The 56,297-nt window shown below is 68.9% G+C and carries 50 protein-coding genes and 1 pseudogene (1 of these 51 running past the window's edge); 31 read left to right on the top strand and 20 right to left on the bottom strand.

The window, feature by feature from the left end; all coding sequences use genetic code 11:
• Positions 1-12 precede the first annotated feature (12 nt).
• Positions 13-2,427, bottom strand: coding sequence for a transglycosylase domain-containing protein (locus ACZ7LS_RS04285; RefSeq protein WP_385132479.1), 2,415 nt, complete (start codon positions 2,425-2,427; stop codon positions 13-15).
• Positions 2,428-2,698: 271 nt separating this feature from the next.
• On the opposite strand from ACZ7LS_RS04285, the gene ACZ7LS_RS04280 reads away from it, so the two are divergent.
• From ACZ7LS_RS04280 to ACZ7LS_RS04265, 4 genes are all read left to right on the top strand, one after another.
• Positions 2,699-3,499 (top strand): ABC transporter permease, encoded by an 801-nt coding sequence (locus tag ACZ7LS_RS04280; RefSeq protein ID WP_382521222.1) that lies wholly within the window; start codon positions 2,699-2,701, stop codon positions 3,497-3,499.
• Positions 3,500-3,674: 175 nt separating this feature from the next.
• Complete coding sequence (locus tag ACZ7LS_RS04275; protein ID WP_382521650.1) at positions 3,675-4,505, top strand: ABC transporter permease; 831 nt, start codon at positions 3,675-3,677, stop codon at positions 4,503-4,505.
• 172 nt (positions 4,506-4,677) lie between these two features.
• Complete coding sequence (locus ACZ7LS_RS04270) at positions 4,678-5,652, top strand: ABC transporter ATP-binding protein (RefSeq protein ID WP_382666335.1); 975 nt, start codon at positions 4,678-4,680, stop codon at positions 5,650-5,652.
• Positions 5,653-5,683: 31 nt separating this feature from the next.
• A complete protein-coding gene (locus tag ACZ7LS_RS04265; RefSeq protein ID WP_385132482.1) occupies positions 5,684-6,469 on the top strand; it encodes a DUF1707 domain-containing protein in 786 nt (261 codons plus the stop codon).
• Positions 6,470-6,699: 230 nt separating this feature from the next.
• Here ACZ7LS_RS04265 and ACZ7LS_RS04260 read toward each other — a convergent pair whose 3' ends face one another.
• Positions 6,700-8,028, bottom strand: coding sequence for an SGNH/GDSL hydrolase family protein (locus tag ACZ7LS_RS04260; RefSeq protein WP_382666331.1), 1,329 nt, complete (start codon positions 8,026-8,028; stop codon positions 6,700-6,702).
• 232 nt (positions 8,029-8,260) lie between these two features.
• On the opposite strand from ACZ7LS_RS04260, the gene ACZ7LS_RS04255 reads away from it, so the two are divergent.
• The 3 genes from ACZ7LS_RS04255 (at position 8,261) to ACZ7LS_RS04245 (ending at position 11,953) form a co-directional block, all read left to right on the top strand.
• The gene (locus ACZ7LS_RS04255; protein WP_385132485.1) at positions 8,261-9,808 is read left to right on the top strand and encodes a DUF445 domain-containing protein; all 1,548 of its coding nucleotides are present in this window, start codon (positions 8,261-8,263) and stop codon (positions 9,806-9,808) included.
• Positions 9,809-9,936: 128 nt separating this feature from the next.
• Positions 9,937-10,890 carry an alpha/beta fold hydrolase gene (locus ACZ7LS_RS04250; protein WP_385132488.1) on the top strand — a complete coding sequence of 318 codons (954 nt, stop codon included), beginning with the start codon at positions 9,937-9,939 and terminating at the stop codon, positions 10,888-10,890.
• A gap of 79 nt (positions 10,891-10,969) precedes the next feature.
• A complete protein-coding gene (locus ACZ7LS_RS04245; protein WP_382666325.1) occupies positions 10,970-11,953 on the top strand; it encodes a hypothetical protein in 984 nt (327 codons plus the stop codon).
• A gap of 313 nt (positions 11,954-12,266) precedes the next feature.
• Here ACZ7LS_RS04245 and ACZ7LS_RS04240 read toward each other — a convergent pair whose 3' ends face one another.
• The 4 genes from ACZ7LS_RS04240 to ACZ7LS_RS04225 are packed head-to-tail and all read right to left on the bottom strand — an operon-like array spanning position 12,267 to position 20,033.
• On the bottom strand, positions 12,267-13,367 hold the full coding sequence (locus ACZ7LS_RS04240) for a DEAD/DEAH box helicase (RefSeq protein ID WP_382521235.1): 1,101 nt from the start codon (positions 13,365-13,367) through the stop codon (positions 12,267-12,269).
• Positions 13,364-15,256 (bottom strand): DrmB family protein, encoded by a 1,893-nt coding sequence (drmB, locus tag ACZ7LS_RS04235; protein WP_382875375.1) that lies wholly within the window; start codon positions 15,254-15,256, stop codon positions 13,364-13,366. Before drmB ends, ACZ7LS_RS04240 begins: the two co-directional genes overlap by 4 nt.
• A 5-nt stretch (positions 15,257-15,261) precedes the next feature.
• Positions 15,262-18,420 (bottom strand): helicase-related protein, encoded by a 3,159-nt coding sequence (locus ACZ7LS_RS04230; protein ID WP_382521241.1) that lies wholly within the window; start codon positions 18,418-18,420, stop codon positions 15,262-15,264.
• Positions 18,417-20,033, bottom strand: a complete 1,617-nt coding sequence (locus ACZ7LS_RS04225; protein ID WP_385132495.1) for a nuclease-related domain-containing DEAD/DEAH box helicase — start codon at positions 20,031-20,033, stop codon at positions 18,417-18,419. Before ACZ7LS_RS04225 ends, ACZ7LS_RS04230 begins: the two co-directional genes overlap by 4 nt.
• Positions 20,034-20,131: 98 nt before the next feature.
• Here ACZ7LS_RS04225 and ACZ7LS_RS04220 point away from each other — a divergent pair.
• From ACZ7LS_RS04220 to ACZ7LS_RS04205, 4 genes and pseudogenes are all read left to right on the top strand, one after another.
• Positions 20,132-21,409: pseudogene (locus tag ACZ7LS_RS04220) on the top strand (sigma-70 family RNA polymerase sigma factor); the annotation flags it as partial.
• A gap of 255 nt (positions 21,410-21,664) precedes the next feature.
• Positions 21,665-23,764 (top strand): transcriptional regulator, encoded by a 2,100-nt coding sequence (locus ACZ7LS_RS04215; protein WP_382521653.1) that lies wholly within the window; start codon positions 21,665-21,667, stop codon positions 23,762-23,764.
• Positions 23,765-23,796: 32 nt separating this feature from the next.
• A complete protein-coding gene (locus ACZ7LS_RS04210) occupies positions 23,797-24,753 on the top strand; it encodes a hypothetical protein (protein ID WP_382970110.1) in 957 nt (318 codons plus the stop codon).
• Entirely contained in the window at positions 24,750-25,637 is an 888-nt protein-coding gene (locus ACZ7LS_RS04205; protein ID WP_382521250.1) for a DUF6339 family protein, read from the top strand. Before ACZ7LS_RS04210 ends, ACZ7LS_RS04205 begins: the two co-directional genes overlap by 4 nt.
• On the opposite strand, the gene ACZ7LS_RS04200 is transcribed toward ACZ7LS_RS04205, so the two are convergent.
• The 4 genes from ACZ7LS_RS04200 to ACZ7LS_RS04185 all read right to left on the bottom strand — a co-directional run bounded on the left by ACZ7LS_RS04200 (position 25,606) and on the right by ACZ7LS_RS04185 (position 29,866).
• Positions 25,606-26,925: a DNA cytosine methyltransferase gene (locus ACZ7LS_RS04200; RefSeq protein ID WP_382970106.1), complete on the bottom strand. Its 1,320-nt coding sequence runs from the start codon at positions 26,923-26,925 to the stop codon at positions 25,606-25,608. The genes ACZ7LS_RS04205 and ACZ7LS_RS04200 overlap by 32 nt on opposite strands.
• A complete protein-coding gene (locus ACZ7LS_RS04195) occupies positions 26,922-27,929 on the bottom strand; it encodes a DNA cytosine methyltransferase (protein ID WP_382521255.1) in 1,008 nt (335 codons plus the stop codon). The genes ACZ7LS_RS04200 and ACZ7LS_RS04195 overlap by 4 nt, the downstream gene beginning before the upstream one ends.
• A gap of 20 nt (positions 27,930-27,949) precedes the next feature.
• Positions 27,950-28,381 (bottom strand): very short patch repair endonuclease, encoded by a 432-nt coding sequence (locus ACZ7LS_RS04190; protein ID WP_382521258.1) that lies wholly within the window; start codon positions 28,379-28,381, stop codon positions 27,950-27,952.
• A 489-nt stretch (positions 28,382-28,870) separates the two neighbouring features.
• Positions 28,871-29,866, bottom strand: a complete 996-nt coding sequence (locus ACZ7LS_RS04185; protein WP_382521260.1) for an SEC-C metal-binding domain-containing protein — start codon at positions 29,864-29,866, stop codon at positions 28,871-28,873.
• Between the two features lie 73 nt (positions 29,867-29,939).
• On the opposite strand from ACZ7LS_RS04185, the gene ACZ7LS_RS04180 reads away from it, so the two are divergent.
• The 5 genes from ACZ7LS_RS04180 (at position 29,940) to ACZ7LS_RS04160 (ending at position 34,242) form a co-directional block, all read left to right on the top strand.
• Positions 29,940-30,152 (top strand): DUF3311 domain-containing protein, encoded by a 213-nt coding sequence (locus ACZ7LS_RS04180; RefSeq protein ID WP_382521262.1) that lies wholly within the window; start codon positions 29,940-29,942, stop codon positions 30,150-30,152.
• Positions 30,149-31,783: a sodium:solute symporter family protein gene (locus tag ACZ7LS_RS04175; RefSeq protein WP_385132502.1), complete on the top strand. Its 1,635-nt coding sequence runs from the start codon at positions 30,149-30,151 to the stop codon at positions 31,781-31,783. Before ACZ7LS_RS04180 ends, ACZ7LS_RS04175 begins: the two co-directional genes overlap by 4 nt.
• A 169-nt stretch (positions 31,784-31,952) precedes the next feature.
• Positions 31,953-32,270, top strand: a complete 318-nt coding sequence (locus tag ACZ7LS_RS04170) for a DUF6412 domain-containing protein (RefSeq protein ID WP_129769033.1) — start codon at positions 31,953-31,955, stop codon at positions 32,268-32,270.
• A 170-nt stretch (positions 32,271-32,440) separates the two neighbouring features.
• Positions 32,441-33,196 (top strand): YidC/Oxa1 family membrane protein insertase, encoded by a 756-nt coding sequence (locus tag ACZ7LS_RS04165; protein WP_382666317.1) that lies wholly within the window; start codon positions 32,441-32,443, stop codon positions 33,194-33,196.
• A gap of 185 nt (positions 33,197-33,381) precedes the next feature.
• Positions 33,382-34,242 (top strand): fumarylacetoacetate hydrolase family protein, encoded by an 861-nt coding sequence (locus tag ACZ7LS_RS04160; protein WP_382521270.1) that lies wholly within the window; start codon positions 33,382-33,384, stop codon positions 34,240-34,242.
• 126 nt (positions 34,243-34,368) lie between these two features.
• On the opposite strand, the gene ACZ7LS_RS04155 is transcribed toward ACZ7LS_RS04160, so the two are convergent.
• Positions 34,369-34,815, bottom strand: coding sequence for a heme-degrading domain-containing protein (locus tag ACZ7LS_RS04155; protein WP_382666315.1), 447 nt, complete (start codon positions 34,813-34,815; stop codon positions 34,369-34,371).
• An 83-nt stretch (positions 34,816-34,898) separates the two neighbouring features.
• Entirely contained in the window at positions 34,899-35,990 is a 1,092-nt protein-coding gene (locus ACZ7LS_RS04150; RefSeq protein WP_385132507.1) for a Gfo/Idh/MocA family protein, read from the bottom strand.
• A 47-nt stretch (positions 35,991-36,037) separates the two neighbouring features.
• Between ACZ7LS_RS04150 and ACZ7LS_RS04145 the strand changes: the two genes are divergently transcribed.
• The 9 genes from ACZ7LS_RS04145 (at position 36,038) to ACZ7LS_RS04105 (ending at position 45,654) form a co-directional block, all read left to right on the top strand.
• Positions 36,038-37,327, top strand: a complete 1,290-nt coding sequence (locus ACZ7LS_RS04145; protein ID WP_385132510.1) for an ROK family transcriptional regulator — start codon at positions 36,038-36,040, stop codon at positions 37,325-37,327.
• A 289-nt stretch (positions 37,328-37,616) separates the two neighbouring features.
• Positions 37,617-38,669: a hypothetical protein gene (locus ACZ7LS_RS04140; protein WP_385132513.1), complete on the top strand. Its 1,053-nt coding sequence runs from the start codon at positions 37,617-37,619 to the stop codon at positions 38,667-38,669.
• A gap of 81 nt (positions 38,670-38,750) precedes the next feature.
• Positions 38,751-39,518, top strand: a complete 768-nt coding sequence (locus ACZ7LS_RS04135; RefSeq protein WP_382876482.1) for a GntR family transcriptional regulator — start codon at positions 38,751-38,753, stop codon at positions 39,516-39,518.
• A 155-nt stretch (positions 39,519-39,673) separates the two neighbouring features.
• Positions 39,674-40,795, top strand: coding sequence for a TIGR03364 family FAD-dependent oxidoreductase (locus tag ACZ7LS_RS04130; RefSeq protein WP_385132516.1), 1,122 nt, complete (start codon positions 39,674-39,676; stop codon positions 40,793-40,795).
• Between the two features lie 95 nt (positions 40,796-40,890).
• Complete coding sequence (locus ACZ7LS_RS04125; RefSeq protein ID WP_385132614.1) at positions 40,891-41,610, top strand: phosphonatase-like hydrolase; 720 nt, start codon at positions 40,891-40,893, stop codon at positions 41,608-41,610.
• Complete coding sequence (locus tag ACZ7LS_RS04120) at positions 41,610-42,809, top strand: ABC transporter ATP-binding protein (protein WP_385132518.1); 1,200 nt, start codon at positions 41,610-41,612, stop codon at positions 42,807-42,809. Before ACZ7LS_RS04125 ends, ACZ7LS_RS04120 begins: the two co-directional genes overlap by 1 nt.
• Positions 42,802-43,755, top strand: a complete 954-nt coding sequence (locus ACZ7LS_RS04115) for a 2-aminoethylphosphonate ABC transporter permease subunit (RefSeq protein ID WP_385132521.1) — start codon at positions 42,802-42,804, stop codon at positions 43,753-43,755. Before ACZ7LS_RS04120 ends, ACZ7LS_RS04115 begins: the two co-directional genes overlap by 8 nt.
• On the top strand, positions 43,742-44,539 hold the full coding sequence (locus ACZ7LS_RS04110) for an ABC transporter permease (protein WP_382521298.1): 798 nt from the start codon (positions 43,742-43,744) through the stop codon (positions 44,537-44,539). The genes ACZ7LS_RS04115 and ACZ7LS_RS04110 overlap by 14 nt, the downstream gene beginning before the upstream one ends.
• A 14-nt stretch (positions 44,540-44,553) precedes the next feature.
• Positions 44,554-45,654 (top strand): 2-aminoethylphosphonate ABC transporter substrate-binding protein, encoded by a 1,101-nt coding sequence (locus tag ACZ7LS_RS04105; RefSeq protein ID WP_385132525.1) that lies wholly within the window; start codon positions 44,554-44,556, stop codon positions 45,652-45,654.
• 138 nt (positions 45,655-45,792) lie between these two features.
• Here ACZ7LS_RS04105 and ACZ7LS_RS04100 read toward each other — a convergent pair whose 3' ends face one another.
• Positions 45,793-46,233, bottom strand: coding sequence for a VOC family protein (locus ACZ7LS_RS04100; RefSeq protein WP_382521303.1), 441 nt, complete (start codon positions 46,231-46,233; stop codon positions 45,793-45,795).
• 303 nt (positions 46,234-46,536) lie between these two features.
• Here ACZ7LS_RS04100 and ACZ7LS_RS04095 point away from each other — a divergent pair, with 303 nt between their 5' ends.
• The 4 genes from ACZ7LS_RS04095 to ACZ7LS_RS04080 all read left to right on the top strand — a co-directional run bounded on the left by ACZ7LS_RS04095 (position 46,537) and on the right by ACZ7LS_RS04080 (position 50,035).
• On the top strand, positions 46,537-47,316 hold the full coding sequence (locus ACZ7LS_RS04095) for an HAD-IIA family hydrolase (RefSeq protein ID WP_356508579.1): 780 nt from the start codon (positions 46,537-46,539) through the stop codon (positions 47,314-47,316).
• 130 nt (positions 47,317-47,446) lie between these two features.
• Positions 47,447-48,115, top strand: coding sequence for a hypothetical protein (locus tag ACZ7LS_RS04090; protein ID WP_385132529.1), 669 nt, complete (start codon positions 47,447-47,449; stop codon positions 48,113-48,115).
• 1 nt (position 48,116) lies between these two features.
• On the top strand, positions 48,117-48,794 hold the full coding sequence (locus ACZ7LS_RS04085) for a class F sortase (RefSeq protein WP_382666298.1): 678 nt from the start codon (positions 48,117-48,119) through the stop codon (positions 48,792-48,794).
• 179 nt (positions 48,795-48,973) lie between these two features.
• Positions 48,974-50,035: a glycoside hydrolase family 6 protein gene (locus tag ACZ7LS_RS04080; protein WP_385132532.1), complete on the top strand. Its 1,062-nt coding sequence runs from the start codon at positions 48,974-48,976 to the stop codon at positions 50,033-50,035.
• 615 nt (positions 50,036-50,650) lie between these two features.
• On the opposite strand, the gene ACZ7LS_RS04075 is transcribed toward ACZ7LS_RS04080, so the two are convergent.
• The 4 genes from ACZ7LS_RS04075 to ACZ7LS_RS04060 form a co-directional block, all read right to left on the bottom strand.
• The gene (locus tag ACZ7LS_RS04075; protein WP_469449137.1) at positions 50,651-50,947 is read right to left on the bottom strand and encodes a DUF6414 family protein; all 297 of its coding nucleotides are present in this window, start codon (positions 50,945-50,947) and stop codon (positions 50,651-50,653) included.
• Between the two features lie 270 nt (positions 50,948-51,217).
• Positions 51,218-51,490 (bottom strand): hypothetical protein, encoded by a 273-nt coding sequence (locus tag ACZ7LS_RS04070; RefSeq protein WP_385132535.1) that lies wholly within the window; start codon positions 51,488-51,490, stop codon positions 51,218-51,220.
• Positions 51,487-51,849, bottom strand: a complete 363-nt coding sequence (locus tag ACZ7LS_RS04065; protein ID WP_385132538.1) for a hypothetical protein — start codon at positions 51,847-51,849, stop codon at positions 51,487-51,489. Before ACZ7LS_RS04065 ends, ACZ7LS_RS04070 begins: the two co-directional genes overlap by 4 nt.
• Positions 51,846-52,136 (bottom strand): hypothetical protein, encoded by a 291-nt coding sequence (locus ACZ7LS_RS04060; RefSeq protein ID WP_382881592.1) that lies wholly within the window; start codon positions 52,134-52,136, stop codon positions 51,846-51,848. The genes ACZ7LS_RS04065 and ACZ7LS_RS04060 overlap by 4 nt, the downstream gene beginning before the upstream one ends.
• 233 nt (positions 52,137-52,369) lie before the next feature.
• On the opposite strand from ACZ7LS_RS04060, the gene ACZ7LS_RS04055 reads away from it, so the two are divergent.
• The gene (locus tag ACZ7LS_RS04055) at positions 52,370-53,743 is read left to right on the top strand and encodes a sporulation protein (RefSeq protein WP_385132541.1); all 1,374 of its coding nucleotides are present in this window, start codon (positions 52,370-52,372) and stop codon (positions 53,741-53,743) included.
• 6 nt (positions 53,744-53,749) lie between these two features.
• On the opposite strand, the gene ACZ7LS_RS04050 is transcribed toward ACZ7LS_RS04055, so the two are convergent.
• A complete protein-coding gene (locus ACZ7LS_RS04050; RefSeq protein ID WP_385132544.1) occupies positions 53,750-54,670 on the bottom strand; it encodes a phosphotransferase enzyme family protein in 921 nt (306 codons plus the stop codon).
• Positions 54,671-54,819: 149 nt separating this feature from the next.
• Between ACZ7LS_RS04050 and ACZ7LS_RS04045 the strand changes: the two genes are divergently transcribed.
• On the top strand, positions 54,820-55,269 hold the full coding sequence (locus ACZ7LS_RS04045) for a DUF4291 family protein (RefSeq protein WP_385341582.1): 450 nt from the start codon (positions 54,820-54,822) through the stop codon (positions 55,267-55,269).
• A gap of 27 nt (positions 55,270-55,296) precedes the next feature.
• Here the strand turns inward: ACZ7LS_RS04045 and ACZ7LS_RS04040 are convergent, their stop codons facing one another.
• Together ACZ7LS_RS04040 and ACZ7LS_RS04035 are read right to left on the bottom strand one after the other, a co-directional pair.
• Positions 55,297-55,431, bottom strand: coding sequence for a galactose oxidase-like domain-containing protein (locus ACZ7LS_RS04040; RefSeq protein WP_385132547.1), 135 nt, complete (start codon positions 55,429-55,431; stop codon positions 55,297-55,299).
• 8 nt (positions 55,432-55,439) lie between these two features.
• Positions 55,440-56,297, bottom strand: the 3' portion of a protein-coding gene (locus ACZ7LS_RS04035) for a glycosyltransferase (protein ID WP_385132550.1). Its footprint extends 537 nt past the window's final position; only the last 858 of its 1,395 coding nucleotides appear in the window; the start codon falls outside the window, past its right edge — the gene reads right to left on this strand; its stop codon occupies positions 55,440-55,442.

The following is a 56,297-nucleotide window of genomic DNA, read 5'->3' as shown; positions in this document are numbered from 1 at the left end:
GCGTCAGGCGCGTCAGGTGTCGGGCCCGTCGGACCGGGAGGTGCGGGCGTCCTGATCGTCGTCCGCGTCTCCCTTCCCGCCGCCCCGGCCCCCGCCGGTACCGCCGGCGGTCGGCTTTCCACCGGTGCCGCTGCCGCTCGTGGCCGCGCCGCCCTCGGACTGTCCCGGTGACCGGCCGGCCGGCTGTCCCGCCGGCTGTTTCCCGCTCTCGCCGTGCTCGGAGCCGTGCGTCCGGTCATGGGCCTGGCCGTCGTGCGCGCCGCCCGCGCCCGGCCGGCCCTCGCCACGCCCCGGGGTCTGGCCCTTCTCCGTGCCTTCGGGGCCGGGCTGGTGCGACCCGTTCGGTTTGCCGGGCGGGCCCGCCTGCTCCTCGTCGCTGGACGAGTCCTCGTCGGAGCTGTCCTCCAGCCGCAGATCGAACTCCCGTACTGCGGTGCCGCGGAGAGCGGCGGCCGTGAACCGGCCCCAGATCTCGGCGGGCACCCCGCCGCCGTTGACGCGAGCCTGGCCGAGGGCCCCGTACAGCGGCTTCTGCGCGGCGGTCACCGGGTCGGCGCCCATGACCGCGACGACCGTCGCCAGCTCCGGCGTGTAGCCGGCGAACCAGGCCGCCTTGTCCTCCTCCGCCGTGCCGGTCTTGCCCGCGGCGGGGCGGCCCGCCGACTGGGCGGCGGTGCCGGTGCCCTCGTCGACGACGCTCTGCAGCACGGACGTGGTGGTGTCGGCCGCCTGACGGCTGATGACCTGCCTGATGTCGGGCTTCGGCAGGGTCACCTCCGTACCGTTCTTCGTGATCTTGTCGACCAGGGTGTACATGCCGCGCTTGCCGTGGTTCGCGAGGGTCGCGTACGCCTTCGCCATGTCCAGTACGGAGGCGGTGGCCGGGCCGAGCGCGATGGAGGGCGTCGCGGTCAGGTCGGGGGTGTTCTCGGGGAGGCCGAGGGCGACGGCGGTCTTCCTGACCGTGCCGGGGCCGACGTCCTGGGCCATCTGCGCGTAGACGGCGTTGACGGAGTAGCCGGTGGCGGTCCGCACCGAGACGGGCCCGTAGTCGGTGTCGTCCTCGTTCGCCGGGGAGTAGCCGGTGGAGCCGTCGGCGCCCTCGACCATGTGCTCGTTGTCGCCGTCGTAGACGGTGTACGGGGTGATCGGTTCGCCGTACAGGGTCTCGGAGCCGTTCTCGACGGCGGCGGCGAAGACGAACGGCTTGAACGTGGAGCCGACCTGGTAGTCGCGGCGGGTCGCGTTGTTGACGTACTGCTTGGTGTAGTCGATGCCGCCGTACATGGCGACGACCTTGCCGGTCCGCGGGTCGATGGAGACGCCGCCGACCCGGACGTTGCGGTCGGGCTTGCGGTCGGCGTCGAGCCGCGAGGTGACCTGCTTCCTCACGGTGGCGACGAAGACGTCCTGCTTCTCGCGGTCGAGCGTCGTGGTGATCCGGTAGCCGCCGGCGGCCAGGGTCTTCTCGTCGATGATCTTGTTGCCGGTGAGGTGCTCCTCGACGGCCTGGACGATATAACCGCGCTGTCCGGTGAGCCCGCTGCTGGAGTGTCTGACCGGGCCGGGCATCGGGAACTTCATCGCGCGGCGGTCGGCGGGGCTGAGCCAGTCCTCCTTGACCATGCCGTCGAGGACGTAGTTCCAGCGGGCGAGGGCGGCCGGTTTGTTCTCGGGGTGGACGACGACGTCGAACTCGCTGGGGGCGTTGAGCAGGGAGGCCAGATAGGCGCCCTCCGCCGTGTTGATGTCCTCCACGTCCTTGCCGTAGTACGCCTGGGCCGCGGACTGGACGCCGTACGCGTTGCGGCCGAAGTAGCTGGTGTTGAGATAGCCCCGGAGGATCTGTGCCTTGGTCGCCTCGCGGTTGAGCTTGATCGCGATGAAGAATTCCTTGGCCTTGCGGACGATCGTCTGCTCCTGGCCGAGGTAGTAGTTCTTGACGTACTGCTGGGTGATGGTGGAGCCGCCCTGGGTGCCCTTGCCGGTGAGGGTGTTCCAGGCGGCGCGGACCATGCCCTGCGGGTCGACGGCGGGTTCGCCGTAGAAGCCGCGGTCCTCGGCCGCCAGTACGGCCAGCCGCACATGCTTGGGCACCTGCGCGAGCCGGACGTTCTCGCGGTTGACCTCGCCGTCACGGGCGAGCTGGGTGCCGTCCGCGTACAGGTACACATTGGACTGGGCGGTCGCGGCGGCGTTGGCGGGCGGGATGCTGACGAGTTTGTAGCCCACGACGAAGCCGCCCATGAGGACGAGCACGAAGATCAGCAGCCCGCCGAACAGCGTGCGCCGGGTCGGGAGGGCTCTGCGCCGGCCGGTGCGGGGACGCCCGGGAGGTCCGCCCTGCCCACCCGGCCGGCCGGGTGAGGAACGGGGGGCCGAGGGGTCCCGTGGGGCCCAGCCGTACTGCCGTGGCTCGTCGCTCATATCAGTGGTGACTCCTCGGCCGTGGCCGGCGGTTCACTTACCGGCCTCACGGTGTCGTATCAGGCGATTCGCGGTGCAATCCCAAGAAATGCTGCGCATTTCCGGGAAACGCTGCCTACTCCTATGAAACGCGGACAGAACGAGGGAGTAACGACAGCCGGATAACCGGTCGCGGTGGCCGGTCCCGTGGGCTAGGGTCGTTCGCTTTGGTGCCGAGAGGACGACGACGCGCTGAGGGTGTGGGGGAAATGGCATGGGGGAGGGGGCTGTAGTGCGGCTGTACGCAGTAGTGGCCGCAGGCGCGTTCCGCCGCTATGCGACCTACCGGGTGGCCACCTTCGCGGGAGTGTTCACCAACACCGTCTTCGGCTTCATCCTGGCGTACGCCTATACGGCCCTCTGGGACGAGCGGCCGCAGCTCGGTGGCTACGACCTCTCCCAGGCCGTCACCTATGTGTGGCTCGGCCAAGCGCTGTTGATGACCTGCGCCATGATGGGCGGCGGTTTCGAGGACGAACTGGTCGAGCGAATCCGCACGGGTGACATCGCCGTCGACCTCTACCGGCCGGCCGATCTCCAGCTGTGGTGGCTCGCCGGGGATCTGGGCCGGGCGGCGTTCCATCTGCTGGGGCGCGGGATCGTACCGATGGCGCTCGGCGCGTTCGCCTTCGAGCTGGCGCTGCCGGCGGATCCGCTGACCTGGCTGGCGTTCCTGGTCGCCGTGGCGCTCGGAGTGGTCGTCAGCTTCGCGATCCGCTTCCTGGTCGCGCTCTCCGCGTTCTGGCTGATGGACGGAGCGGGCGTGGCGCAGATGGCGATGCTGGCCGGGATGTTCTTCTCCGGGCTGCTGCTGCCGCTCAATCTCTTCCCGGGGGTGCTGGGGGAGGTGGCGCGGGCGCTGCCCTGGTCGTCGCTGCTCCAGATCCCGGCGGATGTCTTCCTCGGCAAGCACACCGGGTGGGACCTCGCCGGGGCGTACGCGTTCCAGGCCGGCTGGGCGCTGGCCCTGCTGGCGACGGGGCGGCTGCTCCAGAGCGTCGCGACGCGGAGGGTGGTGGTCCAGGGTGGCTGACGAGATCGCCGCGAGCGGGACGGCGGCACCAGAGGCAGGGGTGGCAGCTGGGGCAGGGGTGGCAGCTGGGGCAGGGGTGGCAGCTGGGGCTGGGGCACGGGCAGAGGCAGGGGCAGGGGCGGCGGGGGCAGGGGTGGAGACGGCCGGGCGTGCGGACGTATCCGCGGAGGCGTGGATTCCGCAGGTGTCGCGGCGGGCCGCCCTGCGCGACGGACTCCGGGTGTACGGCCTGGTCGTGGCGATGTGGATGCGGTCCACGATGGCGTACCGCGCGTCCTTCGCGATGACGGCGTTCGGGAACTTCGCGGCGACCGCCTTCGACTTCGTCGCGATCCTGCTGATGTTCACCCACGTGGACGCGTTGGGCGGCTACTCGCTGCCCGAGGTGGCCTTCCTGTACGGCACGTCCGCCACGGCCTTCGGCCTCTCCGATCTGGTGCTCGGCTCCATGGACCGGCTGGGCCGCCGGGTGCGGGACGGCACGCTCGACACGCTGCTGCTGCGGCCCGTGCCCGTACTGGCGCAGGTGGCGGCCGACCGGTTCGCGCTGCGCCGGCTCGGCCGGGTCGTGCAGGGCCTGCTGGTTCTGGGCTACGCCCTGCTGACGGTCGACATCGACTGGACGGTGACGCGCGTGCTGATGCTTCCGATGATGGTGCTGAGCGGGGCGGCCATCTTCGCGGCGGTGTTCGTGGCGGGCGGCGCGTTCCAGTTCTGGGCGCAGGACGCCTCCGAGGTGCAGAACTCGTTCACGTACGGCGGGACGGCGCTGTTGCAGTACCCGCCGACGGTCTTCGCGAAGGACCTGGTGCGCGGGGTGACGTTCGTGGTGCCGCTGGCCTTCGTCAACTGGATCCCGGCGCTGTATGTCCTGGGCAGGGAGAACCCGTTGGGGCTGCCGGATCTCGTCGCGTTCCTGCCGCCGCTGGTGGCGGTGGCGTGCTGTGCGCTGGCGGGGCTGGCGTGGCGGGTGGGGCTGCGGGCGTACCGGAGTACGGGGAGCTGAGCGGCCGGCGGGGAGCCGGCCGGAGCGTACGGGGATGGGCACGCGGCGTACAGAGAATCGGGGAAAGCGTTCATGAGTACGAACGGCACGGATAGTACGAACGGCACGGATGGCACGGATGACGCGGATGACGCGAACGGCACGGGTGGCATGAACGGCACGGGTGGCACTGATGGGCACTGAGGGCGCGGGCTTCATCGAGCTGGACGGCGTCGAGAAGGTCTTCGACGTACGTCGCAAGGCCGGGCTGCTGCGCCGCGAGAAGCACCAGGTGCGGGCGGTCGACGGCATCAGCTTCCGCGTGCCGCGCGGCGAGATGGTCGGCTACATCGGCCCGAACGGCGCCGGCAAGTCCACGACCATCAAGATGCTCACGGGCATTCTGACCCCGAGCGGCGGGCGGCTGCGGGTCGCGGGCATCGATCCGTCCCGGGAGCGTACGAGGCTGGCGCAGCGCATCGGTGTCGTCTTCGGGCAGCGGACCACGCTGTGGTGGGATCTGCCGCTGATCGACTCGTACCGGCTGATGCACCGGATGTACCGGGTGCCGGACGCGCGGTTCCGGGTGAATCTGGAGCGCTGCGTCGAACTCCTCGATCTGGCCGAGCTGCTGGACGTGCCCGTACGGCAGCTCTCGCTCGGCCAGCGGATGCGCGGCGATATCGCGGCGGCGCTGCTGCACGACCCGGAGGTCCTGTATCTGGACGAGCCGACGATCGGTCTCGATGTGATCTCCAAGGCCAAGGTCAGGGAGTTCCTGCGGGATCTGAACGCGGAGCGCGGCACGACCGTGCTGCTGACCACCCACGATCTGACCGATATCGAGCAGCTCTGCAAGCGAGTCATGGTCATCGACCACGGCCGGCTGCTCTACGACGGCGGGCTGGCCGGACTGCACGAAGTGGGGGAGAGCGAGCGGACGCTCGTCGTCGACCTGGAGCGTGAGCTTCCGCCGATCGAGGTGGGCGGCGCGCGGGTGGTACGGGTGGACGGGCCGCGGCAGTGGCTGGCCTTCCCCGCCGCCGAGTCCGCGGCGCCGCTGGTCGCGCGGATCGCGGCGGAGTATCCGCTGGTGGATCTGTCGGTGCGGGAGCCGGATATCGAGGCGGTCATCGCCAAGATGTATGCCGATCGATCAGCTGTGTGACGAGAGCCGCACCGTTGACTAGTCTGCTCGCATGACGAGTGACCGGCCTGATCCGCGGCCCTACCCCAGCCCCGATACGCGGGCCTCCGACGCCGAGCGGGAGCGGGTCGCGGAGCGGCTGCGCGAGGCCGTGGCCGAGGGCCGGCTCGATATGGAGGAGTTCGACGAGCGCTTGGAGGCGGCCTTCAAGGCGCGCACCCATGGCGAGTTGGCGCCGCTGGTACGGGATCTCCCCGCGCCCGGGACGACAACGGACGTGGCGCTCGCACCCGGCACGTCCCTCGGCGCGCGCGGCGAGACCGGTGTGGGCGGTGTGGGTGGTGTGAGCGGCGCGGGTGGTGCGGGCGGTGCCGGTGAGGTGAGCAACTGGCAGGACCGGATCGGCCGGGAGCCGGCCACCTCGAAGGCCGCCTTCGCGCTCTGGGGCGGTTTCCGCCGCAGGGGGACGTGGACGGTGGCCCGCAGGTTCACGACCGCCGTCCTCATGGGGGGCGGTGAGATCGATCTGCGCGAGGCGCGGTTCGAGGACCGCGATGTGGTGATCCGCTGCTTCACGATCATGGGCGGGGTGCATATCACCGTACCGCCGGACATGGACGTCGAGGTCAGGGGCTTCGGACTGATGGGCGGCTTCGGCGAGTCGGGCGAGGGCACGCCGAGCCCGGGGGCGCCGCGGGTGATCATCTCGGGCTTCGCGCTGATGGGCGGGGTCGGGGTGGAGCGCAAGGTACGGGAGTCGGAGAAGCGCCGGCTCAAGGAGGAGCGCAGGCGCCAGAAGCTGGAGAAGAAGACGACGGACCGCAAGGAACTGGACTGACGGTCACGGCGGCAGGCGGCAGGCGGCAGGCAGCCGCCGGCTGTCCCCCGTGCTCGTCATCGGCGCGACAGTCACCGCGCCCCCCGCAGCGCCCGGTGCCCCCGCCGCTCCTGCCGTCCTCGGTGCCCCCGCCGTCCCGGGTGCCAGACGCTCGTGGCCGGCCGCTGCCTCTGGTGCGAGACGCTCGCGGCCGGCCGCCGCCCCGCACGCTGACAGCCGGCCCTCCCCACTCACAGCTGGGCCGGGGCCCGGTCCTCCAGCAGCCGGAGGCTCAGGTAACGGCCCATCACCCGGTACCCGGCCTCGCTCGGGTGCAGCCCGTCGCCCGAGTCGTACACCGGCCTGATCCGGTCGGGCGCGTACGGATCGCGTACCACCTTGTCGAAGTCCACGACCTCGTCGAAGACCCGGCCCGAGCGGATCTCCTCGTTGACCCGGTCGCGTACGGACTCGGTGACGGCGTTGTACCCGCGGTGCGCGCCGAACGGTGTCAGCGTCGATCCGATCACGCGCAGCCCGCGTGCCTTCGCCCGCTGGGCGAGTTCGCGCAGCCCGGCGGTGATCCTGGCCGGGTCGGTCTCGCCGCCCCGCAGGATGTCGTTGATGCCGAGGTCGATGACGACGGCCTTGGCACCGGCCCGTTCGAGTACGTCACGCTGGAAGCGGTCGAGCCCGCTCGCGCCGTTGCGCAGCGCCGACGCGTCACTCAGGACGCGGTTCCCGCCGATGCCCTCGTTGAGCACGCCGATGTGCTGGTCGCGCAGGCGCGCGGCGAGCACATCGGGCCAGCGGCGGTTCGCGCCGTAACCGGAGCCGACCCCGTCGGTGATCGAGTCACCGAAGGCGACGACCGCGCCCCGCGCCTCGCGGTTGAGGACGTCGACGGCGGTGAGATAGCGCCAGACCCTGCGCGACGGGGCGTACGCGGCCGCGTCGAGGTCCCGCGTACGGTCGCCGTCGGCGAGATACGAGGTCTGGAGCGCGTGCCGGTGATACGTGACGGGCCCGCCGCCGCGCGGGGTGTGGAGCGTGACCAGCAGATCGCCGGCGTACGGGACCCGCAGCGCCACGGGATCGCTGACGATCTGCCCGCCGGGCGGTACGGTCACGGCCGCCCGGCGCCCGAAGGTCAGCTGCCGCATGGTCCCGGCGACCGCCTCGGGTCCGCCCCCGCCCTCGCCGACGGCGACCGACGCGCCGCCTATGAGCAGCGGGGTGGGGCTGTAGAGGTTGGAGAAGGTGAGCCGGACGCTGGTGCCACCGATGCTGGTGTGCACGACGTTACGGATGGAACGCCCGGGATGGCCGACCGGCGCCCCCGGCTCGGCGCCCGACGGAGCGGCGGCCCAGGTGCCGGTCCAGTGGTCGGCGGAGGCGGGCGCGGCCGTCCCCACCGGGGTGCGGCCGTGGGGACGGCGGTCCCCGGAGCCTCCCGCGTCCTCGCGCGAGCCGCTGCCGCCGCCGTCCAGCAGCCCGTACCCGCTGATGATGACGCCGCACACCAGCGCCACCACCGCGACCAGCGCCCCGAACAGGGCGTATCCGCGATGTCTGGTCATAGCCCCCGTGTCCCCCGTGTCTCCCTGATCCCTACCTGCGGAACCCATCATCCGACATCGCGCGGGAACTCGACGTGCGCCCCGGGAGTACCTCAGGCGAGGACAATGCGGTAGGGGCTGGGGTGCGGCGGTGGGCACGGCCGTGTGCCGGGCACGAGAACGGGAGCATGAAGCGTTGAGCAGAGTGCGCTGAGCACGGCGCTCGCGCGGACGGGTGGATCGGGTGGAGCGGATGGAACGTACAGATCCGGAGAGAGCGGTGGAGGGCGGCGGCAGCGGTAGCGGCAGCGCCACCGGCGGTGGTGGCGGTGGCGGTGGGGGTGCGGGTGGCGCCGAGGGTGCGGGCTTGCCCGGCGGGTCTGGTGGGCCTGTTGGATCCGGCGGGTCCGGCAGGTCAGGCGGGTCCGGTGGGTCTGGTGGGCCTGGCGGGGCCGGTGGGTCCGGCAGGTCAGGTGTGCCCGGCGGCGGGGCCGGCGCACCTCGGCCGTCCGGGACCGGAAAGCGTTCGGCGCTCCCCGCCTTCACGTACACGGCCGCCGACGAGGAGAAGCTGCGCGGCGTCCGCCGGATGAAGACCACCGCCACCGGACTGCTGCTGCTCGTGGCCCTGGTCTACGTGCTCGCCACGTGGGCGAAGAACTCCGGCATGGGCGGCTGGGCCGGCTTCGTCGCCGCGGCGGCCGAGGCGGGCATGGTGGGCGCGCTGGCCGACTGGTTCGCGGTGACGGCGCTGTTCCGGCACCCGCTCGGTCTGCCCATCCCGCACACCGCGATCATTCCGAACAAGAAGGACCAACTGGGCACGTCGCTCGGCGCGTTCGTCGGGGAGAACTTCCTCTCCGCCGAGGTCGTACGGAACCGGCTGAGGGCTCTCGGCATCGGACGCAGGCTCGGCACCTGGCTCGCGGAACCGGACCACGCCGACCGGGTCACCGCCGAACTGTCCACGGCGCTGCGCGGCGCGCTGACCGTCCTGCGGGACTCGGACGTGCAGGCGGTCGTCGGCGAGGCGATCACCCGGCGCGCGGACGCGGTCGAGATCGCGCCGGGGCTCGGCAAGACCCTGGACACGGTCGTCGCCGACGGCGCCCACCACCGCGCGGTCGATCTGATCTGCGCCCGCGCGCACGACTGGCTGGTGGAGCACGGGGACTCCGTCATGGACGCGGTCCAGGGCGGGGCGCCGGGCTGGACGCCGCGCTTCGTGGACCGCAGAATCGGCGACCGCGTCTACAAGGAACTGCTGCGCTTCATCACCGAGATGCGCGACATGCCGGCCCACCCGGCGCGCGGCGCCATCGACCGCTTCCTGCGGGACTTCGCGGCGGACCTCCAGTCGGACACGGACACCCGGGCCCGGGTCGAACGGCTGAAGTCGGAGCTGCTGGCGCGCCCCGAGGTGCAGGACATCATCGCCTCGGCCTGGGCCTCCGTACGGGCCATGATCATGTCGGCCGCCGAGGACGACCGGAGCGAACTGCGCCTGCGGGCGCGCGCCTCGCTGCTCTCCCTGGGTTCGCGGCTGGCGACGGACGCCCGGCTCCAGGGGAAGCTGGACGGATGGATCGAGGACGCGGCGGCGTATGTCGTCTCCACGTACCGCGGTGAGATCACCTCCCTGATCTCGGACACGGTCGCGGGCTGGGACGCGGCCGACACCTCCAAGAAGATCGAGGCGCACATCGGCCGCGACCTCCAGTTCATCCGGATCAACGGAACGGTGGTGGGCGCGCTGGCGGGCCTGCTGATCTACACGGTGTCCCACTTGCTGGGTGCGTGACGGGGCGCCGGGAGTGTGACGGGGCGCCGGGCGCGCCACGAGGCGCCGGGCGCGTGATGAAGCCGCTGGGCGCGTGATCCGGACCCTGTCGTCCGTTCACGCGCCCAGCCACCATGGGGGAGTTGCTGATGAGTACGGAGGGCGGGGCGGGTCCGTTCAACGGAACCGGAAAGCGTTTCCACGGGACCTTCGACGCCATGGCGCACACGACGGGAACGGCGCGGAGCGACGACGGCGTACGGCTGACGTATGTGGACCACGGCGGTGACCGCGGAAGGGACCACGCCGGTGACGCGGGGGTCGGTGCGGGGCCCGGCGGCGGTGACGCCGGGGCCGGCGCGCGGCGGCCCGTACTCCTGCTCCACGGCCTGGCGGGCCACGCCGCCGAATGGGACCCGCTGGTACGGCTGCTGCGGCCCGCGCACCGCGTGGTGGCGTACGACGCGCGCGGCCACGGCGCGAGCGAACTCCGCCCGGCGGACGTCTCGCGCGCGGCGCACGTACGGGACGTGGTGGCGGTGGCCGGACACCTGGCGCTGGAGCGGCCCGTCCTCGTGGGCCAGTCCCTGGGCGGTCATACGGCCATGCTCGCCGCCGCCGCTCATCCGGACGTGTTCAGTGCACTGGTACTGATCGAGGCGGGCCCCGAGGGCCCCAGCCCGGAGCTGCCCGCGCGTATCGGCGGCTGGCTGGACTCCTGGCCGGTTCCGTTCGCGTCCATGGAGGCGGCGACGGCGTTCTTCGGCGGCGGCACGGCGGGCCGCGCGTGGGCGGCGGGCCTGGCGGAACACCCGGACGGCCTGCGCCCGCGCGTCGAACGGGAGGTGATGGTCGCCTGTGTCGCGGAGAACGCCCGCCGCTCCTTCTGGGACGAGTGGTCACGGGTGCGCTGCCCGACGCTTGTCGTACGCGGTGAGGCCGGCTCGATGCCGGAGGCGGAAGCGGCGGCGATGAGGGCGCGCCGCCCGGGGACGGAGCTGCGCGTCATCCCGTCCGCGGCACACGATGTCCACCTGGACCAGCCGGAGGCGGTGCACGAGGCGATCGAAGCTTTCCTGAGCCGGTATGACCATCTGCCTTGAACGCTACGGAGGACGCAAGAGATCGTCACAGTCCGCCGACGCGTGTCCACTTGAGGCCCGGCGCGGGCACGGAACCCCTATGCCCCGAACCACCCCCGCCGACGCGGCCATCGCCCAGCTGTCCCGTACGCAGCGGCGCCTGGCGACCACCCGCCAGCTCCGTGCCGCCGGCCTCGCCGCCAGCACCGCCGGCGCCCGCTGCGCACCGTCCGGCCCCTGGCAGCGCCCGCTGCCCGGCGTCGTCCTGATGCAGACCGGCGCTCCCGACGTACGCCAACGGCTCCTCGCCGCCGTCCTCTACGCGGACACCGAGACAGCCGCCCTCTCGGGCACGAAGGCCGTCCTGACCGGCGAGGCGGCGCTCGCGCTGTACGGGGTACGGGACGCGGGCACGGACCGCGCCGACGTACTGGTCGCCGCACGCCGCGGCCTGCGCGACAGAGCGTACGTACACCTGCGCCGCACCAGCCGCTGGCCGCCGACGCTGCTGGTCGACGGCATCCCGTGCGTACGCCCGGTCCGCGCGGCCTCCGACTTCGCGGCCCAGGAGCCCTCGCCGGAACGGATCCGCGCGATCCTCGCGACGACAGTCCAGCGGTGCAGCTGCCACCCGGAAGACCTCCGCGCCGAACTCCACGCCTCCCACGCCCTCCGCAACCCGGCGGTACGCACCGCCCTGGACGAACTCCGCGCCGGCATCCGCTCCATCGCCGAGGGCCAGGCCCGCACCACCCTCCACACCGCCGGCCTCCCGGACGCCCTCTGGAACCCGGCCCTCTTCACCCCGACAGGCACCTTCCTGGCCCGCCCGGACGCCTACTGGCCGTTCGCGGGGGTGGCCCTGGAGGTCGACTCGGAGGAATACCACCTGGGCGTGGCCGAATACCGCACCACCCTCCGCCGCCGCCTGCTCCTGGAGTCCCACGGCATCGACGTCACGAGCGCGGCCCCAGCCCTGATCCGCGACCACCCCGAAGAACTGGTGGCGGCGATCCGCACCAAACTCCACCTGGCCAAATCCCGCCCGGACCGCCCGAACATCATCATCCGCCCATACCTCTAGCCCCCCAACCGCACGCCCCGTACCCCAGAACGAACCGCCCCCAAGCCCCCGGAAGGCGATCATGGCGCCATCAGGGGTCCTTCGAGTCCCGTATGACCGTGTTAACGGCCAGGTCGGTGATCTGGACATATTCCGTCCCGCTCCCGTAGCTGTAGGGCGACTTTGACCAACGGATCATTTCGACCACTACGATTTCTCTTCCACCAGGCCCGCCGGACCAACTCCGCTCCGGGCTCCGGGAAGTTATGGACGGCGACGATGCACGGAAAGAGGCGAAACAATCGGCGGCTGCCGGGAATGGCCGCCTGCAAGATCAGCCGGTGTGCCGGGCCAGCAAGGATTCCGGGATGCTCGAAAGGATGGCAGGCTCTTGGGGGCCGCGGAAAGCAAATTGGAGATCGTGGCGAGCGCGAGTACACAGCACGAAGAAGCGAAGACGCGCGTCGATGCTGGTTGGGTCGTCTGCATAGGAGTCCAGGTCCGGCACGAATACGCTGTCGAACTCCAGACCCTTCATGCTGGCCGTGCTCACTATCCGGATGGGGCGCGTTGAGAAATCGACGGTGTCCCGGTACCGATCGTCATGAGCATACGCTTGAGTGTGCTTCGCAAGCCCAAGGTGCGTGAGTTTGCTCTGGATGTCGCGCAGCAAATGAGTCGACCGGCAGATGATTCCGATGCTTCGTCTCGGGTACGTGCTGAAGTACTGGGAAACTCCGGTGAGGAAATATTCCAGGGAGGGCACTCTCAGGAGGGTGGGTGTAGGACCGATGCGTCTCGGCAGAGCAATCTCATCCCCAGCCCCCTCGTGGAACTCGGAAGCCAGCATCGCGATCTCCCGACTGTTCCGGCGGTTCTCACGCAGCACGAGTGGATCGCCCCACATGGCGACGGCCCGGCAAATCTCGGACACGGTGCTCTGCTCGTCGCCGATCCGCTGGTTCTCGTCTGCGCACACGGTGATGTCGACGCCAAGGATTCGGCACAACTGATAGAAGGCGACGGGCAGGTTCTGCCCCTCGTCGATCACGAGATGCGCGGTTGATTCGACTCTCTGCAAGATGCAGTCCCGCTGCATCTCATTCCAGTCGTAGCTCCAACCATCCTCGTCGGTCCGCGGCGGATCGACCCCGAAGCATCGGCGCCAGAAATTTCTGATCCACCGATGGTAGGTGGTGACGTTGAGTGCTTCCGTGAGGTCCGGTGCCATTTGAGCGAGGTACTGGTGCAGCAGATTGGAGCGTGTGAAGAGGGACACGTCGCGGCCCGCGATCGCCAGTGCCCAGGCACGGTAGACGGCCATCACAGTCTTTCCGGCGCCGGCTGCCCCGGTGATGACGTTACTTCCGTGGAAGGGAAGTTCGATCACGGCCTGTTGCTCGATTTCGAGATCCAGAAGCGAAGGGATCTTCATGGTAGTTCGACGGCCCCCGCCGATTCATCGAGCGCGGCCTGGACTACTCCCCGAAAGAATCCCGGGACCTCGCCGTCACCGATCAACAGTGTTCTGTCCAGGAGCGAGTTGTCGATCTCGCAGCATGTCTCGGGAAGGAGCGTGCACGCATGGCAGGCAGCACGGTTGAGGTTGGCCAGAGACCTACCGGTCGAGTCGGCGCACAGAGGGTCCTGCGAGCACCACTGTGCCGATTCGAGCAGCCGGATCAAGGTCTCGGCGAGATTCGGTGGTTTCCCCTGGCGTACGAGGCCGCCCAGCGTTCCCTCCGCATCCCCGGCGGCCGTGTAGATGAACACACCGGCTTGGGGTGGAAGGTCGCTGCCCGGGGCATGACTTCGGGCGTAGACGCGCTCCCGTAGTGATGCCGCGTTGTACCCGCTGTCATACGAGAGTTGGCGGATGAAGTGATGGGCGAAGGTGTGCAGCATCACGAACCGCGGGAGGAGTTCCGGACCCGATTTTCCTCTGAGGCGATCGGCCTTGTAAGAGGCGCCCAGGTTGCGTTCGATGCGCCGCGTCCAGTCGCGTACCGCTGGAACGTTCTCCCAGGTACTCAGACGCTCCTCGTCGACGGCGATGAAGATCCCTTCGCCGTAGGTCTCAATGGCAGGCAGCCATTGGGTCCGAGTCTGCGTGTTGACCGACACCACGCGCCCACCCTCGCCTTCCTCTCCGTCACCTGAGCTGGGCTCGTACCGCGAAAAACCTTCGAGCGCACGTACTTCGCGTACCCGGTCGGCGATGACCACTGCCGAGATGTTCGCAGCCAACTTCTGTATGGAATCCGGGTCGTCGTGGTCGACCCCGAGGTGGGTCCGACGCACGGAGAAGGTCTTCGAGTCGGCGACGGATTCCGGGGCGGAAAAGGCTGCCCATTCGGCGATGCTGAGGTCATCGTCCGAGTCTGCCGCGAACGACATCGACGCAGCTTCATCGGCATGGCGGCGTCGCACAGTTTCCACGAATTCCTCCGGTACCTCGCACTGGAGGGCAATCACAGTTCTGAAGGAATCGGAACGCGGTCCGGGATCTTCGCTGTTGAAGTCCGGCCACAGAAAGTGATTGACGACCTTCTGGGCCAATTCGTCATCCTCGGACAGACCCGCAGGGGCCGGGATGTCGATCGCCGAGTGCGTGATCGGGAAGTACACGTTGGAGGCGCCGCGCTGTACCGCTTGCGGCGCTTCCTCGCAGGGATCCGCCTCATCGGTGTCGGATTGCCAGGGGTGGGTTCCGAGGCATCGCAGGCGCGTCTGCTTGAGGATGTTCTTCTGGCTGATTCCTGCCAGGTTACGTCCGGCCCGACAGGCGACGCAGACGACGAGCAGGGCTTCCAGTCCCGAGGATTCGGGTGTGGCGACGAATCGAAGCCGCCGAACCTGGCATTGGCGCTGATCATGGCCTTCGCTGTTGGAATGAGCCCATCGACGCCAGTCGATGTCAGCCATATGACCTGCCCTGCATACCTGGATGAAGCGCATCGGGGCCAGTTGCGACTTTCCTGGGCAACGCCCGCAGGTCGGTTGCTTGTCTCTTACCTCGCGATCCGAGGACCAGAGCTGCATTTCCCTGCACTGAGGGCAGAACAGCCACTTGGGAAATCGTATGTACGAGGGCCCGACGCGAGTAGCGTAGGCGGCCTTACCGGAGGGGATGACGGGGGCCGAGCGGAATTCTGCAACCCTCAATTTTTTTGCGAGCCGTGGTGCTTCCACTCGCTCCGCGCTCGCCGCCCAGCTTCGGATATCAGCGGCTACGAACGATTCGCCTCGGAGGTCGATGATTCCGCCGACGCCGAAGGGGACGATGGTCTGTGCCCTGCGGACCTTGCGACGAATGTCCTTCACCGCTCTCACGCTCCTTTCACGGCGACGAGGCACTCACGGTCGACGTTGCGCATCGACTGGGCCGTCTCCCACAGGCCGCCCTGCTTGCCGAAGTCGGTGAGGAGTGATGAGTGCGTCCGCCCCTGGGGCTGGTAGTAGAGACGACTTCCATCGCCACGTGCGATCTCGGCCTCGTGCCGCCAGTCTTCGATCAGCGACTCCAACTGTTCGGCAGCGGCATCGGCTTCGTCCGGATCGGCCCGCCGAACATGAGCCACCACGAGGTCACGGATCCGGTCGACTTCGTCGCTGTGATCGAGGATGTCCCCCGCCTTGTTCTCCGTGTCCAGGCCGATTCCGTGCCGCACCAGGATGGTGAGTACGGCGTGCAAGGCTCGCTTGCGAGAGGGCATGGACCACGGTGTGACGCTGGTCGGTTCGACGTGCCGGTAGAGCGAGCGGTGGTAGACACCGAACGACTCGTAGTGGGATCGGTCGCGTGGTTTGGCCGAGCGGAAGAGTGTGACGATCAGTCCGGGTACATGACGGCGGCCCACGCGGCTGGTGGCCTGGATGTATTCCGAAGTCGTCTTGGGTTGCCCGTTCATCAGCATGAGGCCGAGCCGCGGGACGTCGACGCCCACGGAGAGCATGTTGGTCGTGGCAAGAAAGGAGACGCTACCGGGCTCCTTGAAGCTCTTGCCCAGGCGTTCGAGGAGTCGTGGTTGAGCAGCGCGCGGGATGTTGCTGGTGAGCTCGACCACTGAGTCGTCGTTCAGCTCGCGGCGACGGGTGTCGTCCTTCGTCAGATGCTCAAGCCGCGCCGGGATGTCGTCTCGCGCGATCGTGACGGTTCGTCCGAGTTCTCGCAAGCTGTTGTGATAAGCGACCACAGTCCAATATGCGTCGCGCAGAGCGTCGTCGTCGCAGACCTCCTTCGGGGCCTGCAATGCGGCGGCGCCCACGTGAACGGTCGAGGTCGAGGCGGTGTGGCCCTGCGCCATGACGCCCACGTACAGACGTCCGGGCTTGTCCTCGTCGGGAGAGGCGAAGTAGGAATGACCGGCTTTGATCCCGGCCGGGGGGAAGAGCTGTGCGGGGCGACCGTAGAGGCTGCGAATCTGGTCCTGCGAGCGTCGGATCGTCGCTGTCGACGCGATGACCTTCGGCGCGGTACCGCCCCAGGCACACAACTCCAGGACGGCCGATTCGTACAGACCGACCGTTGTCCCCAATGGGCCGGCCAGCAAGTGCAACTCGTCCTGAATCACCAGCGATGGTGCGCGCTTGCCGGTCCTGCCGAAGAGGTTCCCGGCCTCCGGTTCCCACGCCAGTCGCGCGAACTTGTCCACGGTGCCGAGCAGGAAGGTTGGCGGTTCTTTGTAGATTTGTTGGTCCACGACGGACACCGGAAGCTTTTCGTGGAAGACGCAGGTGTTGCGCGGGCAGAAGAACGAGGTGCTGATGCCATCCGCGCGGATGCCGAAGTCCCGGTCCTGGCCATGTCGTTCCGGGACGATCTCGGTGCCGCACCAGGGACAGCGTTCCAACAGGAAGCGATCATCGGGTGCGTTCATCTGCTTCAGAGCACTGAGCTCGTCCTGCGCGACGGCGATCTTGTTCGGCGTCGTCTCCTGGCCCACCCAGAGTCCGATGGAGATGGGTTCCTGCCCCAGATCGCGGGGCAGCGGCCCGTCGTGTCCTCTCCGGATGTACTCCAGGGCGCAGATCGCCGTCGCCGTGCGCTGGAACTGCTGGGTGGTGAGCAGGCTCAGCGTGTATCGACTCAGAACGGCCGTGCCGCCCCCGGCCGCGCCGAATCGCAACCGGCGCCAGAGGATCTCGAAGCAGGCGGTGAGGAGGTATGCCTCCGTCTTGCCTCCTCCCGTGGGAAACCAGATGAGGTCGACCGTTTTACGGTCCTCGTGCTCCGGGTTCATCAGCCCCTCGACCACGAGCAGGAAGTAGGCGAGCTGGAACGGGTGCCACGCATAGGCGTCACCCGGCTCGGACAGTTCGACTACTTCGCTGTCCCTGCGACGACGGCTGCCCGCCAGATCCGGATGGCTGTGGAGCATTTGGAGCGCCATGGCCCGGTTGGCCAGGCGAAAGGCGTCGCGTGCCTTGTCTCCTGCGGGGGTTGACGCGGTGAGGGCATCCACCCCTGACGCCATGCGGTCGAGCGCGGTCTCGATGCGGCAGAGGATGCGTGTGGCGGGTGCGGTGGCCCATTGCCGCAAGTCCTCCGCCTGCGACCGCTGGGTCTCGAACCAGTCGCGATAGCCCTGCACGAAGGCGTGCAGTTCGGCACGGAGGTCTTCCACCGCGAGATCTGTCCGGGCCAGGTGCGCGAGGTTGAGCACCGGCAGGTCCTTGGGGCCGTCGGGTTTGATGTGCTCGACCACCTGCTGCGGCATGACCTGTGCTCGCACCGTGGTGACCGGGCCGGAATCGGTGTTCCACTCGACGGCACAGCCGTGTCCCACGGCCCTGGTCACGATGTGCCTGTACTGGACTCGAAGCTCCTGCTCCTCCTCGTCACGGCTGTTGAGACGGGTGCTCGGATACTCCAGGATGGTTCCGCCGATTGTCGTCGCCCGCAGTTCGGCCTGAAAGAGCATCAGGTCACGGTTCTTGTACGAGCTCTCCTCTTCGTCATGCGCGTTCGCCAGCACACATGTGACGAGATGCCCGTCTCCGAAAGAGCGCCACCGAACATGGAGACGACCGTGGTCGTCCAGAACGCCAATCCCGTCGGTCTGTTCCGCGGTGACGAGCTTCGTCGTGGAGAGTCGCGGTTGCCTTCGCCAGCTGCGCCGCCCGCCCTCGCGGGACGTCACGTAACGGGAGGCCCCGCACGCCACCTCGATCTCGGAGGCGTTGGTGAAGAAGGAGAAGCCGAGAGAAGACGGAAGCCAGGCGTTCGCCTCGGCCACCGGATCGTCGGCGAAGTTGTCCTCCTCTCCGCCTCCGGCCGCTGTCTCGTTGAAAGCCTCCTCTCCATCCTCCTGCGAGTGCTCCAGCAAGGAGGCTCCACGCGGATACAACGTGCCCATCAGGTAGCGCCGGTCAGGCGGGTCGACGAGGGTCTCGTCCTCTGCGGCGGGCGGGCCGACCAACTGCCGGTGCAGGTACTGCACGAAGTCGGTACGGTGATCGGAGAGTCGGGATGCGGAATCGTTCACGTGACACGTCCCTCCCGCGTCAGTACTGCCACGCCCAAGTCTTTCAGCACCTGGCGGGTTTCGGGGCGACAAGCAACCCAGAGCTGAGCGCGGGCCCTGGTCCAGGCGACGTACAGCGCGTCGAGCCGGCCTTCGAGGTATTCGGGTTCGAGGTCGATCAGACAGACGACATGGTTCTCGTGGCCCTTGAAGTCGGAGACGGACGACCAGGTGAGACGGTGCTTCGTGCGGTCGGTCCCGACAACATCGGCGAACCGCTCGATTTTCGAGGCTCGCTGCGACAGACGAGCCGAGCTCGTTTCCCAGTCTCCCGAGGCGGACAGCAGCGTGATGTCCCGTGGTGAGACACCCTCCCGCACAAGTTCGGTCACATAGCCATCGAGGACGGCGGCCTCGTCCGGAGCGTCGCGCACATCGGCGAAGCGCACCGGCTCTCCCTCACCTGCGGAGGCAACACCCAGGTCGGCGCCCGTGTAGAAGCGAACCTGGTTGACGATCTGCACAGTGTTGCGGCAATTGCGCTTCATGGGGCCGTAAACGGAGCCCAGAGGACGCAGGTACTCCCAGGCGTCGGGATCGTAGGCCTCGGGGGCCAGCACCTGGTTGTTCTGGTCGAGCATGAAGATCCATCGGCCTTCGCCGAGACCACCCGAAGCCAGCTCCTCCAAGGTACTGAGACTCTCGAAGGTCATCAGATCCTGCGCCTCGTCAACGATCAGTTGGTCGAAGGTGCGGGCCCGGACCTCGTCCAGTCGGTCGAACGGCAAGACGGTGATCGCGTCGTCGGTGAGGAGCCGGCCCATGTGGGTGGCCAGCGTGGTGCTCGCGCAGGTGAACAGGACACTGCCGCCGGCGGACTTTCGGCGGGCCGCCTCGGCGGCGAGGAACGTTTTTCCGGTACCTGCCCCACCGGTCCAGATGAGGCGTGGGATCGACTCCAACTCGTCCAGTCTGTCAAGTTGTTCGTTGGTGAGACGTTCGAAGGTGACCTCGAGGTTCGTCAGCCGGGACTGCACATTGGGCACGAGGTCGAAATCCGGGCGTACGGCCTCCAGCATCCGCTTGCGCAGGGCGGCGGAGACGGGGGTACGGGCCCACCTGTTCCTCGTCAGCCAGAAACGGGTCGCTCGCTCGATACCCTTGGCCAGACCGCGTCCGCCGTTGTACTCGGCGCTGCCGAGATACTGTTGGGGCTCGAACTCGGTCGTTCGTTCGAGATCGACGTCTGTGGTGATCACGAGGTATCCGCTCGGGACGCCCAGATCCCTCAAGTCGCCGACCAGGGCGCCGATCTCCCGATCGAACTCGTGCATGCCCCCGCTGGCCTGAGCGAAAGGGCTCTCCTTGGGGCCCACTGCGCGACCTGGCGGGCCGTAGTACCACTTCCCGTCACGATGGCGGACCCGACCTCCCTTGACCTCGATGAAGAGCAGGATGTCGGGCATGATGACGACGAAATCGATCTCGCCGACACGCTTCTTGTGGTGTTGGGGGAGATGAACCGAGTGCAGCGCCACGCTCTGGTCGTCAGGAATCGCCTTGAGCGCCGCGAACACACTTCGCTCGGCCTGGCTTCTGGTGCTGCTCGAGATCTCACTCGGAATAATCCGCATCCACTCTCCCCATTGTCACGCCGACACCTCTTCAAGATACCGAGTGATGGATCATCGCGGGACGCCCCCTGGTAAGAAGCGCTGGCAGCGACGGCCCGATGAGTGATGGACTACGGGGGACAGAGATCGAGCGCGGGCGCGGGGGCGTGATGATGACGGAGCGGGGCGGCTCGTCCAGCAGACGTGTGAACGAAGCCGGTTGGGATCTGCTCATCGGCCTCGTCCGTCGGTTCATGGCCGAAGGACTGGAACGCCGCACGGCTTTGGGGCAGGTGGCGAGGGCCGCACGCCTCGATGCGCCGGAGGCCGATGCCTTGTACGAAGCCCTGGCAGCAGCGGAGATGGAAGACGAACAGGGCCAGGACGAGCAGGTGTTCACGCAGAGCGCGACCGGTGGACGCCAGGCAGGTTCCGACGAGGTTCTCGACGACTTGGATTCCCTCGAGGTGGAAGAGGAAGCCCAGGACTTGGAGTCCTTTCGAGGTACGGTTCGCGTCGACGACTTGGAAGCGGCTCGTCGTACGGCCCGGGATCTGCTGGAGGTGGATCGGAGGCGAGTGAACCCGCACCGGCGCCTGCTGAGCGCCGAGGAGGAAGTGGGGCTCTGCCTCTTGTTCCGAGGAGACAGAGGGGCCTCGGAGTTGTTGCCCGATGGCTATCCGGCGACGCTTCCGCAAGACGGCGAAGCGTACAGGGCGTTAACCGCAATGGTCATTCATAATCAGCGTCTCGTTCATAAGATCCTTCACGGCCTGGGGCACTGGCAAGGCAGTCCCATGTACGAGGACCTTGCGCAGCACGGAATGATAGGCATCATTCGCGCAGTGGAGAAGTTCAACGTTTCCATGGGGTGCAAGTTCTCCACATATGCCACCTGGTGGATTCGGCAACGTATCACTCGAGCTGTGGTCAACGAAGGGGCCGTCATTCGACTCCCGGTTCACATCTGGACCGATGTGGAGAAGGTGCGGAAGGCGGAGCGGGCGTTTATCGACCAGGGGAGAATTCCCAATGTGGATGATCTCTCCTTGGCCTGCCGACTCGGTCCCGAAAAGGTTTTGGAGTGTCTGAGACTGGGGCATCGGGCGCTTCTGTCGCTCGAACAACCCATCGGTGAGAACGTGACTCTCGGGGAGCTGGTCGTCGATGAGTTCTATCCTGTGCCGGGCCCGGAACGGGTACTTCGGTCCGAATTCGAGCGCCAGGAGCTGTTCCAGTTCTTCGATGCGTGTGCGTTCACGGAGAGAGTCAGGAACATTCTTCTGCTGCGATACGGATTCGTCGACGGAACGTCCTGGACGCTGGACGAAATCGGTAAGCGAATAGGGGTCACGCGCGAACGTATTAGGCAGATCGAAAAGCGCGCACTCAAGGATCTGAGGATTCAAATGGGATTGGATCCCGACGATCCTGTCTCGGAACGCCGTCGTGTGAAGGCCGCTCGACAGGTCGCTCAGGAGGCCGCTGCAGGGGCCGCACTTCGTGGAGGCCCGGAAGGGCGCGAGGGAACGGGGCCCGGCGAGTCACTGCATGACGACGGCGTCGACACGCCGGCAGAGAGCAGCTCCGACGGGAAAGAGGGAACAGTGACCACGAAACAACCAGAGTTCGGTCGGTGGTTGGCCGAGCGCATGCAGGAAAATGGGACGGACGAAAGTGACCTGGCGCACCGCCTGGGATTGACACGAGCTCTTGTAGAGTCCTGGCTCGGCAACCGCTCTTTGCCCAGCCCGGACCATTTGGTCAAGGTGCGGGAGGTTTACGGATCCGCTGACGAGACCGGGCAGGGTTCTGCGGTTGGTCCGGAACAACAGGTCGAATCTGCAAAGATGCCGGCCGTTTGGTACCACCGTCCTGGACACGACGATGGTGGCCGGGAGTTCGGTAATGCGGCTGCCTTTGCTTTCGAAGCCGATCTGGAGGTCCTGGCCCGCGAGGCGACCCAGAACAGCCTGGACGAGCGCGACAGGAGGAGCGACCGCCCGGTCAGGGTCCGTTACACCCTGCATGAGCTGTCCGGCGACGCTCTGGCCCGGTTCCGTACCGCGATCCGCTGGGGCGACCTGCACCCCCACTACGAAGCGGCCGCAGCGCAGGACCAGAAAGTCGGACGGGTCATCAGCGCCGGTGTGCGAGAGATGTTCGAGCGGGATCGGCTGGTCCTTCTTCGCGTCGACGACTACAACGCCAACGGGCTGACAGGAGACGACTACGAGGACGGACGATTCGCAGCCGTGGTGCGGCGTCAACTCGAGAGTCGCAAGTCGGATGCTGCGGCAGGTGGTTCATACGGTCTCGGCAAGGCCACCCTCTGGGCGACCAGCCGTCTGGGGCTCGTTCTCATGAACTCCACGCTCTCCGAGCCTCATGAAGGACACACCGAGCGGCGGTTGATCGGACGACTGGACCTGCCCTGGCGAGAGGTGGGCGGAAGGAGATATGCCGGTCCCGCTTGGCTGGGTCGGCCGGATGCCGAGTCGGACAACACAGAGGTCGTGCGCTCCTGGTGGGCTGACGAAGGCACGGTCGAAAGCCTGCATCTCACCCGCGAGGGCGATGATCCCGGCACGTCTTTCTTGATCGTCGGAGCACATGATGTCGCCAGCCTCGCCGGACCCGGGCAGGATCAGGAAGGCGACGTGGACGACGACGAGGACAGCTTGGAGCGCATGCACCAACGGTTGGTTCGTGCTCTCGGACGCAACTTCTGGGCCGCGATGACAGCGGGAGGCGACCGCCGACCGCTGTTGGAGGCATCGGTGCGGACGCTGCGCAATGGCGTGGAATATCTTGAGGAGGAGCGGGTCGATCCACAAGTGCATCAACCAGCGCGCTCGCGCGCTCTCCATGCCTTCCTGAGCGGTACCACGGTGGATCGCCTCACCGAGGCAGGTCAAGTAGCTCTCGCCACCGTGCCATTGAGGGTTCCCGAAAGGGATGGTCTTGCCTCTACGGCCGGCGAGCACCGTGCGGTACTCCTCGTCACAGAGGCCACTGACGCCGATGGGAGGATCAACCAGGTGACCGCGATGCGTGGCAATCGCATGACGGTCAAGACCAGCTGGGTGCCCGGCCTTCCTGTGGGGACCAACCCGTTCCAGGCAGTTCTGCTTGTCGGCCGGGCGGCGGGGGACGACGCGCCGTTCGCTGCTGAGGCCGAGGAGTTTCTGCGTTCGTCCGAGCCGCCGGAGCACAACAAGTGGGGACAGACCGAAGAGTTGCGGATGCGTTACTCGCCCTCGGCCCATCGGCGGATCGCGGCGTTGACGTCGGAGACCAACAGGGCCGTGCACTCACTTGTAGCGATCCCGAAAGAGAAGAAGCAGAGCGGCACGAGCAAGGTGCGAAACAGGCTCAAGATCTCGCACAAGCCCACGAACAAGGTCAAGGGGATGGTGGCGCCGCCGAAACTGGATGATCTGGATGCTGTCATCGACCCCTCCGGTGCGTGGCAGATCACCGCCGAGGTCAAGGTGCCGCATGGGGGAGAGCTCTGGCGCATGAGCCCTGTCGCCAAGCTGGAGGTTCGCTCCGGCCCTCGTCCAGTGGTGATGTGGGCCGAGCTCGTCGCTGTCAGCAACTGTGAAGTGTCCGACGGCGTACTGCTTTTCCCGCCGGGTACGCGCCGTGCCGTCTTTCGAGGGGTTACCGATGTGTCCACACATCCGGTGAGGGCTGCACTTACCGGTCTCGTCGTCGAACTGCAGGAGAGCAAGGGAGATGTCGCGTGAGGGCCTACCCGTACCCCCGACTGACCGGCGCGGTGACGGCGCGGGTCACGGCCGTGCGGCTGCGTGGCCCCGACGGCACCCGCGAGGACTTGGACAACAGGGGATTCTCGGTTGTCCAGCAGGTCGTGGCTCTCGGTAGGGCTGAGCGCGGCGACTGGCAAACGGCCCGGCTCGCCCTGACGGCGGACGTACCGGCTCGCGAGATCGAGGCGAGGGGCTGCTGGTCCGATGTCGTGGTGGTCGCCGTTCTGACGGAGGGGGCCACGAACGTGCGCACTGTTGCCCGATTGACGCTCAGCGCGGAGGGCGGTAGGGAATGGACGGGGAAGATCGAGCTCGACAGGGACGATCACCTGGACCGTGCGTCTCTCGCTGTGCACGTGGTGGCCACGGTCGGGGAGGTGGAGGGGCGGATCATCGCCTCCACCGACCAGGACTGGCTGATCGACATGACGGCCGACGCTCCGCTCAGGGATCGCCAACTCGACGTCACCACGGTCAGTTTCGCCCGTGGCGCCGAATCGTTGCGGAGTTTCCGGGACGCGCCCTGGATCGTGGACACCGCGGGGCGGATGCCCACCGTCCGCCTGAATTCGGATTTCGAGGGTCTCGTGGCGCTCGTGGAAGGACAGGGCTCGAAGATGGAGAGCGTCGTGGGCGAGATGCTGTTGGCCCAGATGTGCGCCGATGTGTGGACCGCTGTATTCCACACCGCTATCGGTGACCTGGAGATCGAGGACGACGGGATGCCGCTCTTCCCCCCCGATTGGCGAGGTGCGGTGCTCCGCGAGATGCTCCCGGACATCGTTCCCGGGCGGTCGGTTGAGGACGCTCTCCGCGAGGTTCACACCCGACGTACCGGCGAAGGGAGCTGGGCGGATCTACAACCGCGCATCCAGTACGCAGCCGCCCGTCGCGCCGGGGTCCCCAAAGCGTTGGCCGGCACGGTCCGCGACATCGAACGACTCGACCAGGAGACCCGCGCATGACCTCCCGCCCCGAGTACTTGCCGGAACGACTTGCTCTGATCTCCGATGTACAGGCTGCCGAGTACATCTCCGCAGGACTGCTCGAAGGACGCGATGACGTCCCTTCCATCGCGCTGAACAAGGTTACGGAGGAGCTGCCCGGCGACGATGCGCGACTGGGGCTGCACCGGGTACGCGATCTGATCGACGACGCCATGGCCAGATTCCGGGACGAGCGCCCCACGGCCGCGGATGCATGGCTGGCGCCGCGGCTGCACGAGACTCTTCGTCTGACTCGCCGGGAAGCGGCCGAGAAGAGGCTCTGGACGTATATGGCCCTCGGGATGGCTCCCGACTACGTCGTCTGGCGGCACCTGCCCGAGCCGAAGGCGGACGGTTCGCACGGACGAGTGGCCCGGGACAAGTTCGTCGGCCCGCACTACAAGCAGACGTTCGCCCGACTCTGGTGGGCGGCCGAGCTCTTCCGCGACGGGTCGGACTACCACCCCGTCGTCGTGGCCTGTGGAAATCAGGACATGCTCAACTCCGCTCTCCGGCTGGACATCGCCGACCATCGCCCAACCGCGCTTGCTCTGGTCAGACTCATGGAGAGAGGGATTGTGCGCACCGGTCGCGAGATCAACGCCCTGACGCCCGCTGTCAACGCCGCTGCGGCGACACTGATGTACGACGTCATCGCCCCGGACGTGGAGCGTGACGGTGAGCCTCTGCGTGACTGGATCGCAGGAGCCGAATCAGCCCTTCCGTCCCCCCGGAACAGCCTTCCTGAAGGTCCGGAGGAGGCGAGTGTCCCGGAGGAGGTGGTTCAAAGACTCGTCGCCCACTTCGGGGAGCTGTTCGCGGATGCGCCGGTCAGGGGGCGGAACGTCGAGGAGCGCGGGTGACTTTGTGCGAGTCCGGTGGGCATCGGCTCTGATCGCCGCATCCGATGGCACGTAGCTCGTCCATGGTGGTCTGGGGCACAGGCGGCCAAGTGGTCGAGGTCGCCAACTCGTCGTCCGAGGGGGCTTCTCCGCGCAGTGCCCTGCTGAGTACGTGCATGCCGAGCCGGGGTGGTACGGCATTGCCGACCTGCTGTGCCTGGTCGTTTCCCGACCAGGGGAAGTTGTGCGGGAAGGTCTGTAGAACGCCGGACTCGGGGATGGTGAAGCGATCGGACTTCGCCGCTTCGTACTCCTCGATGGACTTGTACACCTTGTTCCGAGAAACCTTCCCGGTGACCGTGAAGGCGGGCTCGGAGGACATACGCCGGCCTCGGTTCTTCGGGTCGCCCCCGGAGCCGTAGTTCGAGACGACGAAGAACTTCATCTCGCCTCCCGTCCGGAGCCGGGACACGTCCACAGGCGAGCCCTTCGGCTTGCTCGCCGCGTCGAGAGCCTCCGCCATGGACAGCCAGCGTTGCTTGGTACCGGAAATGGCGGAATCGGTCGGGAACAAGTCGGCCTGAGCGGTATTGCGCTTCCCTCGATGCAGGTCGAAGGGCAGATGAGTCGCTTCGAGCGGTTCGATGGCCCCATGCCCCGGGCGACGAGCGACGAGTACGGCGCGGGTGCGCGTCTGCGGGACCCCGAACTGCTCGGTCTTCAACTCCCAGCATTCCGCTTCGTACTTGACGCCGTTGAGTCGTCCCTCGCCACCGCGGAGAAGCTTCGCGTAGACCTCCCAGAGGGGCAGGACAGCAGGCACCTGTTCCAGGACGATCACCTTGTACGGGTCGCGGCCCTCTGTCTCGATCGCCTTGAGAAGCCAGCGGAGGGGCTCCAGGACCAGGGCGGTGCGTGGGTCCTTGCCGAGGGTGTGCAGATCGTCGTCGATCTTGGCTTCGTCCTCCCCGTCCACCAGGCGGTGAATGAAATCCTTCACGGTGTCCAGCGCCACCCGTCCCGCGCCGTTTCCCGCGACGGAGAAGGACTGACAGGGCGGCCCGCCGGCGAGTACATCGACCGATTTGGGGATCTCGTCGAAGCGGGTCTCGCGCATGGTGCTCACATCGGCGTGAATCGTCGGCAGGCCCGCCGCGTAGCGGGTCTCGCACGCGTTCCGGTCCCACTCGATCCCGATACTCCTGAAGCCCAGGAAATGTGCAGCCACGTCGAGTCCGCCAGGACCTGCAAAGAGGTCCAGGATCCGGATTCCGTCGAGATGGTGAACCTGTGTTCCCGAGCTGTTCATGGGGTTGAAGTGTAGCCGGCGACGGGGGTTGCGGGTGCCGCCAATGCGGCTCGGACAGCCAGCCCGAGCGCCTTGGCCAGCGGCGGTGGGGAGGCATGCCCGATCTGGCGGTAGCGAGCCGTCTTCTTCCCGGAAAATCCCCAATCGGACGGGAAACCCTGGAGGAGCGCGGCCTGGTCCGTCGTGATCCTGACCATCCCTTGCCGCCCCGCCTCCGGCGCCCAGACGAAGTCCGGGCCGGGAACGTTGTCGGCCACGGTGCCCCCATCGACTCCCATCCGGGCCCAGGCCTTCCTCGTCCCTGTCGGTCCGAGATCCGCGCCTCCCCGCCTGTCCGACCCGCCCACCAAGGTCGGCGCCACGCTGAGCGCCTGGGCCGCCCAGCGGTCGGCGTCCCGCCAGCCGCGCATGGCCATCGAGCGCCGCAGGGCTCTGCCCACGGACAGATGTTCGCGAACCGTCGGCTCCGGTGGACGGAAGGCGTCGAAATGCTGATTCTTGAACGCGACGAGCAGCCCATGTTTCCGGTTCTGCGGCACCCCGAAGTCGGCTGCGTTGAGGAGAAACCACCGAAACCGGTAGCCGAGATGATGCAGTTCCTTGCGGATGAGGTCGCGTATCGGCTCGAAGTCGGGAGCGCCCACCAACTCCGGTACGTTCTCGATGACCAGAGCTCGGGGCTGGATGGCATGCGCCAGGTATACGGTCGCTTCCAGTAAGCGCAGCTCGGCCTCGGTCTCGGCCCGCGCGACGGTCGCGCTGGACTTCACACGAGGCAGTCCGGCCGACAGCAGATCGATGTCGTAGATCTCCTGGTGCTGCGAAGGGGAGAAGTCCAGCAGGTCCTCTTCCAGAACTTGCCACGCCGGACGGTTCCTGCGCAGTGTGTCGCAAGCCACAGGCTTCTTGTCCAGGAGCAGTGCGGGTTCGAAGCCGGCGTGTTCCAGCCCCAAGGCCAAGCCACCCGCACCCGCGCACATGTCGACGAATCGTAGTTCGCTCATCGGCCCCCGCCCTCCGTTGGTCATTTACGCCTGCTCGCCTTTTCCTGCTCGACAGCCGTGACCACTTGACGCATGACGGCATCGGGTGACTCGTGTTCCCAGAAGCGCAGCACCGTCCAGCCCTCGGACTGCAGCTGTGCGTTTGTCTCCTGGTCCCGCTCGACGTTGCGATCGAGCTTCTGTCGCCACCATTCCGCGTTCGCCTTGGGACTGGTGGCGTGCTCCGGGCAGCCGTGCCAGAAGCAGCCGTCGATGAGGACCGCAACCTTGGCACGCGTGAACGCGATGTCGATCTTCCGTCTGCGCATGCCCGGAACCGGATAGTGCGTGCGGTAGCGATATCCGGAGGCATGGAGAAGCTGCCGCACCGCCCGTTCGGCACCGGTGTCCTGGTTGGTCTGCCGGCTCATGCGGGCCGAGACGTCAGGGCTGGACGAGGGTGCGGCATGCATAGTCCCAGTGTCCCATTTCCCGACCGCGTTTTCGGTTCACGGTCGCGGAATCATGCCGAGTGGACTCCCGGGTGCGGAAGCACGGGTAGGTCCTCGTCCCGCGGCCGGCGAGAGGACAGGCCGATCGCCGCGCCGGAGCTGCGGGACGACCAGCGGGCCCGCGCCGAGGACCACATCCGCACCCCCGGGCCACCGGCCTGCGCGGCCCACCCCTCTGCGACGCCGTTCAGAACCCGGCCCGGCCAGCAGCGTTTCCTGCCCGACGAGACTGAACATCGCATCGGAACCGTGGAGCCTGGCGCTCACCCGACGCGGCAGCCGCCCCAAGACCTGCCCGCCACGCGTCGAACAAGCCTGAACAGTCTGCCAGTTGCACCGGTGAAGCGTCACGAAGATCTGAAATGAGGGGGTGCTGAACTGGATACGGAGTGGGCGCTGCGTCAGGACGCGCCGGGGAGTAGCCGTCCAGCGGGTCCACGGGCTGCTGCCCTACACCCCGTGGCAGGACCTGTAGGGCTTTGTTGCACCGCACCAGCAGGGGGCGTTGCGGGCTGGGGGCCAGGGGGTGGCTCGGCCTCGGGCTGCGAGGGTGGTGGCGTATTGGGGGAGCAGGTCCGTGTTGGAGGGGGACGACTGTTCCGAGGCCGCGAACGCCTCGTACGACGGGACCGTCGCCGTGACGATGCCCAGGTTGGGGGTGCCGGTGGCGGCGAGGTCGCGGAGGGAGGATTCGAGGTGGGACAGGTGGGTCTCGTGGGACGGGTATTCGGTGGTCAGGGTCGGGTACGCGGCGAGGAGTTCGGTCAGTTCCGGGGCCGGCCAGTGGAGCATCGCCACCGGGAACGGGCGCGACAGGGCCGAGCGGTACGAGCCGAGTTCGGCGCGGAGGCGGGTGATCTCGGCCTGGAGTTCGGCGGGGTTGTCCGAGCCGAGGGACCAGAGGCGTTTGGGGTCGTGGAGCTCGTCGAGGGTGACCGAGGCGGGGTTGACGCGGTCCGCGAGGCCGTCCCAGTCGTCGTGGTCCAGGGCCAGCAGGCGGCGGACGCGGTGGCGGCCGATCAGCAGGCTGTGGACCGGGTAGGGGACCTCTTCGCCCGGGGTGAGCAGTGTGTTGAGCGCGGTCGTGAAGGTGTCGTGGGCCGCTTCGAGTTCGTCGTGGGACTCCAGCGTCTCGGCGACGATCTCCCAGGGGCCCGGGTCCAGCGGGGCCGCGGTGCGCAGGCCGTCGATGATCGCGCGGGCCTCCGCCTCGTGGCCGTACTCCCAGAGGTTGGCGGCCTGGAGCGCCTTGACGAGCTGGGGGTGGTCGGGGGCGGCCGCGAGGAGGGTGTCGTAGAGACCGGTCGCGCGGTCGCGGTCGCCGGCCAGTTCCAGATGGGCCGCGGCCCGGAGGAGCAGGGGCTCGTGATCCTCGGGGTACTGGGCAGCGGTGCGCAGCAGGCGCTCGGCTTCCGTGGTGTGGTCGGCAGGCATGTCGGGGCGCATGACGGACACCGTACTGCCGTGCGGGGCGGGAGCGGAGGGGGGCGGCCCGTCGTGCCTCGTCTAAGGTCCTGACGTGCTCCGACACCGTCCTCATCTGCTCTGGCTGCTGGTTCCGTTCGTGCTGTTCCTGGTGGCGCCGCCCTGGGTGAACCGGGTGGAACCCGTGATCCTCGGGCTGCCGTTCCTGTCCCTGTGGCTGCTCGGCGCCACGGTGCTGACGCCCGTCGCCGTCGCGCTGGCCTGGCGCGGGGATCAGCGGCTGCGGCGCCGGGAGGGAGCGGAGTGAACGCCACCGTCTCCACCACGATCTTCGCGGTCTTCATGGTCGGCACGGTCGGTCTCGGGCTGCTCGCCGTCCGCCGGCGCACGGGCGGCGGGATCGCCGAGTGGTCCGTCGGGGGACGCAGCCTCGGCGCCGTCTTCATCTGGGTGCTGATGGCCGGCGAGAGCTATACGAGTTTCAGCTATCTGGGCGCCGCGGGCTGGGGCTACAACTACGGCGCACCCGTCCTCTATGTGGTCGCCTATATGTCCTGCGGCTACGCGGTCGGCTATGTCGTCGGCCCCATGTTGTGGAGCTATGCACGCCGCCATGATCTTGTGGGGATCACGGATATACTCGCCCACCGCTTCGGGCGGCCCTGGATCGGCGCCCTGACGGCGGTGCTCGCGACCGTCTTTCTCCTGCCGTATATCCAGCTCCAGATCACCGGCATGGGCGTGGTCGTCTCGACCATCTCGTACGGCGCGATCAGCCTCAACTGGGGCTATTTCATCGCCTTCGCGGTGACCACCGGATTCGTGGTGGTGAGCGGGCTGCGGGGGAGCGCCTGGGTCTCGGTGCTCAAGGACGTACTGGTGATCGGCACCCTGGGGTTCCTCGCCGTCTATGTGCCGCTGCACTACTTCGACGGGTACGGGCCCCTCCTCGACCGGCTGGTGGCGCAGAAGGCGGAGTGGCTGACCCTGCCGGGACACGGCGGCGACGGAGCGGGCGGCAGCGGGCTGGGCACGGCCTGGTTTGTCACCACGTCCCTGCTCAACGCGCTGACCGTCGTCATCTTCCCCACCACCGTCGCCGGCTATCTGGGCGCCCGCAACGCCGACGCGCTGCGGCGCAACGCGATCTGGCTGCCCGCCTACAACGTGCTGCTCTTCATCCCGATGCTGCTCGGCATGGCCGCGCTCTTCGTCGTCCCCGGGCTCACCGGCGCCGGTTCCAACCTCGCGCTCTTCCGGCTCGTCGTCGACTCGCTGCCCGCGTGGGCGGTCGGCATCATCGGAGTCGCCGCGGCCCTCTCCTCGATCGTGCCGATGGCCGTGTTCATGCTGGTGATCGGGACGATGTGGGGGCGCAGCGTGCTTTCGCTCGTACCGCGCTGGCGGGCCAGGCAGAAGGGCGCGGCGCAGGTGGTCGTCGTGGTGGCGGGCGCGGGCGCGCTGGTGCTGACGTACGCCGCGCCCAACACGCTCGTACGGCTCTCCCTCATCTCGTACGAGGGGATGGCGCAGCTGCTCCCGATGGTGCTGCTGGGGCTGGTGTGGCGGCGGCTGACGCCGGCAGGCGGGCTGAGCGGGCTCGCGGTGGGGGTGGGGACGGTGTGCGCGCTGGTCTTCACCGGCCACGATCCGGTGTGGGGGGTGAACGCGGGGATCGTCGCGCTCGCCGCCAATCTCGTCGTCGCGCTGGTGGTGACCTTCGCGACCAAGGCCGACGCCGACCAGCGGCCCGACGCGGACGTGCTCGCCCGTGATTCCCTCGATTCCCTCGATTCCCTCGATTCCCGCGAATCCCTCGCGTCCCTTGATGCCCGCGATTCCGTCGATTCCGTCGATCCCCTCGATTCGAGTCATGGGATCGGTGTCACGCCCGCCTCTTCGGACGGTGCTCCCCGCAGCGCAGCGAGCGCCGACTGACCGGCCACCGCCGGTACGCCGGATCCCGCCCCGGCCCCGCCGAGATCCCGCCCCGGCCCCGCCGACCGCTTCAGCCCCTGTCGGCCGATCGTGTATAACGGCTGAAGCGGTGCTTGTCGTACGAAGCGCCCCGGCACCCGGAAGCACGACCGAACGAGAGGGGCAGGCCATGGTCCGCAGCGCGCTGCGGCTGCTGCGCCCCGCCGGGCTGCTGCTCTTCCTCGTCGCCGAAGTCCTGCTCCTCGACGCCGGCGGCCTCTCCGCCGCCGTCGCGCTCGCCGCCACCGCCACGGCCGCCGCGGGCTCCGCCCTCGTCGTCTGCGCCCTGATCAGCGCGCGTACCGTGCCCGCTCACCCACGGCACCGGGTGCGTACGGCCATCCGCGACCGCGAGCAACGTACCGCCTTCCTGCCCCAACGGGACCCCGACGCCTCGGGCCGTACCAGGCCCCGAGCACCCGGCCGTCTTCTTCCGACGGCCGCGTAGCAGGGGTACGCGGAGCAGGGTTACGCGGGGCACGCGCGCCCCCGGCGGGCCGAGCGCCCCCGTCCGTACGGCACCTGTCGTACGTACGCACCCTCTCCAGGCCCCCCGACGCGGGTCGTCATGCCGAGCTGCATCTCATCCGGCACGACGAGACCCACGGAGGGCTCACCATGTCCGTTTTCGCGAATCTGGTCGGACATCTCGCCAATCTGCTCCAGCCGCTCTTCAGCGCGGGCGCCGCCGCGGCGGCGATCATCCTCTTCACCGCCTGCGTACGGCTGGCGATCCACCCCCTCTCCCGCGCGGCCGCCCGCGGCCAGAAAGCACGTACCAAACTCGCTCCGCAGATCGCCGAACTGCGCAAGAAGCACGGCAAGAACCCCGAGCGCATGCAGAAGGCGCTCATGGAGCTGCACGCCAAGGAGAAGGTCTCGCCGCTCTCGGGCTGCCTGCCGAGCCTGCTCCAGATGCCCGCGTTCTTCCTCATGTACCACCTCTTCTCCAACCGGACGATCGGCGGCGAGCGGAACGAACTGCTCGGCCACTCCCTCTTCGCCGCGCCGCTCGGTGACCGCTGGACGGACGCGCTCGCGCACGGCGGGGTACTGGGCGGCGCGGGGCTCGTGTATCTGGGCCTCTTCGCGATCGTCGCCGGGGTCGCCACCTTCAACTTCCGCCGGGCGAAGATCCAGATGGCGCACGCTCCCGCGATGCCCGCGGGGCCCGACGGGCAGCAGGTCCCCGGCATGGGCGCGATGACGAAGATGATGCCCCTGCTGTCCTTCGCGACGCTGTTCACCGTCGCCGTCGTGCCACTGGCCGCCGCGCTGTACGTGGTGACGAGTACGACATGGACGGCGGCGGAACGCTACTTCCTCTACCGGGACATGTATCCGACGGGCGCACTGGCCGCCGCCACACCCTGACGGGCCGGCCCGACGGGCCGAGGCTGGGCCGGTCCGACGGGCGAGGATGGGCGGTCCGGGCCGTGAACGTGGTCCAGGCTGTGAACAGGGTCTTGCCGTGTGATCGGATGTCTTGGAGGATCGGCCAAATCCCCTCCGGTGGCCGCATCCATCGGCCGGGTCATGTTCGACCAGAGGAGACAGACATGAAGCTGCTGCGTGTCGGTACGGCCGGGGCCGAGCGCCCCGCGCTGCTTGACCAGGACGGGACGACCCTCAGGGACCTGTCCGGGCTGGTCACGGACATCGACGGCGCACTGCTCGCCGATGACGCGGCGCTCGACCGGATCCGGGCCGCCGCCGCGTCGGGCGAACTGCCCGTACTCGACGGAACCGCGCCGCGCGTCGGACCGCCGCTCGCCCGGATCGGCAAGATCGTGTGCATCGGGCTGAACTACCACGACCACGCGGCGGAGACCGGAGCGGAGATTCCGGCCGAGCCGATCATCTTCTTCAAGGCGCCGGACACCGTGGTCGGTCCCGACGACACCGTTCTCGTGCCCCGGGGGAGCGTCAAGACCGACTGGGAGGTCGAACTCGCGGTCGTCATCGGCCGTACCGCCCGCTATCTGGACTCCGCGGCGGACGGGCTGGCGCATGTCGCCGGGTACGCCGTCTCGCACGATGTCTCCGAGCGCGAGTTCCAGATCGAACGCGGCGGTACCTGGGACAAGGGCAAGAACTGCGAGACGTTCAACCCGCTGGGCCCCTGGCTGGTGACCGCGGACGAGGTGCCCGACCCGCAGGCGCTGGCGCTCAGGCTCCGCGTCAACGGCGAGCTGAAGCAGGACGGGACGACCGCCGAGCAGATCTTCGGGGTGGGTGAGGTCGTGCGGTACGTCAGCCAGTTCATGACGCTCTACCCGGGCGATGTCATCAACACCGGGACGCCGGCCGGGGTGGCACTGGGCAAGCCGGAGCCCAAGCCGTATCTGCGCGCGGGTGATGTGGTGGAGCTGGAGATCGAGGGACTGGGGCGGCAGCGCCAGGAGTTCAAGGACGCGTGACGCGAGGCGGCCTGGGTGCGGGACGGCACGGGTGCGAGGCGGCCCGGGTGCGAGGCGGCCCGGCCAATGGAGCGGCCCGCCCGTTCCGTACCCGGGCCGCCCCGTACCCGCTCCCGCTCCCACCCCTCAGCCGCGCAGCCGCTCCAGCGCCCGCACCACCATGGCGTGGTCCTCTGCCTGCGGAAGCCCCGAGACCGTCACGCTGCCGATGACGCCCGCGCCCTCCACCGCGATCGGGAACGAGCCGCCGTGCGCCGCGTACAGGTCCGGGTCGAGGCGGGAGGAGTCCTCGAATGTGGTGCCCTTGGCCCGGAACCGCGTGCCCACGAGGAACGAGCTGGCGCCGTACCGCTCCACGACCCGGCGCTTGCGGTCGATCCACGCGTCGTTGTCCGCCGTCGAGCCCGGCAGCGCGCAGTGGAACAGCTGTTGCGTGCCCCGGCGGATGTCGATCGCCACCGGCGCGCTCCGCTCGCGCGCCAGCTCGACCAGCAGACCGCCCAGCGTCCACGCGTCGTCGTGGGTGAAGCGGGGCAGAATCAACCGGGCTTCCTGCGCTTCGAGTTCGGCCACGGTGGGGGATGTGGGAACGGGGACAGGGGTAGCGGGGACAGCGGAATCGGGAACGGGAACGTCGGTAGCGGGAACGGCGTCGCTCATGACCGGACCTCCAGCGTGACCACGATGCCCTCGCGGGCCGAGCGCCGCGCCGCTTCCAGTACGTCGAGCGCCGCCGCGGCCTCGTGCGCCGTCACCGGCGGCGCGGTGCCCTCGCGCAGCGCGGTGGCGATCCCCGCGTAGTACGCCGGATAGTCGCCCGGCTCGGTCTCCACGGGGTGGCCACCGCCCGTGAACGGCGATTCCCCGGCCCCGATCCGGCCCCACAGCGACTCGGACTCCACGCCCCAGGCGGCACCGCTGCCCGGCCGCCTGCCCTCGCGCAGATCCGCCTCCTGGGGGTCGAGTCCGTGCTTCACATAGCCGGCCGCCGAGCCCAGCACCCGGAAGCGCGGGCCCAGCTGGGCGGTGGTGGCACTGGCGTAGAGATGCGAGCGCACGCCGTTCGCGTGGGTGATCGCGATGAAGGTGTCATCGTCGGTCTCGGCGCCGGGACGGCGTACGTCCGCCTCCGCGTACACCCGTACCGCCGGGCCGAACAGCACCAGCGCCTGGTCGACGACATGGCTTCCGAGGTCGTACAGCAGACCTCCGATCTCCTCCGCCGCGCCCGACTCGCGCCAGCCGCCCTTGAGCTGTGGGCGCCACCGCTCGAAGCGGGACTCGAAGCGCTGTACCTCGCCCAGCTCGCCGGCCGCGACGAGACGGGTGAGCGTGAGGAAGTCGTTGTCCCAGCGGCGGTTCTGGAAGACGGAGAGCAGCAGCCCGCGCTCCTCGGCGAGCGCGGCCAGCTCGCGCGCCTCGGCCGCGCTTCCGGCGATCGGCTTGTCCACGACGACCGGCAGACCGGCCTTGAGCGCGGCCGTCGCGATCGGGACGTGGGTCTTGTTGGGGGAGGCGATGACGATGAGGTCGAGGCTGTCCGCCCGCTGCCACAGTTCGTCCGGCGAGGCCGCGAACCGTACGTCAGGGAACTCGGCGCGCGCCTGCTCCCTGCGCTCCGGGCTGGAGGTGACGACCGTGTCGAGTACGAGCCCGTCGGTGGCGGCGATCAGCGGGGCGTGGAAGACGGAGCCCGCGAGGCCGTAGCCCACGAGCCCGACGCGCAGAGGGGTGCCGGTACCAGTCATACGTCCACTTAAGCAACGGTGTTTCCAAAGTGCAAGCAGGAGTGACAATGGCAGACGTGACGGATGTGAACAGAGGCGTGAGCGGGGGCGCGAACCGAGGCGTGAACAGCGGCGTGATCGGAGGCGTGAACAGAGGGAGCGCGGGAGCCAACCTTCCGGTGCTGCGCGGGCACAACGCGGCGCTGGTGCTCGACCTGCTGCGTACGGCGGGCGAGGGCGGGATCAGCCGGCTGGAACTGGCCGAGCGCACCGGCCTCACCCCGCAGGCGGTCAGCAAGATCACGGCCAGGCTGCGCGCGGAGGGCATGGCGGCGGAGGCCGGGCGCCGGGCCTCCACTGGCGGTAAGCCCCGGACCGTACTGCGGCTCGTCCCCTCGGCCGCGCACGCCGTGGGCCTGCATCTGGATCGCGACGAACTGACGGCGGTCCTGGTCGACCTGGCCGGCACGCCGGTGGCGGTACGGAGGGTTCCGTTCGACCTCGGGGCGGGGGCGGAGCGGGTGATCGAGGCGGCGGCGGTGCAGGTGGACGCGGTACGCGCCGCGGCGGTACGGGGCGACGCGGTACGGGGCGGGGCCGGGCGCACGCGCGTGGATTCCCTACAGGCGGGGCTCGGAGTCGGAGCACCGTTCGGCGTCGGGGAACCGCTCGGAGTCGGAGCACCGCTCGGTGTCGGGGAACCGCTCGGCGTGGGAGTCGCGATGCCCGGTCCGCTCGATCACGTCACCGGCGTACCCCGGCGCGTCACCGGCTTTCCGCAGTGGGACGGTTTCCCGCTGCGCGAGGCCCTCGCCGCCCGGCTCCAGCTCCCCGTCGTCCTCGACAAGGACACCAACGCCGCCGCCCTCGGACTCGCGCCGCGCGGACCCGGCGACTCGTTCGTGTATCTCCATCTCGGCACGGGCCTGGGGGCCGGACTCGTCCTCGGCGGCACGCTCCACCGCGGCGCGCGCACCGGCGCGGGCGAGTTCGGTCACCAGGTCATCCAGCTCGACGGGCCCCTGTGCGAGTGCGGAAACCGCGGCTGTATCGAGGCGCTCTGTCTGGCGGCGGTCGCCCGCGGCGATCTGGCGGAGGCCGCGCGGGTGCTCGGCGCCGGGGCGGCCAATCTGGTGGGGCTGCTCGACATCGACCGTGTGCTGCTCGGTGGCCGGACGATCGCCGCGCATGAGGAGCGCTTCGTACGGGGAGTGGGCGCCGTCGTCGCCGAACGCGCCCGGGGCACGGGCATCCCGGTGGCGGCGGCCGAAGGAGGCGCGCACCCGGTCGCGGAGGGGGCGGCGCAGTTGGTGCTGGCGCCGGTGTTCCGGCACCGCCGAGGTGCGGAGCTGGGCTGATCGAGTTCATCTGTTCGATCGGTCATCCATTTGGGGGTACAGCACTCGGGTCGGGCCTCCGGCACATGACAGCGTCGAGGATGCGGGTCCCGTCCCAGGGCGGCCGACCGGCCGGCGAGGCAACTGCCCCGGCCTCCCGACCGTTTCGACCGCTCGACCGCTTCGACCCGACCGTTTCGACCGCTCGAAAGCGCCCGACCGCTCGACCCCCCACCACCGCTCGACCGCCCGACTGCCCGACCGCCCGCCCGTCACGCGATCAGCAAAGGCCGTGCGACCCATGCGATCCATGCGACCCACGTTCTCCTCGTGCTCCTCGTTCTCCTCGCGATCCAGTCGTCCCGCGCGAACCGAGCGGCTCCGTCGCGTCTTCACCCTCGGCGTCACCGCGGCCACCGCGATCGTGCCCGCCGCCCTGTCCGTACTGCCCGCGCTCACCCCGGAAGCGCGGGCAGCACAGGCGACGCGGGCGACGCGGGCAGGGTCGGCAGCGCAGGCAGTGCGGGCGACGGCTGTCCCGGTAACCACAGCCGGTGCGCGTGAGCCTCGCTGCGGCGACGTGTTCGACCGCGATTTCCCGATCGAGGCCCGTATCCACGGCGGGCCCGCCGGTTTCCGGCCCGGCGGCGGTCCCGGGGCCTGGTATCTCGATCTGACCAACACCACCGACGCGGACTGCCAACACATCCATCCCGTGGTCGTCCTCGCCGACCGGGACAGGACACTCGCCGTCTCCCAAGTCACGTTGCAGATCAGGCCGGCGACGTCGGGCGACGGAGGGCGGTGGCGCACGCTGTCGCTGGAGAAGACCGACGAGGACGAGATCGTCGGTGTCCTCAACGACGGCTTCCCGGGCTTCGTCATCCCCGGCGGCCGGACCGTGACCATCAGCGCACGGCTCGCGTTCGCCGCGGACACGCGCCCGAACAGGGTCCTGATGAGCGCCGCGACCGTACAGCGCCGGGGCCGTGACGGTGACTGGGTGGGGGAGTCCAACCCGTACGGCTTCGCCATCGGCGCGGGCGGAGTGAACGGCGACAAGGAAAAGAGGACGGACGCGCACGCGAGAGCGAGCACGGCGGCGAGCACGGCCCCGGACTCCGGCAGTGGCGTGACGCGCCCGTCCGGCCCCATACCCCCGTCCACCGCCACCCCCGGCGCACGCTCCTTCGCCCCCTCCGCCCCCTCCGCCCCCTCCGCCCCCTCCGAACCCCCGCCCGCACTCGCCCGCACCGGAACCGGCGGCGACCTCACCGGCCGTATCGCCGCCGCCGCGGCGCTGCTCACGGCCGGGGTCGTACTGGTCCTCGGCGTACGGCGGCTGCGGGCCGGGCGCCTCTGAGCCGTGGGCCGGGCACCCCTGAGCCGCGGGCCGGGCGCCCCTGACCGGCCGGGTTCGCCCGCCCCGTGCGAACATCCACCCGTGGACTACCCGAACGACCAGGCACCCGGCGCCCCCGTCCGCTCAGGTATCCCTGAGCACGGCCGCATCCCCAAGTACTACGCGGTCAAGGCACGGGTCGCCGTCCTGATAGAGGAGTTGGGCGAAGGGGGGCTGCTCCCCACCGAGCGCGATCTGGCCGTACGGTACGAGGTCTCCCGCGAGACCGTGCGCCAGGCCCTGCGCGAACTGCTGCTGGAGGGCCGGCTGCGCAGGCAGGGCAGGGGAACGGTCGTCGCGGGCCCCAAGCTGGAGCAGCCGCTTTCGCTCGCCAGCTACACCGAGGGCGTACGCAGGCAGGGCCGCCGGCCGGGCCGCAGCCTCATCTCACTCGACCGCTTCCCGTGCCCGCCCTCGCTGGCCGCCGAGACGGGGATGACGCGCGGCGAGCAGGTCTGGCACATGGAACGAGTGCTGCTGGCCGACGACGAGAGGGTCGGTCTGGAGAGCACCTATGTCTCCGCCGCCCGAGCGCCTTCCCTGGCCGCGGAGTTCGACCCCGACTCGTCCTTCTACGCCTATCTCCGCGACGAGCTCGGCATCGCCTTCGGCGACGCGGACGAACGGATCGAGACCGTTCTCGCCACCCCGCGCGAGGCGCTGCTGATCGGCACCCCGCCTGCCCTGCCCATGCTGCTGATCCACCGCGTCTCGCGCGATACGGAGGGCACCCCGCTGGAGCGCGTACGCACCCTCTTCCGCGGGGACCGGTTCAGCTTCACCACGCACCTGGGCGCGACCGGCGACTGACGGTTCAACGACTGGCGACCAGCCGCCACGGCGGCCATGAATATCCCGCTCGATCACGGAAAGATAACGGGTCTGGTCCAAGCTTGAGGGCCCGTTCACCGTCCGGTCGCCGACCGGACGGCTCCGGGCCACTACCCGCGAGGAGCGTTGCCGCCGTGAGAGTCATCGTCGTAGGAGCCGGCGTGGTGGGAACCATGCACGCCTGGCACGCAGTGAACCGCGGCCACGAGGTCGTACAGATCGAGCGGGAGACCGAGGCGCGAGGGGCCTCTCTCCGTAATTTCGGGCAGATTTGGGTGAGCGGCCGGGCGGGCGGCGAGGAGCTGGAGACGGCGCTGCGGGCCCGTGAGCTGTGGGAGGACATCGGCCGCCGCGTTCCTGATCTGGGCTTCCGGGCCAACGGCTCACTGACGCCCGTGCGTACCGAACTGGAGTTCGCTGTCGCCGAGTCGGCGGCCTCCCGCCCCGACGCCGCCGCTCGCGGCTACCGACTGCTCACCGCCACCGAGGCGCGGCAGGTCAACCCGGCGCTCCGGGGGGACTTCACGGCCGCGCTGTGGTGCGAGCGGGACGCCGCCGTCGAGCCGCGTACGGCCCAACTCGCCCTCAAGCGGGAGCTGCTGGCGTCCGGGCGGTACACCTACCTCGGCGGGCGCGAGGTGCGCGAGGTCGTCGGGGAGCACGCCGTCCGTGACGACCATGGCGAGACGCACTCCGGCGACGCCGTCATCCTCTGTACGGGCGCCGCGCTGAGCGGGCTCGTCCGCGAGCTGGTGCCCGATCTGCCCGTGCGGCGCGTGCGCCTCCAGATGATGCAGACCGATCCGCTCGGCGAGGACCTCACGACCTCTGTCGCCGACGCCGACAGCTTCCGCTACTACCCGGCCTACGCGAGCGCGGCGCTCGACGCGCTCAACTCCGGGCAGGCACAGGCCCCCGTGGCCGCCGAGCACCGGATGCAACTGCTGATGGTGCAGCGCGAGGACGGCGGGCTGACCATCGGCGACACCCACGAGTACGCGCACCCCTTCGCCTTCGACCTGCTGGACGACCCGTACGCGCATCTCGCCGCCGTCGTCGAGTCCTTCCTCGGCCGTCCGCTGCCGAGGATCCGGCGTCGCTGGGCCGGGGTGTACGCGCAGTGCACCGACACCAGCCGGGTCGTGCACCGGCAGCGGGTGCGGGACGGGGTGTGGCTGGTGACGGGGCCGGGCGGGCGCGGGATGACCTGCTCGCCCGCCATCGCCGAGACGACCGCGAACGAACTGGACTGGTGAGCGAGGTGAGCAGGGTGAGCAGCGGAAGTGAGACGAGCAAGGCGAGAACGGCGAGCAAGGCGAGAACGGCGAGTGGGGCGAGCGAGGTGAACAAGGTGGACGAGAAGAACGGGACGGGAAAGCCGACCGGCGGCACCAAGGGCGCGATCAAGCTCGTCGTGCTGGACATGGCGGGCACCACGGTCGCCGACGGCGGACTCGTCGAGCGCGCGTTCTCGGCGGCGGTGCGCCGGATGGGCGCCGAGCCGGAGTCGATGCTCGGTCATGTGCGCGCCACCATGGGCGAGTCCAAGATCTCCGTCTTCCGGCATCTCTTCGGCGACGAGGCGAAGGCCCAGCAGGCCAACACCGCCTTCGAGACGGCGTACGGGGAGCTGGTCGCCGCCGGGCACATCGCGCCCGTGGCCGGTGCGCGCGACGCCATCGAGGAGCTGCGCGCCGACGGCCGGACGGTGGTGCTGACCACGGGCTTCGCCCGCGTCACCCAGGACGCGATCCTCGACGCCCTGGGCTGGCGGGACCTGGTGGAGCTCACCCTCTGCCCGGCCGACGCGGGCGGGCGCGGGCGCCCGTACCCGGACATGGTGCTCGCGGCCTTCCTGCGCACCGGCGCGGCCGACGGGGTCCGGGAGATCGCGGTCGCCGGTGACACGTCGTACGACATGCTCAGCGGGGTACGGTCCGGCGCGCGGATCGTCGCGGGCGTGCTCACCGGTGCTCATGACCGGGACGCGCTGGAGGCGAACGGCGCGACGCACGTCCTTGCGTCGGTCGCCGGTCTGCCGGCCGCCCTCGCCGCGGCGGAGGCGGAGTGATGACCGACCCCGTGGTCAGGGCCGCCACCCCCCAAGACGGCACCGCGCCCCCTTCTCCGGCCCCTTCTCCGTCTCCGTCTCCGTCCCCGTCCCCTTCCCCGTCCCCTTCCCTGTCCCCCTCCTCGTCTTCGCACAGCGGCATCCGCTTCGCCGGCGTCTCGGTCGCGTACGGCGGGACCACCGTCCTCGACTCCCTCGATCTGACCGTCGAGCCCGGGGAGTTCATGGCACTTCTCGGCCCCTCCGGCTCCGGCAAGACGACCGCGCTGCGCGCCGTGGCCGGATTCGTACGTCCCGTCGCCGGACGGGTGTTCATCGGAGGCCGGGACGTCACCGACCTGCCGCCGTACCGGCGCGGCATCGGCATGGTCGTCCAGCAGTACGCGCTCTTCCCGCATCTGCGGGTCGAGGAGAACGTCGCCTTCGGGCTCAAGGCGCAGCGGGCCCCGAAGGTTCCCAGGGGCGAGATCCCCGGCCGTGTCGCCGAGGCGCTCGGACTGACCGGCATGGCCGCGTACGCCCGGCGCTACCCGCGCGAACTCTCCGGCGGTCAGCAGCAGCGCGTCGCCATCGCCCGCGCGCTCGCCATCCGCCCCCGGGTGCTGCTCCTCGACGAGCCGCTCTCCGCGCTCGACGCGCGGCTGCGCTCCGGAATGCTCACCGAACTGGCCCGGCTGCACCGCGAGTTGCCCGACGTCTCCATCCTGTACGTCACCCACGACCAGGTCGAGGCGCTCACCCTGGCGGACCGGATCGCCGTCATGGACCGGGCCCGGCTGACGGACTGCGGCACCCCGCGCGAGCTGTACCGCACCCCCCGTTCCGAGTTCACGGCGTCCTTCGTCGGCAACGCGAATCTGCTGCCCGTCACGGTCGGCGCGGCCGGGGTCGGCTTCGCGGGTACGGAGATCGAGGTCGCGACCGGCGACGCGGCGCGGGGCGCCACGGCGACCCTCTGCGTCCGCCCGCACCTCGTCGGCCTCGGCGCCGGGCCCAACGCCCTGCGCGGCACGGTCGCCGAGGTGCAGTGGCGCGGCTCCACCCACCGGCTGTACGTGGAGGTGGCCGGCCACCGGCTCAAGGCGGACGTACGGGAACTGCGCGAGCCCCCGGCCCTCGGCGACGAGGTGACCGTGCACTTCGCGCCAGAGGACGCGGTGCTGCTGCCCGCCGGTGCGGCTGGTGGACCCGATGTCTAGCGCCGTGCCCGGTGCCGTGTCCGCTGCCGCGGCGGCGAGCGAGCCCGTACGACGCTCCGGCAGGAGGACGCCGAAGGATCACGGGACGCCGAAGGGCCGCAAGGCGCCGAAGCCCCGTGGAGCCCGGCGCGACCGCAGGCTTCTCGGGGTCCTGCCGCCCGTCGCCGCGCTCGGTCTCTTCTTCCTCTATCCGCTCGCGCTGGTCGTCCGGCAGTCCTTCTCCCCCGACGAGGGCGGCATCTCGATCGGGCCGTACACCGAGGTCTTCACCTCAACGGCCTTCCGGGAGGCGCTCACCACCACGGTCCTGCTGGCCGTCGGCTCGACCGCCGGCTGTCTGGTCCTCGGCTTCGCCCTCGCCCTGGTCATCGCCTTCGTACCGTTCCCGGGCAGCCGGGCCGTCGCCCGCTTCATCGACGTCTTCCTCTCCTTCCCGTCCTTCCTGATCACGCTCGCCCTGCTGTTCATCTACGGCACGGTCGGCATGGTCAACGGTGCTTGGACGGACCTCACGGGCGCCGCGTCCGGGCCGGTCGCGTTTCTGACCACCCCCTGGGGAGTGCTCCTCGCGGAGATCACGTACTTCACGCCCTTCGTGATACGCCCGCTGCTCGCCGCCTTCTCCCAACTCGACCCCGCGCAGCTCGAAGTGGCGTCCTCGCTCGGTGCCCGGCCGGCCAGGATCGTGCGGCGGGTGATCCTGCCCGAGGCGCTGCCCGCGCTCGCCGCCGGCGGCAGTCTCGTCCTCGTCCTCTGCCTCAACGAGTTCGGCATCGTGCTCTTCACCGGCGCCAAGGGGGTCACGACCCTGCCGACGCTCGTCTACAGCAAGGCGATCCTCGAATCCGACTATCCGGCCGCCTGCGTGGTCGCCGTCGTCAATGTCGCCCTCTCCGTCGGGCTGTACGCCATCTACCGAGTGGTGGCTCGCCGTGCTGGTGCATAGCCGTACGGGACGCTGGGCCGCCTGGGGCGGCTTCCTCGTCCTTTTCCTCCCGCTCTTCGCGCTGCCGCTGCTCGTCGTGGTCGCCGCGTCGTTCTCCACGAACTGGTCGGGCGCGCTGCCCTCCGGGCCGACCGCCGGGCACTACAGCGCCGCCGTACGCGGTGAATCTCTGCAGGCCCTGACGACCAGCCTGATCACAGCCGTCACCGCGAGCCTGCTTGCGCTGACCATCGGGACCTGGGCCGCGCTGGCCGGAGCCGCGCTCGAAAGGCGCGGACGCCGCCTCCTCGACGCGCTGTTCATGCTGCCCGTCGCCGTGCCGTCGGTTGTCGTGGGGCTCGCCGTACTGGTCGCGTTCAGCCGGCCGCCGCTGCTGCTGAACGGCACCCGCTGGATCGTGATCCTCGCGCACACCGTGCTGGTCACCGCGTTCGCCCAGCAGTCCGTGTCGGCGGCCGTCCGGCGGCTCGACCCGATGTACGAACAGGCCGCCGCGTCGCTCGGCGCCCGCCCCTCGTATGTGCTGTGGCGGGTGCGGATCCCGCTCCTGCTGCCGTCGCTCAACGCGGCCGCCGGCCTCTGCTTCGCCCTGTCCATGGGCGAGTTGAGCGCCACGATGATGCTCTATCCGCCCGACTGGATGCCCCTGCCGGTGCGGATCTTCACCGCCACCGACCGCGGCTCCCTCTTCACCGGCTCGGCCGTCGCCGTCGTTCTGATGGGCACGACGCTGCTGGTGCTGCTCGCCCTTTCCCGTATCCGCACCAAAGCCACTTTCCGCTAGGAGAAGACCACGTTATGCGCGCCTTCACCCACCAGCCGTTGCCCTTCACCCACCGGTCGTTCCCCGCCGTGCCGCTGCTCGCGGGCGGTCTCGTACTCGCGCTCTCCCTCACCGGGCTCACCGGCTGCGGTGCGTCCTCCACCGCCTCGGACGAGAAGTCCGTCACCGTCTACAGCGCCGACGGACTCAAGGGCGAGAACGGCGACGGCTGGTACGACCAGGTCTTCAAGGACTTCGAGATGGAGACCGGCATCAAGGTCAACTACGTCGAGGGCGGATCAGGCGAGGTCGTACAGCGCGCCGTCCGCGAGAAGTCCAACACCCAGGCCGATGTCCTCGTCACCCTCCCGCCGTTCATCCAGCAGGCCGACGCCAAGGGACTGCTCCAGTCGTACGCTCCGCGCGGCGCCGAGCACCTCGACGCGGCGGGCAGGTCGGCCGACTCCACCTGGACCGCGGTCGTCAACAACTACTTCGGCTTCATCCGGAACACCAAGGAACTCAAGCAGGCGCCCACGACCTGGGAGGACCTGCTCGACCCGGCATACAGGAACAAGCTCCAGTACTCGACGCCCGGTGTCGCGGGCGATGGTACGGCCGTGGTCATCAAGGCCATGTACGACTTCGGCGGGAAGGAGCCGGCGATGGCCTATCTCAAGAAGCTCCAGGCCAACAACGTCGGCCCGTCGTCCTCCACCTCCAAGCTCGCGCCCAAGGTCGACAAGGGCGAGATCCTGGTGGCCAACGGAGACGTCCAGATGAACTTCGCGCAGGCCAGGTCCATGCCGAACCTCGGCATCTGGTTCCCGGCGAAGGACGGCGGCAGCCCCACCACCTTCGCGCTGCCCTACGCGGCCGGTCTGGTCAGCGACGCCCCGCACAGCGCCAACGGCAAGAAGCTCCTCGACTTCATGCTGGCCGAGCGGGCGCAGCGGCAGGTCAGCGAGATCGGCGGCGGCTTCCCGGCCCGTACGGACATCAAGCCCACCGACGCCAACGCCGTCGCGCTCACGAAGCTGATCGACGGAGTCGAGATCTTCGAGCCGGACTGGAACGACATCGAGAAGAACCTCGACGCGTACATAGACGCCTGGAAGTCGGCCACCGGCAGCTGACCACCCGGAGCCGGGCAGCGGACCGTCCGGGACCGGTCGGCGGACCGGGCCGGCCCCGGAGGCGGCCCCCGATGGGGACGTCGGGCGGGTTCGGAACCTCGACGCTCTCGTTCGGCCCCGTGGTTCGGTCCCGCCTTCTCAGCCCAGTTGCTCGGCCAGTCCGACGATGATGCCCTCCGGGCCACGGACGTAGCAGAGCAGATAGCTGTCCTCGAACCGGGCGATCTCGCCGAGGAGTTCGGCGCCGTGAGGGCGCAGGCGGGCAACGGTGTTCTCGATGTCGTCGACGGCGAACATGACGCGGTGCGTGCCCAGAATGTTGTGCGGCCGGTCGCGCGGCCCGTCGCTGATCGCCGCGGGGCTGCGGTACCTCGCCAGTTCGAGCCGGCTGTGACCGTCCGGGGTCCGTACCATCGCGATGTCGCAGTGGACGCCGTCGAGTCCGGTGCACTGGTCGGCGACGAGGCCCTGGACCTCCGCCCTGCCCTCCAGCTCCATGCCGAGTTCCACGAAGAACGCGATGGCGGCGTCCATGTCCTCGACGACGATGCCGACGTTGTCCATCCGCTGAATCGCCATGCTGGTTGCTCCTTCTTCCTCGGGCGGCCGGTGGTGGCCGCTGCTGCCCCTGGGACGGAGCCGGTGGCACGTTCTCGACATCCGCGGACCGCCGAACTTCCAGAAACCTGAATCGCGCCCCGGCACCGCTCCCATGAAGACGATCAGCCGTAGCGTGCCGCCGCTTGCCCTGTGAGGTCCGGACAGGACCTGGCTGCCTGGGTGTGCGGTGGGCGGGACCCCATGCCGTCCACCGCACACCCTGGTTAGGCTGGGCGTGTCGGACCGTCCATTATTGGCCACCGCAGAGCGGAGAACAGTCCAGTGGCAGAGCGCAAGCCGATCGAGTCCTGGCTCACGGACATGGACGGCGTCCTCATTCATGAGGGGGTCCCGATCCCCGGCGCCGCCGAGTTCATCAAGCGACTGCGGGAGTCGGGCAGGCCGTTCCTCGTCCTCACCAACAACTCCATCTACACCCCGCGCGACCTCCAGGCCCGGCTGGCCCGGATGGGGCTGGATGTGCCCGTGGACAACATCTGGACCTCGGCGCTCGCGACCGCCAAGTTCCTGGAGGACCAGCGGCCCGGCGGTACGGCGTATGTCATCGGCGAGGCCGGGATGACCACGGCCCTGCACGACATCGGCTATATCCTCACCGACCACGAGCCGGACTATGTGGTGCTCGGCGAGACCCGTACGTACAGCTTCGAGGCGCTGACCCGGGCGATCCGGCTGATCAACGGCGGAGCGCGGTTCATCTGCACCAACCCCGACGAGACCGGCCCCTCGACTGAGGGACCGCTGCCCGCGACCGGCGCCGTCGCCGCGCTGATCACCAAGGCCACAGGCAAGGAGCCGTACTTCGCGGGCAAGCCCAACCCCCTGATGATGCGGACCGGGCTCAACGCCATCGGCGCGCACTCCGAGACCAGCGCGATGATCGGTGACCGGATGGACACCGATGTGCTGGCCGGACTGGAGGCCGGGATGGAGACCTTCCTGGTGCTGACCGGCGTGACCACCCCCGGCGATGTGGACCGCTACCCGTTCCGCCCGTCGACGATCGTCGACTCGATCGCCGACCTGATCGACCGGGTCTGAGGGCGGTACCTGAGGGCGTGTCCGAGGGGCGTCTGAGTGTGTCCGTGCGGCGTATGAGCGAGTGACCGCGCGCTGAGGATGCGAAAACCCTCGGCGCGCGTGAGTCTGTCGTGTACCAGGAGGTATCACGATGCGTTCAGGGTTGCTCGCGCTCCGTGGCGCGGGAGCGGTCGCCGTGCTGATGGCCACGCCTGTCCTCGGCGCCGCCACCGCGCAGGCCCATGATTCCGTACGGGTCACGCTCACTCCGTCCGCCGTCGCCCCGGGCGGCGAGATCGAGATCAGGGCCGAGGGCTGCCGTAGCGGCTCGGCAGCCGCCGTGTCGCGGGCCTTCGCCGCAGACGCGCGGCTGAGGGACCGCGCCGGCGGCGCGTTGACCGGATCCACCCTCGTCGGATCCTCCGCCAAGGAGGGCAGATACGAGATCGACGTACGCTGCGACGGTCATGGCCACGCGGGCGCGGGCGGCTTCGAGGTCGTCGCCCACGCCAGACAGGACCGGCCCGAGCAGTACGCCAGTCCCGTCGCGCCGGTCCGGGCGGGCGGCGGCGGTACGGCACCCCTGGCCGCCGCCGCGGATGTGGCCACCGACGTGGGCGACGTACACGGGGTACGGGGCGTGGGCGGTGACGAACGGACGGAACGGACGGAACGGACGGATTCGCGGACGGCCGCCGAGGCGACCGGGCCCGGTACCCCGCACGCGGTGATCGGACTCGTCCTGGCGGGCGTCGCGGCGGTTGCCGTGGCCCTCAGGAGCGCACGGCGCTCGCGCCACTCCGACCGGGACGCGGACTGATATGTCCGGCCGGAGCGCGACGCCGGGCGTCGGCAGACTGCTGGCCGGAGTGACCTGGGCCGTCCTGCTGCTGGTGCTCTGGCTCTGGGGCCGCGACGTCGGCGAAGGACCCGGCGGGTGGTCCGCGCTCACCACCGGCGATGTGGCGGCGGTCGGCCGCCCGCAGGGGGTGGCGCGGCCACCGGCCCGTACCCCGCTGGACCCGGCGGAGCCCCGGCGCGTGGAGGTGCCGTCGATAGGGATCGACGCGCCGGTCGTGGCCCGGGGGCTCGATGACACCGGGGCGGTCGATCCGCCGCCGTACGGGACACCGCGCGCGGTCGGCTGGTACAGCGGCGGGGTCCAGCCGGGCGCGGAGGGCGCCGCGCTCTTCGTGGGCCACGCCGACACCGAGACGAAACCGGCCGTGTTCCACGGGCTGAGCGCGGCCCGGCCCGGCGCCAAGATCCGGGTGACCAGGGCCGACGGGAAGACCGCCGAGTTCACCATCGACGATGTGCGGGTCTTCGGCAGGGACCGCTTCGACGCGCACAAGGTCTACGGGCCGCACAAGAAGTCCCGCGCGGAACTGCGGCTGATCACCTGCGGTGGCACCTTCGACCGTGCGACGGACTCCTACACGGCGAATGTGGTGGTCTCGGCGTATCTGACGGGAGTGAGCGAGCCGCGTGACAGCTGACGGGCCCGGCCCGGGACCGGACCGGTCCCGAGGGCGGTATGCCAGGATCGGCGGCAACCGGGCGGGCTCGGTCGGGGCCGGCCGGGGCGGCCGGGGGAGGGCGGCCCGGGCCCCGGACCCGGGCCCCGGACCCGGACGCCGTGACGGCGACACAGTGACGGTGCACCAAGGGGGAGTGGATGTACGGCAGTTATTCCGGCCGCGGCCGTGGCGTCTGCGCCGGACGCGTACGGGCCGGTGTGGCGGCGGCCGGGGCGGTGCTGCTGCTCGCGGGCTGTTCGTCCGACGGCGACGGTGAGGGCGGTGAAGGAGGCGACGGCGGCGGTACGAAGTCGGCGCCGATCGGCCAGCGGCCCAAGGCGGACGCGCCGTACTGGGTCAACCCCGACGGCAGGGCCGCCCGTCAGGTCGCCGCGTACGACAGCGCGGGCGACACCGGGAACGCCGCGCTGATCAGGAAGATCGCCGAACAGCCGGTCGCCGAGTGGATCGGCCCCGACACCCCCGAGGCGCAGACCAGGGGCTTCACGGAAGCGGCGGCGAAGGCCGACCGCGACGCGCTGCTCGTCCTCTACAACATCCCGCACCGCGACTGCGGCCAGTTCTCCAAGGGCGGCGCCGCGGACGGCGACGCGTACCGTGCGTGGGTCGACCAGGTCGCGAAGGGCATCGGCGACCGCCGGGCGACGGTCGTCCTGGAGCCCGACGCGGTCCTGCACCTGGTGGACGGCTGCACCCCCGCCCAGTTCCACGAGGAGCGGTACGACCTGCTCAAGGGCGCCGTCCAACGGCTCAAGCAGCAGCCGGCGACCTCGGTCTATCTGGACGCGGGCAACGCCGGCTGGCAGACCCCGGACGCGCTCTTCGAACCGCTCCAGCGGGCGGGCATCGCCGACGCGGACGGCTTCTCCGTCAACGTGTCCAACTTCTACCCGACCGCGGCGAGCGCGGACTTCGGCAAGCGCCTCTCCGCGAAGGTCGATGGCAAGCCCTTCGTCATCGACACCAGCCGCAACGGCAACGGCCCGTACACGAAGGGCGATCCGGCCGAGAACTGGTGCAACCCGCCGGGCCGGGCGCTCGGCGAACCGCCGACCACCACGACAGGCGACCCGCTGGTCAAGGCGTATCTCTGGATCAAGCGCCCGGGAGAGTCGGACGGCGACTGCAAGGGCGGCCCCAAGGCGGGCGACTGGTACCCGGACTACGCCCTGGGCCTGGCGCGCAACAGCCGGGGGTAGCCGGGATGGGGTGTGGCGGGTGGGGCCGCCACCTTTGAGCATCGCGGTTGCGGGTTGGGCGTCAACGGTGCTCCCTCGTCGCGTCGGCAAGACGATGACGCCCCGCTCCAGTCCGGCCGGTGCCGGTACCGCGCACATGACAATCAGCCGTCGGATGCCAGAGAAGAGGCCATGCCGTGGCTGGGCCTTTGCCACCTCCCCGGTACGCCGCCCTAGTTGGCACCGGGAGGCTTAACACCTCGTCCGGTCGCGTCACTCAGTAAGCGCCACTGCACCGCTCCGGGGGATGGATCGGTACACGGCAAACGGGATAAGCGAGAAGCCAGGATGCTGCGGAAGCGGTTTCCTCTGTACCGTAACTGCCGATACCGCCAACGATTGTCCATTCCTGCCGCTCCGTTCCATATCGAGCGAACAGAATATGCGCCTCGCTGTCCAGATATTGACGTCCTTCTTGGAGGCGCGAGTTAATGAGGACGCCTTTCGTTGGAGTGAGGTTGACGTGAAGGCCAGGCGCAACCCAAAGGCTGAGAATGTCGATGCTGCGTAGCGAGTGTCAAACAGCGAGCCCATGGCTGTTTACTCTGACCAGAGATCCCAGAGGTAGATTTCTTTTCAGTTCACCAGAAGTCCACTGACTAGGGTCGCAGACCTCTTGTGATATATCTCGAAGGAGTAGCTCCGATTCCAAGGTCTGTTCAAGCATCGGAAATAGTGCGTCTCCCTGGGATTTATTCGTGTATGTTCACTTCCGGAGCCTTGAAAATATTGCCCAGCGACGCGTGGGCCTACAGTTGTCCTTTTTTCTTTACGTTCCGTCTCTCGAGATTCTTCTGCAATCCCTCCATCCAGTTGGGCCAGAATTTCCCTTACCTTGTCAGTGTCGACGTATAGGAACTCGCGAAGCGTCATGCGCCACCCTCCCCTTCCAGTAAGAGGTATCGTATGCCGTCCATTCTCTCAAGTCCCTTTCCCCGCAGGCTGGCTGAACACTGATCTTGCCGGGCCGCGCCGTAGGAGGACACGACGAAGGCCCCGGTACCTTCGGCACCGGGGTTCGTGGTCGTTTGTGATCGGTCCCCAGCCGGACCCCCCGCGCCTGCCAGGGTTTCAGGGGTGGTCCGGTGCTATGTCAGCGGTTGTTGTGGGTGGAGCTCCGTCCGGTCGCAGGCCGGGGAGAGATCAGAATCGTTGTCGGCCGCCGGGGTATTGGATGGGCTTGCGGCAGTCCGGCGCATTTTCGCGCATGGGTTCGCCGTCGAGTGCATAGCAGAGCGAGGCGTGAAGTTGCTCGGCCTCTGCCACGGTCAGCAGCAGCGAGGAATTGGCGACGTGCTTACCGAGGTGGACGACCTGGAGCGGCAGTGTCAGTTGGCCGTTCTGGTCGCGGCTGAGTGACTGGCCCGATACCGGTCCGATCTGCCATTCAAGCGTCCTGTGGGTAGGCCGGTTCATGCGGGCGTCTCCTCGGAGGGTGACGTGATGTCGTTCGGGCCGTTGTTGCCGTCGTCGACCGGTTCGATGTCGTCGTCTTCAAGTTGAGGGAGTCGGTCGCCGCGGCTCTCGGCCACCCGCAGGGCGTCGCTCAGTGCTTCGTACAGCCGGGCGCTCAGGTAGCGGAGTTCCCAGGCTTTGACATTCTCGTCCTTGAGCATGCTGGCCGCGTGGCCGAGGAGGACGTCACCAGCTTGGAGCTGCACCTCTTCCATCTGGTCGGCGAGCTGGGACAGATGGCTGCGACCGTCGTCCGTGACGAGGTACGAGCGTTGTCCGGCTGGGCCGAGCCAGGGCAGGAGTCGGGGATTCTTGCTCACTGTGCCACCGCCGTCCAGTGGGCGGTGCAGACCAGGCCCATGCGGCAGCCGCAAGCCGGACCGGGGCGAGTGCGACGCTCGTGCGCGATGACGTACGGGCGGACGAGGCGGACGTCTTCGCCACGGATCGCGCGCCAGATGTACGGGTCGGGAACGCGCGGCAGGCTCATCGTCGGCGTGTCCACACAGGGAATGACAGGGCTGGTTTTGGCCGCGCGATGATGGCCCGGGGCGGGAAATAGCAGTCTCAGCAGCGACTCGAAAATCCTGCCGATAGGGTTCCGCATGTCTACCTGCTTTCTCAGGTGGGCCATGCCCCGGGGTGCCGCTACGCACCGCCGGGGTGTCTTGTCTCGACAGTCAACGACCGTCTTTGGCCATGCGGCAGCGTTCACATGGGGGTTCACGTACACACGTGGGTTCACGAATTTCGGGTAAGGGGGTTCACGGTGAACCCCCTTACCCGAAACTGCTGTGACAGGATGAACACTTGGCGTGACGCCGGGGGTGCCAGCAGAACGTGAACAGAGAGCCGAATCATCAGTTGGCCGCCGTCATGGCGGAGGCAGGATCCTCGAACAAGGGTCTGGCCAAGCGGGTTCGTGAGGCCGCGGAGCGGCACGGTGAACGCTTGGGGACCGCGCACGTCGCTGTTCAGCGATGGCGGGACGGTGCTGGAATACAGAGGCAGACCGCCGCGTTCGTCGCCGAGGCCCTGAGCGACAAGTTACGACGGCGGATCACCCCGAAGGACCTCGGTTTCCCTGGGGCAGCGCCGGCCCCCGCATCCACGGTCGGTATGCCGTACGCCGGTTCCCTGGCCGAGACGCTGAGCACCCTCGAAAGTCTCACACACCAGCGCCCGGAGGACCGGCCGGGGGATGAGCCCCCACTTCCTGACAGCGATGTCCACTCCGCCGCCCTTGCCTGGCTGGTGTCCCGCCCGGACGGTGTTCCTACGGACGCCTCCGCCACGCGTCGAGTCGGCATGCGCGACGTCGCAGCCATCCGGACCGCCGCTGGGTTCTTCATGCAACTCGACTTCCAGTTCGGCGGCGGACACGCGCACAAGGCTTTCCGGCACTACTTCCGCGAAGACGCCCTGCCCCTCCTCGGCGCCGGCTACAGCGCCAAGGTGGGAGAAGCACTGTTCGCTGCAGCGTCGGAGATGTCGCAGCTCCTTGCCTGGAGCGCGTACGACAGCGGGAACCACACCCTTGCGGACCGCTACATGATGTCGACGCTGCGACTGACCCAGGTGTCCGGTGACCGCATGATGGGTGCGCGCATCCTCACCAACATGAGTCACCAGGCGAACTACTTGGGCCGAGTGCCCAGGGCCGTCATGCTCGCCCGCGCATCGGTGGAGGGAGGGAAGGGTAGTTCGACACCACGAGCCATGGCGCTCTTCTCCGCTCACGAGGCCCGCGCGCTGTCCACTTCTCAGGACCACAGGGGCGCCGCGCGCGCGATGAATGACGCGGAGAAGTTCTTCGAGCGAGCCGACGGCGCCGAAGATCCTGAATGGCTCGCCTACATGGACGAGGCCGAGCTGATCGGCGAGTTCTGCCACTGCTTCCGGGACTTGAAGCAAGGCGCCGAAGCCGTCCGGTTCGCCGAGCGCGCCGTAGCGCTCACCGACCCCAAGTACGCGCGCACGCTCGGCTTCTGCCGCATGGTTCTCGCACAGAGCCAGCTACTCAACGGGGACCTTGACGCCGCCGTGACAACGGCCAGTCTCGCTGTCGAAGCGGGAGACGCCCTCCAGTCCGCCCGGTTCCAGCGGTACGTGGGCGACTTCCAACGCGAGGTTTCGGTTCACGGGACGCTTCCGATCGTCCAGCAGTTCAACGGGCAGGTACGGGACGCGATGGAGCGCTTGGACGATGAGTAGCCGGGCTCAGCCCGGGTTCCAGTCGCGCGGCGCGTCGTCGTTCCGCAGCGAGGAGATCCGACGGGCGTACTCCGCCGCTGTCCCGGAACTCTCGGAGACGTTCTGCATGAGCCACGTCGTCATGTTGAATTCCTGCACTGCCCGCAGCGTGGAAAACCCGGACCAGGTACGGAGATCCCGCCCGTACGCGCCGACGAAGGCGCCGTACTCCTCCGGGGTCTGCCACCCCAGGCTGTGATGCTCGGTGGCCGTGACCATGAGATCCCACTCGGGAGAGTCGAAGCTGAACCTCTCCAGATCAATCAGGATCACCTGATCGTTCTTGGCCACCATGAGGTTCTGCACATGGGCATCCCCGTGCACGGGACCCTTCTCGGACTCGAACCAAAGGTCTCCCACCCGATCCCGCAGCTCACGCGCACGCTTGCGCAGGAACGCACGATCGTCCTCCGGTATGTCCACCGCGGCGTTGATCCGCCGGTCCGTCCGGTCCAGGACCGGGTACGGCGGCAGCGTCAACGTGTCCGGCAGGCTGAGCGAGTGAAGGTCACGCAGAACCCCGCCCAGCTCTCCGTACGTCGGCTTCCGGTCGCTCTCCTCGATCAGGTGCCAGAACGTCACGGGATGACCGTCAACGATCATCGGCTGTTCCAGATCATCGACCACCCGCGTGACCGGGAACCCCTCACCCGCCAGCCAGCGCGACACCTGAACCTCACCCCGCGCCGAGTCCAGATACTCCGTCGATCGTGCGATCCGCACCACCACGGGGCGCGCGGCGAGGCGGAACAGAGCGTTCTCGCCCAGCCGGATCAGACGCGCGCCGTCACCGTCGAGACCCGCGCGTCGGCACGCCGCCGCCACCACCTGAGTGGCGCTCGCCGACGTGAACCCCTTTCCCGTACTCTCCGCTGCATCAGACGGCATGCCCGTACCCACCCCTTAGATACCGCGGCGGCGACCTGGCCGTCGGCAACAGACGTCTGTGCGACGCTACCCACGGGCAGCGAAGACAGACGATTCCGGGGCGTGAGGATCGGCCATCCTCGGAGACATGGATCACTCGGCCCTGGGGCATGGCCTCTGGCCTGCTGGTATGCGACAGAGTGGAAGAGGACTACGAACAACGCTTGACATGGATCAAGCCGTCTTTCCTGTGGATGTTACACCGCCGCGGCTGGGGCACTAAAGAGGATCAGACGTCCGTGCTGGCCGCGTCGATCGCCCAGGACGGGATGGAGTCGGCTCTGGCGTATGCCTGTTTGTCGCACTACGACCGCGCCGTGCACCTCGTACCGGCGCTCTGGAAGCGCGAGTTGAAGCGCTCTCCTGCCCGCGTGCCAGGGGACCCCGCTCGCCCACACGATCCATGCCCATGTGCCGGAGGGGGAGTTGGAGGCCGCGCGGCACTTGCTCTCCCGCGAGCGCCCCTACCCCGTGGACGACGGACTTCCGGCCCACCTGCACGAGTGAACCGAGCACCAGCCGGGATGTCCTCTGCCGATCTTCCGGGCTCATGGCCGTGATCGCGTCGCCCCTCCACGGCATGGCCGCTAAGGGATCTCCACCCACACGCCCTCCGACGACGTTCCCTCCTCGTCCGTGACGAACGGCATGTACCAGCCCGGCGAGACCAGCGCGCTGTTCTTCGGCACCGTGACCTCGACGCCGTCCGCCGTCTTCTTCATGTCCAGGGTCAACCGACCGCTGTTCGACGTCGGTGACATGGGTGACCGCGCTCGGTCGCATCAGCTTCGCCGTCTTGACCGACGCAGGGTCCTTCGTCCTGAAGGCGGCCGTGCCGCCGCGCTCGACACTCTTCGGGCCGCCCGAGAGCATGGGGCGTGCGTCGCGGAAGAGGTACGGCGGGGTGTAGATCTCGATCCGCTGCTCGAAGACGCCCGGCTTGGTGTTGGCCTTGTCGGCGAAGAGCGTGTCCGAGCCGAAGATCATGACGCGGCCGTCGGGCGGCAGCACCGAGCCCGAGAGGCAGTTGCGGCCCACCGCCGGGTCTGCCACCCGCTTGTACGTGGACGAGACCGGGTCGTACATCCGGGCCTGGAGCACGTCGGAGCCGCCGCGCCCCCCGGTAGTCCTCCGAGCCGCCGGTGACCAGCACGCTGTCGTCGGGCAGCAGCGAGGCGCTCGGGTAGCGGGTGCCCTTCTCCAGCGTCGGGCCGTCCGTGAAGCGGGGGTCGGGGTCCTTCAGATCGACCAGCCGGGACTTGTCGCTGGTCCGCGGATTCCGGGCGCGGTGCATCTCGAAGCCCGTCGCCATGTCCTCGGTGATCGAGTCGTACAGACCGCCGATCTGCTTGAGAGCCCTGATCCGGACCGCGTTGCTCGTCCCGACGAACATGGGGGCGCCGTAGCGGTTGCCCGCGCGCTGGATCAGCGCGTGGAAGAGGAACTGCTGCGATTCGGCGGCCTTGGTGACGAACGTGTCGTAGTTGCCGTAGACCTGCGGGCCGATGACGAAGCCGACGTCCGGGTCGCGGAAGTAACCGAGCATCCGCTCCAGGTAGTTGGGCATCGGTACGTGGTCGGTGTCGAC

It is taken from the genome of Streptomyces sp. NPDC039430 (genome assembly GCF_055639435.1).
Note: the sequence above shows the minus strand (reverse complement) of the source record. Positions and strands in the feature narration are given on the sequence as shown.

What these genes read in the sequence shown, in the direction of transcription:
- ACZ7LS_RS04285 (WP_385132479.1), bottom strand. Translation starts at nt 2,427, where the DNA reads ATGAGCGACGAGCCACGGCAGTACGGCTGGGCCCCACGGGACCCCTCG.
- ACZ7LS_RS04270 (WP_382666335.1), top strand. Translation starts at nt 4,678, where the DNA reads ATGGGCACTGAGGGCGCGGGCTTCATCGAGCTGGACGGCGTCGAGAAG.
- ACZ7LS_RS04265 (WP_385132482.1), top strand. Translation starts at nt 5,684, where the DNA reads ATGACGAGTGACCGGCCTGATCCGCGGCCCTACCCCAGCCCCGATACG.
- ACZ7LS_RS04260 (WP_382666331.1), bottom strand. Translation starts at nt 8,028, where the DNA reads ATGACCAGACATCGCGGATACGCCCTGTTCGGGGCGCTGGTCGCGGTG.
- ACZ7LS_RS04255 (WP_385132485.1), top strand. Translation starts at nt 8,261, where the DNA reads ATGGAACGTACAGATCCGGAGAGAGCGGTGGAGGGCGGCGGCAGCGGT.
- ACZ7LS_RS04250 (WP_385132488.1), top strand. Translation starts at nt 9,937, where the DNA reads ATGAGTACGGAGGGCGGGGCGGGTCCGTTCAACGGAACCGGAAAGCGT.
- ACZ7LS_RS04245 (WP_382666325.1), top strand. Translation starts at nt 10,970, where the DNA reads ATGCCCCGAACCACCCCCGCCGACGCGGCCATCGCCCAGCTGTCCCGT.
- ACZ7LS_RS04240 (WP_382521235.1), bottom strand. Translation starts at nt 13,367, where the DNA reads ATGAAGATCCCTTCGCTTCTGGATCTCGAAATCGAGCAACAGGCCGTG.
- ACZ7LS_RS04225 (WP_385132495.1), bottom strand. Translation starts at nt 20,033, where the DNA reads ATGCGGATTATTCCGAGTGAGATCTCGAGCAGCACCAGAAGCCAGGCC.
- ACZ7LS_RS04215 (WP_382521653.1), top strand. Translation starts at nt 21,665, where the DNA reads ATGCAGGAAAATGGGACGGACGAAAGTGACCTGGCGCACCGCCTGGGA.
- ACZ7LS_RS04205 (WP_382521250.1), top strand. Translation starts at nt 24,750, where the DNA reads ATGACCTCCCGCCCCGAGTACTTGCCGGAACGACTTGCTCTGATCTCC.
- ACZ7LS_RS04200 (WP_382970106.1), bottom strand. Translation starts at nt 26,925, where the DNA reads ATGAACAGCTCGGGAACACAGGTTCACCATCTCGACGGAATCCGGATC.
- ACZ7LS_RS04195 (WP_382521255.1), bottom strand. Translation starts at nt 27,929, where the DNA reads ATGAGCGAACTACGATTCGTCGACATGTGCGCGGGTGCGGGTGGCTTG.
- ACZ7LS_RS04190 (WP_382521258.1), bottom strand. Translation starts at nt 28,381, where the DNA reads ATGCATGCCGCACCCTCGTCCAGCCCTGACGTCTCGGCCCGCATGAGC.
- ACZ7LS_RS04185 (WP_382521260.1), bottom strand. Translation starts at nt 29,866, where the DNA reads ATGCGCCCCGACATGCCTGCCGACCACACCACGGAAGCCGAGCGCCTG.
- ACZ7LS_RS04170 (WP_129769033.1), top strand. Translation starts at nt 31,953, where the DNA reads ATGGTCCGCAGCGCGCTGCGGCTGCTGCGCCCCGCCGGGCTGCTGCTC.
- ACZ7LS_RS04165 (WP_382666317.1), top strand. Translation starts at nt 32,441, where the DNA reads ATGTCCGTTTTCGCGAATCTGGTCGGACATCTCGCCAATCTGCTCCAG.
- ACZ7LS_RS04160 (WP_382521270.1), top strand. Translation starts at nt 33,382, where the DNA reads ATGAAGCTGCTGCGTGTCGGTACGGCCGGGGCCGAGCGCCCCGCGCTG.
- ACZ7LS_RS04150 (WP_385132507.1), bottom strand. Translation starts at nt 35,990, where the DNA reads ATGACTGGTACCGGCACCCCTCTGCGCGTCGGGCTCGTGGGCTACGGC.
- ACZ7LS_RS04145 (WP_385132510.1), top strand. Translation starts at nt 36,038, where the DNA reads ATGGCAGACGTGACGGATGTGAACAGAGGCGTGAGCGGGGGCGCGAAC.
- ACZ7LS_RS04140 (WP_385132513.1), top strand. Translation starts at nt 37,617, where the DNA reads ATGCGACCCACGTTCTCCTCGTGCTCCTCGTTCTCCTCGCGATCCAGT.
- ACZ7LS_RS04120 (WP_385132518.1), top strand. Translation starts at nt 41,610, where the DNA reads ATGACCGACCCCGTGGTCAGGGCCGCCACCCCCCAAGACGGCACCGCG.
- ACZ7LS_RS04115 (WP_385132521.1), top strand. Translation starts at nt 42,802, where the DNA reads ATGTCTAGCGCCGTGCCCGGTGCCGTGTCCGCTGCCGCGGCGGCGAGC.
- ACZ7LS_RS04105 (WP_385132525.1), top strand. Translation starts at nt 44,554, where the DNA reads ATGCGCGCCTTCACCCACCAGCCGTTGCCCTTCACCCACCGGTCGTTC.
- ACZ7LS_RS04100 (WP_382521303.1), bottom strand. Translation starts at nt 46,233, where the DNA reads ATGGCGATTCAGCGGATGGACAACGTCGGCATCGTCGTCGAGGACATG.
- ACZ7LS_RS04090 (WP_385132529.1), top strand. Translation starts at nt 47,447, where the DNA reads ATGCGTTCAGGGTTGCTCGCGCTCCGTGGCGCGGGAGCGGTCGCCGTG.
- ACZ7LS_RS04085 (WP_382666298.1), top strand. Translation starts at nt 48,117, where the DNA reads ATGTCCGGCCGGAGCGCGACGCCGGGCGTCGGCAGACTGCTGGCCGGA.
- ACZ7LS_RS04080 (WP_385132532.1), top strand. Translation starts at nt 48,974, where the DNA reads ATGTACGGCAGTTATTCCGGCCGCGGCCGTGGCGTCTGCGCCGGACGC.
- ACZ7LS_RS04075 (WP_469449137.1), bottom strand. Translation starts at nt 50,947, where the DNA reads ATGACGCTTCGCGAGTTCCTATACGTCGACACTGACAAGGTAAGGGAA.
- ACZ7LS_RS04070 (WP_385132535.1), bottom strand. Translation starts at nt 51,490, where the DNA reads ATGAACCGGCCTACCCACAGGACGCTTGAATGGCAGATCGGACCGGTA.
- ACZ7LS_RS04060 (WP_382881592.1), bottom strand. Translation starts at nt 52,136, where the DNA reads ATGCGGAACCCTATCGGCAGGATTTTCGAGTCGCTGCTGAGACTGCTA.
- ACZ7LS_RS04050 (WP_385132544.1), bottom strand. Translation starts at nt 54,670, where the DNA reads ATGCCGTCTGATGCAGCGGAGAGTACGGGAAAGGGGTTCACGTCGGCG.
- ACZ7LS_RS04045 (WP_385341582.1), top strand. Translation starts at nt 54,820, where the DNA reads ATGGCCTCTGGCCTGCTGGTATGCGACAGAGTGGAAGAGGACTACGAA.
- ACZ7LS_RS04040 (WP_385132547.1), bottom strand. Translation starts at nt 55,431, where the DNA reads ATGAAGAAGACGGCGGACGGCGTCGAGGTCACGGTGCCGAAGAACAGC.